Below are 55,544 nucleotides of genomic sequence, written 5' to 3'. Positions count from 1 at the left end.
ATGTAATCCGCCTGCCGGATGGTCAGCGTCTCGGCCCGGGCGATACGCGCGTAGGGTGGCCACGAGGTGATCGCGATGGCGATCACCGCGTTCTCGATTCCCGGTCCCAGCGCCGCCACGAAGGCGAGGGCCAGGATCAGCCGCGGGAACGCGAGGAAGATGTCGGTGATGCGCATGAGCGCCGCATCGACGAGTCCCCCCGCGTAGCCCGCGATCGTCCCCACCGCGAGGCCGATCGGCGCGGCCAGGACGGCGACGAGCACCACCACGAACAGCGTGATGCGGGAGCCGTAGATGATCCGGGACAGGATGTCGCGGCCCTGGTCGTCCGTGCCGAACCAGTGGGCGGCGGAAGGCGGCAGCAGGCGCGTGGTGCGCAGGTCGCCGACGGTTGGCGAATAGGGCGCGAGCTGGTCGGCGAAGAGCGCCATGAGCAGCAGGGCCAGCACGATGCCCAGTCCCGCCATGGCCAGCCGGTTACGCGCGAACGCGCGCCAGGCGCCGTAGGCGCGGCCGAGCGACGCCTGCCGGCGGGACTGCGGCCGGTCGGACATGAGCCACTCGCGCCAGGTCTCGGCGGATGCAGGAGCGACCGTCATCGCGTGGCCCTCGTGCGCGGGTCGAGAACCCGGTAGAGCAGGTCCGAGAGCAGGTTAAGGCCGATGAAGATCGAGCCGACCACGATGGTGCCGCCCAGCACGGCGTTCATGTCGGCGTTCTGCAGCGAGTTGGTGATGTAGAGGCCGAGCCCCGGCCAGGCGAACACGGTCTCCGTCAGCACCGAGCCTTCCAGCAGCCCCGCATAGGAGAGCGCGATCACGGTGACGAGCGGCACCATGGCGTTGCGCAGCGCGTGGCGCCAGATGACGCGCGCTTCCGACAGGCCCTTGGCGCGGGCGGCGGTGACGTATTCCTGGTTCAGCTCGTTGAGCATGAAGGACCGGGTCATGCGGCTGATGTAGGCGAGCGAGAAGTAGCCCAGCAACGAGGCGGGCAGGATCAGGTGCGAGAAGGCGTTGCCGAAGGCCTCCCACTCACCCGCCATGGCGGTGTCGACCAGCATGAAGCCCGTGACGGGCGTCAGCGTGTACTCGTAGGCCACGTCGATGCGGCCGGGTCCCGAGACCCAGCCCAGGCGGGCGTAGAAGACCAGCAGCCCCATGAGGCCGAGCCAAAAGATCGGCGCCGAGTAGCCGATGAGCCCCATGACGCGCACGAGCTGGTCGGCGAGGCCGCCCCGGCGCACGGCCGCCCACACGCCCAGCGGCACGCCGATGCCGGCGCCCAGGATGATGCCCAGCGTCGCGAGCTCGATCGTGGCCGGGAAGGCGCGGCGGATGTCCTGCAGGACGGGGTTGGAGGTCAGCACGGACCGGCCGAAATCGCCCTGCAGCACCTTCTGCACATAGATGAAGAACTGCTCCCAGAGGGGCTTGTTGAGGCCCATCTCCTCGCGCACGCGCGCGATCACGTGCTCGGGCGCGCGGTCGCCCACGACCGCCAGCACGGGATCGATCGGGATCACCCGGCCGATGAAGAAGGTCACCGCCAGGAGGCCGAGATAGGTGAGCAGGATGACGACCAGGAAGCGGCCGACGGAATCGGCCGCGCGCAGGAGGCGGGCGTTGCGGCGCCCGCCTCCCTGAACTCGCTCCGCGTGGGCCAAAGGCGCGCCCTTACTGCTTGGAGACTTTGAACATGTAGGTCGCGTCGGAGGTCGGGCCGATCTTCAGGCCCACCACGTTGCTTCGGTACGCGGCCACTTCGTTCATCTGGTAGATCATCACGAAGGGGCTCGTTTTCCGGAACTCGGCCTGCATGTCCAGGTACATGGCCTTGCGCTTCTCCGTGTCACGCTCCAGCGCCGCCGCGTCCGCCTTCTTGGTCAGCTCCGGGATGTCCCAGGCGTTGCGCCAGGCGAGCGGCTTGGATTTGGCGTCGTCCGAGTTGTCCGGGTTGCGCACGAAGGTGTCGGCGTTGGTGTGGGGATCCCAGTAGTCCGCCCCCCACTGGCCGATATACATGTCGTGCGAGCGGGCGCGGTACTTGGTGAGCGTCTGCTTGCCGTCGCCCGGAATGATCTCGATGTCGATGCCGGCCCGCTTGGCCGTCTGCTGCACCGCTTCGGCGATGCCCTGCACCGGCTGAACGGTGCGCACGTCCATGGTCACCTTGAAGCCGTTGGCCAGCCCCGCCTTTGCGAGCAGGGCCTTCGCCTTGTCGACGTCGAGCTTGTAGGGGTTCTCGGTCGAGGCTCCGAGCAGGCCGACCGGCAGGAAGTTCTGGTGGATGATGCCGATGTTCTTGATCAGGGTGTCGCCGATGGCGCCGTAGTCGACCAGCCACTTGAAGGCTTCGCGGACCTCAGGCTTCGCCAGGTTCGGGTTCTTCTGGTTGAGGCTGATGTAATAAACCGTGCCCTTGGGCGTGCCCGTCTCCTTGATGTCCTTGTTCGAGGCGAGAGCGTCGAGATCCTGCGGGGTCAGGTTGCGGGCCACGTCGGCGTCGCCCTTCTCGAGCAGCAGCCGCTGCGTGGCGGCCTCCTTGACGTGCCGGTAGATGACGCGGGCGAGCTTTGACTTCTCGCCGTAGTAGTTGTCGTTGCGCTCGAGCGCCAGGATCTCGTTGGCGCGCCACTCGCGGATCTTGAGCGGGCCGGAGCCGGCGTAGTTCGTCTTCAGCCAGGCGTAGCCGAGATCGCCGTTCTGTTCCTTCGAGAGGACGAGCTTCTTGTCCACGATGGCGGCGACGTTGGCGGTCATGCAGTTGAGCACGAAGCTGGGCGCGTAGGACTTGTCCGTCTCGATCGTGAGGGTGAGCGGGCCGGTCGCCTTCACCTTGTCCTTCACGTTATCCTTGGTGAGGCCGAACTGGCTCAGGATGAAAGCGGGCGTCTTGTCGAGGATGACGGCGCGCTGCAGGGAGAAGGCGGCGTCCTCGGCCGTGACCGGATTGCCTGAGGCGAACTTGGCGCCGTCCCGCAGCTCGAACGTGAAGGTCCTGCCATCCTCGGACACCGTCCAGGATTTCGCCAGGTCGGGAACGAGCTTGGAGGGGTCGTTGACGTCGTAGCGCAGCAGGCGGTCATAGGAGTTGCCCATGATCTCGCCGGTCGAGATCTCAAAAGTCTCGGCCGGATCCATGGTGATGATGTCATCGATGGCCCAGGCCACCACCAGCGTGTCCTTGGGGGTCGCTGCGGCGGCTGCGCCGGCCAGCATCGCCGCGAAGGCGCCGGCGCTGATGAGGCGGGCGGCGGCGCGGAACGTGGAGTGCTTCATGCGAGGTGGCTTCCCGTATTCGAGCGAAGTCTGCGAACTCTGCATCACTGGTTGAAAGATTCAACTGCCCAGATACGGCTTGGTGACGACTTGCGCCCGGAGAGGAGGAGGGGACCTGAAACGCGATGGGCGGGGCGCCTCTCGCTGACGCCGCCAAGCCCGCCGTTCCCGCTGCGCTCGCGTCCAGTTGATGCGCGCGCGAGGTTTTCACCCCTTGCGTCACGCCAGCGCCCGTCGGAACTTTCCTCCGCGAAGCGCGGCTCAAGCCGCCCGCTCAGGGAGGACATCGATGCTCGTCACACGCTTCTTCGCGGGAGCCGCGGCTTTCGCGCTCCTTTTTGCGGCGCCTCTCGCGATGGCGGCCAATTACCCGTCGCCGAAGGAAGGCGATTGGGTCGCGAAGGACTTCAGGTTCCACACCGGCGAGACGCTGCCGGAGATCAAGCTGCACTACACCACGATCGGGGACCCGGCGAACCCGCCCGTGCTGATCCTCCACGGCACTGCGGGGAGCGGCGCCAGCATGCTCACTCCCGCCTTCGCGGACGAGCTGTTTGGCCCGGGCCAACCGCTGGACGCCGCCAAGTTCTTCATCATCCTCCCCGACGCGCTGGGCGCGGGCAAGTCGTCCAAGCCTTCCGATGGCCTGAGGGCCAGGTTTCCGTCCTACAACTACGACGACATGGTGCTGGCCCAGCACCGGCTCGTCACAGAGGGGCTCGGCGTCAAGCACCTGCGTCTCGTGCTCGGCAATTCGATGGGCGGGATGCAGACCTGGATGTGGGGCGAGTCTTATCCGGACATGATGGACGCGCTCGTCCCGATGGCGTCCCAGCCCACCGAGATGTCGAGCCGGAACTGGATGATGCGGCGCATGATCATCGACGCCGTGCGCAACGACCCCGGTTGGAAGAATGGCGACTACACCGAGCAGCCGAAGGCGCTCCGCGTGGCGAATGCGTTTTTCGGGATCGCCACGAGCGGAGGCTCGATGGCCTACCAGGCGCTCGCGCCCACGCGCGAGAAGGCCGACAAGCTGCTGGACGAACGCCTGGCGGCGCCCTTCACGGCTGACGCCAACGACTTCATGTACCAGTGGAACTCGTCTCGGGACTACAACGCTTCGCCCAAGCTTGACCGGATCAAGGCGCCGGTGCTGGCCATCAACTCGGCGGACGACGAACGCAATCCACCCGAGACGGGGATCATGGACAGGGAATTGAAGCGGCTGCCGAACGCGAAACTCCACCTCATCCCAGCGAGCGTCGACACGCGGGGGCATGGGACGACGGGCAACGCCAAGTTCTGGAAGGAGCAGCTGCAGAGCTTCCTGGCTTCGTCGCCCCGGCGCCCTCTCAACCCTGGCCAGTAAGCCGCTGCTATGCGAGGCGTGTGGCGGTCCTTGGTCGCCGCTCCCAGCATGCTGCGGCGGACCTGCTCACAAGTGGATCGCATTGCCGCTCACTTCGGACGATGGCTGGTCCGACAACGGGAGGCTTCAATCCTTCGGGGGCGGCATCGAACAGTCGAGTGGCGGGGGACGCAAGGATTTGGCAGGTCATGAGCACGCGTCGGGGCCCGCCTGCGCGCGATAGTGTGGACCGCTCCCCTCAGCCGGTGGTCTGATTTCGGGGACGCGCAACGACGGGAACGTAGTCGTCCAGGTCTTCGTCGGAGATTGAGACCGTCCGGCCAAGCTCGGCCGACCGGTAAAGCGCCATCAGCATGCGGACCACCTCCACGCCATCGACGAATGTCTCCATGGGTTTTTCACCTTTGCGAAAGGCCTCCACGAAATGACGGTTCTCGAGCGTGTAGCCGTAGATCCCTGCCTCGTCCTCAAGCACGGGCATCAGCCCCTGTTCGGCGTTCTGCTTCTCGACGAGATCCTCGCCGGCGCGGCCCGTGACCGCGCGCGACATGAACACCTTCAGGCCGGTGTTGAGGGAGCTGAACTCCAAGGCGTATTCGGGCCCGAGAAGCTCCAGGGTGATACGAAGGCCCGGGCCCACATAGGCCCATGAGGTCGTCGCCTCGATGACCATCTGCTGGCCATGGGCGTCTTCTAGCGTCAGCAGCCCGCGCGCGAAGTCCTCGGCCGGGCGCCGCCCGTAGTCCACAGCCGCCCCCATTGAGGCCTTCAACTGCTCGGCATAGGCCGGGCGCGTCCATTTCAGGTTTGCTACCGTGGCGCTGGCCGAGACGAGCTTCAGCGCATCGCGCGGTTCCCCGGGCGCCGTGAGCAGGAACCGGGCGACCTCGACGCTGTGGCACATCATGTCTGAGAGGACGCCGCCGCCCTGCAGTTCGCCCTGCCAGAACCAGGGCTCGTGCGGCCCGCTGTGCTCCTCGGCGGCCCGCGCGATGTAAGGGCGCCCGGTAGCCGGCACAGCGCGGCGCCAAATGATGTCGCGGCCGCGTTGAACGGCCGTCGAGAACAATTGGTTCTCCAGGTAGCCATGCAGCAGGCCGGCGTCCTCGATCAGGCGCAGCATTTCCCGGGCCTCGCGCAGCGTCCGTGCGAGCGGCTTTTCGCATGCCACGGCCCGCAGTGCGGGGGTGGCGCCCTCCGTCACCAGGCGATGGATCTCCGTCATGACCTCGATGTGGGCGTGGTTCGGATTGACGATCCACACAGCGTCGACCTCGCCCGAGGTCAGCATCGCCTCCAGCGTCGGATAGGCGACGCACGGCCCCAGGTCGAGGCTGCGGACCTTTGCGGCGAACGCCTCCCGGCGCGCCGGCCGCGGGCTGTACACGCCTGCCACCAGCGCGTTACGCACGCCCGTAAGCGAGGCGAGGTGGAAATTCGCCATGAATCCCGCCCCGATGAAGCCGATGCGGAGCGTGGGAAGCTGAGTATGATCCACGTTGTCCTCCTTCGCTCAGTCGCGCGGGTTCAGGGCGTCGTTCAGCGCATCCCCGAGCATGTTGAAGCCGATCACCACGGTGACGATGGCGAGCCCGGGCCAGATCGCCATCCAGGGCGCCTCAATCAGGAACTGCCGCGCCGCGTCCAGCATGCTGCCCCATGACGGCGCCGGGGGAAGCTGGCCCAGGCCAAGGAAGGCGAGGCTCGCCTCGGCCAGCACTGCTATGGCGGTGGTCAGCGCCGCCTGCACCACGATGGGCGGCATGATGTTGGGCAGGACGTAAGCCACCAGGATCTTGGGGTGAGACAGGCCGACGGAGACGGCCGCGCTTACGTAGTCTTCGGCCCGAACCGCCAGCGTCTGCCCGCGGGCGAGCCGCGCGAACACCGGCATGGCCGAGACCCCGATGGCGATCATGGCGTTCTGCAGGCTAGGGCCCAGGAAGGCCGCCAGCGCGATAGCCAGCACGAGGAACGGACAGGCGAGCAGCGCATCCATGAGCCGGGAGATGATGATGTCCGGAATCCCGCCGAAATAGCCCGCCACCAGTCCGAGCGGCGCGCCGAAGGCCATGGCGATCGCCACGGAGAGGAACCCCGCCGCAAGCGAGGCTCGCGCGCCGAAGATGACGCGGGAGAGCACGTCCCGCCCCAAGTCGTCCGTGCCGAACCAGTGCGCCGCCGACGGCGCCTGCCGGATGGCCATCCAATCCGAAGCGTTCGGATCATAGGGGGCGACCCACGGGGCGAACAGAGCGACAAGGACGAACAGGAGCACGATGAACCCGCCCACCAGGAACGCGGGCTCGCGCGCCAGCTGGCCCGTGACGGTCCTGCGCCCGAGCCAGCCGGGCGCAGCGTGAACATCGGGCGCCTCGCGCGCACTCATGCGCGGATCCTCGGATTCAGAGCCGCATACGCCAGGTCGGCCATGAGGCTGAGCAGCAGGAAGAACACGGCCGCGCACATCACCACGGCCTGCACCACGGCGTAGTCGCGGCTGAACACGCCATCAACGATCATCTTCCCGAAGCCAGGGATGCCGAACACCTGCTCCGTGAGCACCGCGCCCGAGAGCAACTGTCCGAGTTGAAGGGTGGCCAGCGTCACCACAGGGATCAGACCGTTGCGCAGCGCGTGCCGGACCACGACGATTCCTTCCGGCAGCCCCTTGGCGCGGGCGGTGCGGACGAAATCCTGTCGCAGCACGATGAGCATGGAGCTGCGCGTATGGCGCATGATGATCGCCGCCGATGCGGAGCCGAGAACCAGGCTCGGCAGCAGCATCGTGCGCAGGTTGTCCCAGGGGCTCTCGAAGAACGGCGTGTACCCGCCGGAGGGCAGCAGCCCAAGGTTCACTGAGAACAGCAGGATCAGCATGATCCCGAGCCAAAAGCTCGGGATAGACAGTCCCGCCAATCCCATCACCCCGACGACGTAGTCGATGGGGGTCCCGCGCTTCAGGGCCGCCGCGAGGCCGGCCGGCACGCCGACCGCCAATGCGATCAGCATGGAAAGCAGCGACAGCTCCATGGTGACGGGCAGCTTTTCGGCCACCATCTGGCCGATCGGCAAGCCCGTGCGGACCGAGGTGCCGAGGTCTCCGGACGCGAAGGCTTTCAGCCAAGTCCAGTACTGGACGGGGATCGGCTGGTCGAACTGGTACTTGTGACGCAGGAAGGCGATCACCTCCGGGCTGCGGTCCTCGCCGGCGAGCGCCAGCGCCGGGTCGCCGGGGAGGAGCTTCTGCAGGCTGAAAACGAGCACCGATACCAGGAGCAGGGTCGGGATCGCCACGGCCAGTCTGCTCGTCAGGAAGCGCAACATCGCATCACTCGCACGAGCGGGATGGGGCGAGAGGAGGCCGCCCCGCTTTCGTCATCGAGCGGGCTTCACACCTTGCAGGCGCAGCAGGCCGTCGGGATAGACCTTGATCCCGTCCACGTTCGCCCGGGCCGCGAAATACCAGTTCGGATGGTAAATCGGGATCGTGGGCAGGTCCGCCAGGTAGATCCCGGTCGCCTTGTCGTAGAGCTGCTTGCGCTTGGCGACATCGCCTTCCGCTCGGGCGGCGTTCAGCACGTCCTCGAGCTGCTGGCTACAATATTTGTTCACATTCTGACCGCCGTTGCAGCCGAAGAACGCGTAAAGCGTCGGGTCGGGATCACCCCGGCCGCTCCAGTTGCCGATATACATCTCGAAGTTGCCGGCCAGATAGCGCTGGATCGCCGTGGTGGTCTCCAGCGGCAGAAGCTTTACGTCGAAGCCCGCCTCCTTGGCCATCGACTGGACGATCTGGGCGACGCGCGCGTCGGTCAGCGAGTTCTCGAAGGTGAGCTCGACCGGAACGCTGGTGGCGCCGGCCTCGGCCATCAACTTTTTGGCGGCCGCAATGTCGCGCGTCGGGATCGGATGGGTCTTGGGGTAGAACGGGTCCGATGGCGGGATCATCTGGTTGTCCGCCGTATACTCCCCGTTGAAAGCAACCTTGTTGATCACGTTGCGGTCGATCGACAGCTCGAAGGCGTGGCGCAGGCGCGCATCCTTGCCCAGCGGCGAATTCGCCTTCTCGCCCGCGCCGACATTCACCATCAGGTGGGACACGGCGAGACCAGGCGCGCCGTGCAGCTTGACGTTCTTGTCGTCCCGGATGGTCTTGAGATCAGTCGGGGCGATGCGCTCGGCCAATTCGAGGTCGCCGGCGCGCACCCGGGCCAGGCGCACGGTCGAGTCCGGGATGTAGGAGTAGACGATCTCGTCGTAGCCGAAGTCCTTGGCGTTCCAGTAACCGGGATATTTCTGAAGTCGGATCAGATCGCGGGACTTGCGCTCGACGAACTGGTACGGCCCGGCGCACACCGGGTGCGCGGCGAAGTCCTCCTTGGAGGCGGCCGCCGGGGACACCATCATGCCGGCGCGGTCGCTGAGAACCGACAGCAGCGGGGCGAAGGGCTCCTTGAGGTTGATCCGCACCTGGTCGGGGGCCAGAACCTCCACGCTCGACACGGGAGCGAGCTCGCCCTTCCGGCGGGAATCCTTCATGCTCAGCATGCGTTCGATGTTGAACTTCACCGCCGCCGCGTCGAAGGGCGCGCCGTCGTGGAACGTCACCCCCTTGCGCAGGGTGAAGACGACTGACTTCTGGTCGTCCGCGAGCGTCCACCTCTCGGCGAGCTGAGGGACGATGCTGAGGTCGGGCCCGATGTCGACCAGCTTGTCGCACAGCGCTGCGAACACGAACCGGCCCGTGTAGGTGCCGCTGGTGGCCGGGTCGAGCGCGTCGGGGTCGTCCTGGATGCCGACCCGGAGGGTCGTCGCTTGGGCGCTGCAGAAAGCGAGAAGCGGCGTAAACGCGAAGGCGAGCAGCAGCGACCGGCGCAAGCGCATGTGAAAGTCCCTCCCACCGCCGCCCCGAACAAGCGGCGCACATTCCCCTGCCTGTCATCGATGCATGTGAACATCCTTATGTAAAGAACCCTGACGAATTCGGGTACGACAATCGATTGGCAATCGCGAAGAGAGAAGCCGAAGCACCTGGGAGATTGACAGAAGGTCGTGCTAGGGCGGAGTTTGTCAGCGTCCCGGACGAACAGAGGCGCATGGCTGACCTCTCGACCCCTCCATTGGCCCGCCAGATGTCCGTTCGGGCAGTCGTGGAAGCCCTGATGCGCGCCGGCTCTCTCTCCCGCGCCGAATTGGCGCGCGTCACCGGGCTTTCCAAGCAGACGGCGTCCGAGGTCGTGCGCGAGCTGGAGGCGAACGGCTGGGTGCGGGAGCGTGGGCAAACGCAGGGCTTCGTCGGCCGCAGCGCCACGACCTACGAAATCGACGTCAGCCGGCGTTATGTCCTCGGCGTAGACCTCGGCGGCACCAAGGTGCACGTTGCGCTCGCCGACCTTGCGGGCGCGATCGTGTCGGAGGAGGTGGAAGCCACCGATCGACGAGGCGGCCGCCATGTCGTCGAGCAGATCGGAGCCCTTTCCGCCAAGGCCGCGGCATCGGCAGGCGTCGATCACGGCCGCATTCATTGCGGCGCCATGGGCAGTCCGGGCGTTTTCCAACCGGGGAGCGGGAGGATCAACATCGCTCCCAACATCCCGGGTTTGGACGAAATCGACGTTGCCGGCGAATTGCGCCGGCGCCTGGGCTTCGAAATGGTCGTCGAGAACGATGTGAACCTGGCAGCCATGGGCGAGCGGTGGCGGGGTTGTTGCCGCGAGTCCGGCACCTTCGCCTTTGTGGCGCTGGGCACCGGGATCGGCATGGGCATGATGGCCGACGGCCGGCTGGTGCGCGGGGCCCGGGGAGCCGCGGGCGAGATCGCCTACCTGCCCCTGGGCGGCGACCCCTTCGACTCGCGCGGTTACCGCCTCGGAACCCTCGAAACCGCCATTGGTGGCGTGGCCATCCTGGAACGCTACCGCGGGCTCGGCGGAGCCGACGCGCATGATGTTCGGGCGATCTTCGAGCGATGGAATGCTGGTGATCCGGCTGCCCGGACGACCGTGGAGGAGGTGGCCCGGCTCCTGGCGCAGGCCCTCATGGCGGTGCGGGCGGTGCTCGACCCTGAGCTGATCGTGCTGGGCGGCAGCATTGGGGCGCGTCCGGAGCTCGTCGACGCCGTTCGCTCCCTGCTGCCGCGCTTCATGCCCGAGCCGCTCCGGGTGGAGCCAAGTGCACTCGGCAGCCGCGCGGCTATTGTGGGCGCGGTCGGCACGGCGCTTTTGGCCCTGTATGACGCCATGTTCGGAGTGACCGACCTGCCCGCCGAACCGGACGACGCCGTGACGGCCGCGTGACGATGAATCGCTTGCTGCGCCTCCTCGTCCTGCCAGACGCCGCCGGTGCGGCGGCGCCCCCTCGCGCAGGCGCGCCATCGGGGCGGTCGGCAAGGCCGTCCAGGGCCGAAGCGATCCGCGACACGCTGGTGGGCCGGTGACGACAGCTTGCCCCGCCTCGGCCCTGTGGCTGCACGGTCATGCCGAGGTGGTGGTGTGCGACGCGAGCGCGGCATGCTGGAGCTGGCAAGCACGGGACACCACCAGCACGACGATCAGGGACGGATCAGATGCGCGATTTCATGAAGCCCGGCCGGTCGGTGGCCATCGCGGAGAACGGCATGGCCGCGACCTCCCATCCGGCCGCGACGCTTGCGGCCGTGGAGGTGCTCAGGGCCGGCGGCAACGCCATAGACGCCGCGATCGCGGCCGTCGCGCTGCAGGGCGTCATCGATCCGCACATGACCGGCATTGGAGGAGACTGCTTCGCCTTGTTCAAGCCGGCGAACGGCCAGCCGATCGCGATCAACGGCTCGGGACGGGCGCCCGCCAACGCCGATTGCGCCTGGTTCGCCGAGCATGGAATGGACCAGATCCCGGATGGCTCCGCCCACGCTGTGACGGTCCCCGGGGCGGTGGACGCCTGGTGCAGGCTCTCCGCCGACCACGGTCGCAAAGGGCTGGACGCGGCGCTCGCTCCGGCGATCCAGGCCGCCGAAGAAGGCTATGTGCTCACGCCGCGTGTGGCCCTGGACTGGGCTCGCTATGCGGAGCGCGTGGCGGCTCACGAGGACGCCGCCCGCATGTTCCTGCCCGACGGCCGCGCGCCCGCCGCAGGCGACCGGATGCGCAATCCGGCGCTGGCCCGGACCCTGCGCCGGATCGCCCGGGAGGGCCGCGCCGCCTTTTACGAGGGCGCGGTCGCGGAGGAGATCACGGCCGTGCTGGCGGGCAAGGGCGGCCTGCACACGGCCGAGGACTTCGCCGGTCAGGTCTCGGAATATTGCGAGCCGATCGGGGCGGATTATCGCGGCCATCGGCTTCTGGAGTGCCCTCCGAACGGGCAGGGCCTGGCGGCCCTGCTGATCGCGCGGATCCTGGAGGGTTTCGACCTCGGCGCCCCCAAGCTCGGCGACGCGGATCGCATCCACCTGTTGGCCGAGGCCACCAAGGCGGCCTATAGGCAGCGCGACCTGCTGGTGGCGGACCCGGCGTTCAGTCCGTTCGACGTCGAGGAGGTGCTGTCGGATCGCTTCGTGGAGCGTCTGCGCCGGCCCATCACCCTGGACAGGGCGCTGGAGTCCGACGCCTTCGACGGCCCTGCGCACCGCGACACAGTCTACGTCACCGTTGTTGACCGGGACCGGAACGCGGTTTCGTTCATCAACTCGCTGTTTTTCGCCTTCGGTAGCGGCATCTACGCGCCCCGCTGCGGGGTCCTGCTGCAGAATCGAGGCGCCGGATTCCGGCTTGACCCTCGCCATCCCAACTGCATCGGGCCCGGGAAGCGTCCGCTGCACACCATCATCCCCGGTCTCCTGATGCGAAATGGCGATGCGGTGATGCCCTACGGCGTCATGGGCGGCCAGTACCAGGCTGCTGGCCACGCGCACATCCTGTCCCGCGTGGTTGAACACGGGGATGATCCGCAAGCGGCGTCCGACCGGCCGCGCAGCTTCAGCTTCGACGGCGTGCTTCAGCTTGAGCCGACCATCTCCGAGGAGGTGCGAGCCGACCTCGCACGGCGCGGGCACAAGACCGCCTGGGCCGACGAACCGCTGGGGGGCTGCCAGGCGATCTGGATCGACCACGCCAAGGGTGTTCTTTTGGGCGGCACGGACCACCGGAAGGATGGAATCGCCCTAGGCTACTGATCCAGGGCAGGCACGCAGGAGAGCCGAGCATGTCCGACGCCCTGCTGACGGTCGACCGTCTCACGATGGCCCTGCCGCCGGAGGCCGACCGGCCGCACGCTGTCAGCGACGTCTCCTTTGTGGTGGGACGTGGCGAGATCGTGTGCCTGGTGGGCGAATCCGGTTCGGGCAAGTCGATCTGCGCGCAGGCGTTGATGGGCTTGCTGCCGCGCGTCATCCGCCCCGAGGGCGGCGCGATCGCATTCCAGGGCCGTGATCTGCTGGCCCTTGGCCCGTCAGACTGGCGCGCGATGCGGGGACGGGCGATCGCCATGGTCTTCCAGGAGCCCATGACCGCTTTGAACCCTGTCATGCGCATCGGCGATCAGATCACCGAGGTGTTCGAGGCGCACGGGCTATTGTCGCCTGCGGAACGGCGGGCCAAGGCCCTGGCCTTGGCCGGGGAGGTCGGGTTGCCTGACCCCGCCCGCATTCTTGGCGCCTTTCCCCACGAGATTTCCGGTGGGCAGCGCCAGCGCGCCATGATCGCCATGGCGCTCGCGCTCGAGCCGGCGCTGCTGGTCGCCGACGAGCCGACCACGGCGCTCGACGTCACCACCCAGGCGCAGATCCTGAAGCTTATCCGCGACTTGCAGCGCCGCCGCGGCATGGGCGTGCTGTTCATCACCCACGACTTCGGGGTGGTGCGCGCCATTGCGGACAGCGTAGTCGTGCTCCAGAAGGGTCGAGTTGTTGAGAAAGGGACGGCTGAAGCCGTCCTCACGCGCCCGCAGCACCCCTATACCCGCGCGCTGCTGGACGCGATTCCTTCGCTCAGTCCGCCCGACCACGCGGGAGGCGACGAGGACGTCGTCTGCGAGGTGAAAGGACTCACGAAGACCCACGCGAGCCGATCCGGCCTGTTCGGGGAGGCGAGGGTCGTGCAGGCCGCCAGGGACGTGAGCTTCGTGATCCGCCGCGGCGAGACCCTGGGGCTGGTGGGCGAGTCTGGCTCTGGCAAGACCACCGTGGCGCGGCTGGTGACGCGCCTCCTGGAGGCGGATGCCGGGACCATCCGGATCGGCGGCGCCGAGATGACGGCGGCCAGCGGCGCCCGGCTTCGGCAGGCGCGCCGTCATGTCCAGATGGTCTTCCAGGACCCGTTCGCGTCCCTTAACCCGCGCCGCCGCATCGGCCTGAGCATCGCCGACGGGCCTATCGCCGCCGGCGTGCCGAAGGCGAAGGCCTTGGAGCGGGCCCGCGCCTTGCTCGGCATGGTGGGCTTAGACCCGCGAAGCGCGGACCGATACCCCCACGAGTTCTCCGGCGGCCAGCGCCAGCGGGTGGCGATCGCCCGTGCGCTCGCGCTCGAGCCGCAGCTCATCGTCGCCGACGAGCCCGTGTCCGCCCTGGACGTCTCAGTCCAGAAGCAGGTGCTGGAGCTGCTCGACGGCCTCAAGGCGCGGCTGCGTCTGTCGATGCTGTTCATCACCCACGACCTGCACGTGGCCGCCCAGGTGTGCGACCGCATCGCCGTTATGCGTCGCGGCGAAATCGTCGAGATGCGCCCGGCGCGGGATCTGTTCGCGGCGCCCGAGCATCCCTACACCCGCGAGCTGCTTGCGGCCGTGCCAGGGTTGCACGCCTGATCCGAGGACGGGCGGATTAGTTGTTGATCTAGGCTCCGGCCGATGTGGCCGTGGAACGAGAACGGCAAGAGTAACAGCCAGAGCTTGGCTGATCGTCACTTATGGCCAAGGAAGCCACTTGGGATCGGCCGGCCGAATCGGCCGCCGCGTTCGGGCTCACTCGTTCGTGATCGCCAAAATGGCCCCGCTCGACGTCAGCCGCCATCCACCAGGGAATACCCGGACAGCATCCCCGGTCTGGATCGGCGTGGGAGATGCCACGCTCGATCCGGAGGCGAAAATGACACGCAAACGCGATGAGACCGGCCCAGACAAGGATGGCGTCGACCGCCGCGGCTTCCTGGAATGCATGACATGGGCAGGAAGCGGGGTGCTGTGGACGGTTGCGGGCGGGGCTCCGCTTGGGGTGGGGCTCATCCATGCCCTGGCTGAACAGCCGGCCCTGTCCCCCTTCAGCTTTCTGCAGATCAGCGACAGCCATGTGGGGTTCGACAAGCCGGCCAACCCCAACGCGCTCGCGACCCTGCGCGAGGCGGTCGAGCGCATCAAGGCGCTGCCCGTCCCGCCCTCCTTCATGATCCACACCGGCGACATCAGTCACCTCTCCAAGGACAAGGAATTCGACGATGCGGAGCAGCTCATCCGCGACGCCGGCGTTCCCGTCTTCTACGTGCCGGGTGAGCACGACCTGCTCGACGAAGGGCAGGGAAGGGCCTACCTCAACCGCTTCGGCCGCGGCTCCCGCGGGGCCGGCTGGTACAGCTTCGACAGCAACGGCGTTCACTTCGTCGGCCTGGTCAACGTCGTCAACCTGCGGGCTGGCGGCCTAGGCAACCTCGGATCCGACCAGCTCGATTGGCTGCGGAAGGACGTCGCGGGCCTCGCCTCCAGCACGCCTATCGTCGTCTTCGCCCACATCCCTTTGTGGTCGATCTACCCGGAATGGGGTTGGGGCACCGCCGATGCGGCCCAGGCGCTGGGCCATCTTGCCCGCTTCGGCTCGGTGACCGTGCTCAACGGCCACATTCACCAGGTCATGCAGAAGGTGGAGGGCCGCGTGGCCTTCCACACGGCGCGCTCGACGGCGTTTCCCCAGCCCGCTCCGGGCGCGGCCTCTTCCCCCGGGCCCCTGAAGGTGCCGGCCGGCGAGCTGCGCCGCTATCTCGGGGTCGCCTCGATCGACTTCGTCCAGGGAAGCGAGGCTCTCGCCATCATCGATCGCCCCCTGTCGGGCTGAATCTGCGCATGGCCCGTGGAAGCGTCGGTCCCTGCGTCTGCGGCTTCCGCCAACAAGGAAACCTCGTCATGGTTGGTTGTCTCGCCGTCTCGCGACGGCTGCGATTCGCGCGCCGCCTGGCCCTGCTCGGACTGGCCTTCGCCGCATTCTGGCCCGCGCTCGCCAGCGCCCAGCAGGCGCACGCCGTTCCACTGCCCCGGGAAGTGATCGTCACAATCGACAACTTCTCGTTCAACCCACCTGAACTCACCGTCCCGCCGGGCACGGTCGTGACCTGGGTGAACCGCGACGACATTCCCCACACCGTCGTCGCCGCCGGGAAGAGCTTCCGGTCCAGGGCCCTGGACACGGACGACCGGTTCTCGATCACCTTCGCGTCGGTCGGTGACTTCGTCTATTTCTGCTCGCTTCACCCGCACATGACCGGCACAGTGAAGGTCCGCGGCGCGGCGGAGGCCCCAGCGGCGGCATCCCGCGCGACGGGGCCGGCGCCATGAGCTACGACCCGACGGACTTTCAGCTGGGCTGGAATCATGTCGCGGCGGGCGGTGTCGTGTGGCTCGTCCTTCTGGCCGGGATCGCGGCGCTCGGCCCGGCTCTCGAGCCGTCGCACGCTCCGCCCGGGGGCGCCGACGCCGCCACCCAAGAGGCGGACACGGCCTGCTGGGTGAGCGAGGTCGGAAAGGCGTTGCGCCTCTCCCAGGGGAGGGCCTCATGACGATTCGAACGCCGGCGCTGGGCGTCGCTCTGGCCGTGGACTGGCCAAGGCGGGGCCTGTTCAGCCTGACCCGGGCATGGAGCTGGATCGCTCGCCAAAGCCCCCCCACCCCGCCCTTGGCCGAGATGGCCTCCTGGGAATTCGGCCGCAAGGGTCGGGCGTCCGCACCCGTACAGGCGGACGGGAAGGCCGCCCTGTCCCGTTTCGAGGACCTGGTGCTGCCACACCTCGACGCCGCCTATACCCTCGCCGTCTATCTCTGCCGCGACAGGGACGCTGCGGAAGACGTAGTCCAAGACGCCTGCCTGAGGGCCTTCCGCGGCTTCGACGGCTTCCGGGGTGACAATGCAAGGGCGTGGCTGCTGGCCATCGTGCGCAACTGTCATCTCTCCTGGCGCGAGGAGCTTCGCCGTAGATCGTCCGTCGTCGACGGGAGCGCCGCCTCCAAGTGTCGGAGCGGCGACGGCGCGAGCGCCGGAGGGACCGAGGCCCCGGCCGGCGAGGACGATCCCGAGGCGGTGCTTGTCCGCCGCGACGAGGCCGAGCGCGTGCGCGCCGTTTTGGCGGAGTTGCCCGAGCCGGCACGTGAAATTCTCGTCTTGCGGGAGATCGAGGACCTGCCTTACCGCGACATCGCGCAAGTGCTCGACCTGCCGCTCGGCACAGTCATGTCGCGCCTGGCGCGGGCGAGAAAGGCCTTCGCCTTGCGGTGGCGCGTCAGGCGTCCGGACGGAGAGCGGGCATGAGCGGCGAAGCTGGACGCGAACCCCGCTGCAGCGGTTGGGAAACCTTGCTGAACCTCTACGTGGACGGCGAACTGGACGCCGCCCACGCGCTCCAATTCGAGGCCCATCTGGCGGAATGCGCAAGCTGCGCGCGTCAGGTTGAACGGCTGCGCTCCGTGCGGCTCGCGTTGGCGGAGCCCGGGCTTCGGCTCGCGGCGCCGGACAGCCTCCGGCTGCGCGTCGGGAACGCTCTCGCAGCCGAGAGCGGCAATGCGACGGCGCCGCGGGCGCGGGCGTCGGCCCCTTCCGAGAGACTGGCGGCCCTTGGCCGGATCGGCCGCTGGAGCCTCGCCCCGTCGCTCGCTGCTGTCGCTTTGGCGGCGGCGCTGGTCGTTGTGACGCCGCCGAGAAAGGCGGAAGACCTCCAGGCGGAGCTCGTGGGCAGCCATGTGCGCTCGCTTCTCGCCAGCCATCTGACGGACGTCACCACGTCGGACCAGCATCAGGTGAAGCCTTGGTTCAACGGCAAGGTCGACTTCTCGCCCCCGGTCGCCGACATGGCCGCCCGAGGATTCCCGCTGGTCGGGGCGCGGCTCGACTACATCGACCGCAAGGTCGTGGGCGCGCTCGTCTATAAGCGCAACCAGCACGTGATCAATCTTTTCGTCTGGCCGGCGACCCAGGAGGTCGCGCGAGCCTCGGCGAGCGAAGGGTATAACATCCTGGGCTGGACCCAGGCTGGGCTGCAATTTTGGGCCGTTTCCGACCTCAATCCGGTCGAGCTGAAGCAATTCCGCGAGGACATCTCGAGACAAATTCCGCGATGATCCCAGCCCGCGGTGGTCGAGCCGCTTCCGAGCGGATGCTTGCGAACTCCGCCGGCCGGCGACCTTGATCTCGTGGGGCCCGAGTGGCCGCACCCGACCTCAGCCGGATCTTTGGAAGCGCAGACTGGCCGATGAAATCATAAGCCAGCACACCGGCGGGACACGATTTCAGGGTGAGAGCGGATTATTTCGGGGAAGCGCTCCAACCGATACAACCGATATTGGTGTTGCCTTGCGCAACGCGGATCTTGCGCAAGGCATCGGGCTCGGCGAACTCCAGGCGCGCGCGGGGGTGGCTAAATCGAGGATCTCGGCCTCACACGTACGGCCTTAGAGAAGCGAGTAGACGCTCAGCTGCATGCACGCTGCGCCTCGTCGACGCTGGAGCTCACGCTCTTGAAGGCGATTGCTTCGACCTCGATAAGCCATTCGGGCTTCACAAGGCCCGGGACGGTAACCAATGTCGACGCCGGACGCGCGCCGTCCAAGAAGGGCGCGCGGATTCGGCCGAGCTCCACTGCGTCCTCTGCGCGCGTCAAAAAAGTGGTGACCTTCACGAGGTCGTGCGAGCACATGCCCGCGGCCTTGAGTATCGCGACCAGGTTTCGCCAGCATTGTTCCGCTTGGGCTGAGAAACTCTCCAGCGATCTCCCCGACTGATCGACACCGACCTGACCTGATATGTAGAGCGTCTCGCCAGGCCCGTGCGTCACCACGCCGTGGCTATATGCTCCTGCAGGGGCATGAACCCCGTCCGGAATAATCGAAGTTCTGCTCATTCCTGCCTCCGCCTCCCTGTCACGCTCTCCAAAGGCCTCGACGTAGCTCTACGACCGCCAGGACGGCGAAGAACCGCCCAACCTCGCGATAATAGAATGCGAGATGATGCGATGTTCGGGAATTTTGTCGTTCGGTGCTTTCCTCATTGCTTGCGCATCGGGTGCTCTCGGACGGGTGCGGGAAATGCGTACGCCAGTCGGCTCTCGACGAACCCAAACTCTCAATCGTTCGGCCACCTGCCTATTGGGGCAGCTTGACCGGCATGCAGACCAGAACGGGGAACGAGCAACAAACCCACCTGGGCGCGCTTGGCGGCCTCGACACGCTGGTCAACAACGCCGGCATCGCGGACCCAACCGGCACGGTCGACGAGATCAACCCGAAGATTGGGAACGCTGCCTCGCGGTCTGCCTCACGGGCCAGTTCAACTGCGCCCGGCTCGCGGCGCCTCATCTGCGCCAGAGCCGGAATGGCTCGATCGTGAACCTGTCCTCGCTGGCCCGGCGCCTGGGCTTCGCCATGCGAGCGCCCTATGCGGCGGCGAAATGGGGCGTGATCGGCTTCACCAAGTCCCTGGCGATCGAGCTCGGCGGCGACGGGGTAAGGGTCAACGCCATTCTCCCCGGCCTCGTGGCGGGCGATCGCCAGCGCCGCGTCCTCGAAGCCAAGGCGCAGCAACGCGGCCTTGAGTTCGCCGAAATGGAGGCGATCGCGTTCTCGTANCGGCTTCACCAAGTCCCTGGCGATCGAGCTCGGCGGCGACGGGGTAAGGGTCAACGCCATTCTCCCCGGCCTCGTGGCGGGCGATCGCCAGCGCCGCGTCCTCGAAGCCAAGGCGCAGCAACGCGGCCTTGAGTTCGCCGAAATGGAGGCGATCGCGTTCTCGTACACCTCCATCAAGGAATACGTGACGCCGCCGCAGCTCGCCGACCAGATCGTGTTCCTGGCCAGCCCGCGATGCCGGACCATCTCCGGCCAGGCGATCTCCATTTGCGGGGACACGCAGATGCTCGCCTGATCGGGGGCCTGCACTGGTACCTCCTGGCTCTTCAGATACGGCTGCCCTTGGCCACAGACCGCGCACATTCTCGATATTCACCTGGGCGGCTGCCTCGGACCGAAGCGCGGCCCCGATGCAGGTGCTCCGAGGCGACAACCGCGACTGGGTCGACGTCGCGGCCGAGATCACCGTCAGCCCGGAAGCACCTTACCGGGAACTCTCCCGGCGGCGCCGGACGGGGCCGCGTTGACGGACGCAGCTCTGGATGACGACCAGCTCCCGGCCGGAACCCGCGATCGTCCGCCCCCGTTTCGAACAGGCCCCTCTTTCAAATGAGATATCGGGAGCAGCGTGAATGTCCTATGCCCGCTTCGCGGCCATGGTCGTGACCTCGACCATCGTGATGTTCGGCCTCATGTATCTGAACACGTACGCGCTGGACCACGTGTTCTTCAGCCAGACCCGCGCCTGGATGGCCCTGCTCATGGGTGCCGTCATGGCCATGATCATGCTCGGCTTTATGTGGGGCATGTACAAGAACCGCGCGGTGAACGTCGGGATTCTGGTGGCCGGGGCGGTGGTGTTCCTCGGATCGCTGTGGCTCATCAGGAGCCAGGCTACCGTCGGCGACGTCTCCTACATGAAGGCGATGATCCCGCACCACTCCATTGCCATCATGACCAGCGAGCGGGCCCACATCAAAGATCCTCGGGTCCGCAAGCTGGCCGACGGCATCATCGAGGCGCAGGTCCGCGAAATCGGCGAGATGAAGCAGCTGATCGGGGACCTGGAACGCACGCCGCCCTCTCCGGGATCCCCTGACCTCCCCGCGCGGAGCGCGGATCAGTAACCCGGGGCCACTGCCGCGGAGCGTCACTATAAAGAAAATCTCCATTGCCGCTCAAAAGCGACGTGGGCAAAGGCCGCTTGGGGTCAGGAGCTCGCCTGCAGCTTTAGAGCATACATGAAGGGACTTTGGCGCCAGGCGCGCCCGGCTACTCCGCCTTGATTCCCGTCTCCCGGATCAGCTGGCCAAACCTCACCATGTCAGATTCGATCGCCGCTCGCATCTGCTCGGGCGAGCTCGCCACGACTTCTAGGCCCGCCTTTCGGAGGCGCTCGACAGTGTCGTGGTGTGCGAGGGCGGTTCGCAGGGCCGTGGCGACGCGGGTGATGATCTCCGGCGGGGTCTTTGCGGGCGCCGCCATGGCGAAGGACGCCGCAACGAGGAGGTCAGTCGGCTGCTTCAGCTCGGCGAAGGTTGGCACGTTGGGGAGCAGATCGATCCGCCGATCGGCGCCAACAGCTAGCGCCAGGATCGTGCCGTCTGCGATGAAGCCCATGGCAGCCGGCGGGGTCGAGATCGAAAGGGCCACCTCGCCCGTCGCGACCGCCTGCACGGCGGGCGCCGAGCCGCGGTACGGCACGTGCAGCAGCTTGATGCCGAAATGGCGCGCCATCGTCTCGATGTTGAGATGCGCCATGCTGCCGTGACCGAAGCTCGAATAGGCGAGCGAGGTCTGCCTAGCCTTGTCCACGAGCTGGTCCAAAGACTTCGCTCCGACGCTCGGGTGAACGATGAGGACGTAAGGCGCGCCCGTGGCAATGCCGACAGGCGAAAAATCCTGCCGTGCGTCGTAGGGAGGCTTGGCCTGCAGGATGGGATTGACCCCGTAGACCTCGCGTGGCGCGAAGAGGAGGGTGTAGCCGTCGGGCGTCGCCTGTACTACCTGCGTCGCCCCCAGGATGCCATTGGCGCCGGCCTTGTTCTCGATGACGAGTGACTGGCCGAGCAGCTCGCGCAGCCGGGGCTCGACGATTCTCATCGAGGCGTCCACGGCGCCTCCGGCGGGGAATGGCACCACGACTTTGACGGTCTGCTGCGGGTACCCGCTGCTCTGCGCGAGTACGCGGTCTAGGGAACAGCCGAGGGCGGCGAAGCTCGATGCGGCCGCGAGGAAGGTGCGCCGGTTCATGGGGTGGCCTCCGGGTAAAAGACGTGGGCAAGCCAAACAGGGGGCAGTCGTCGCGCGCCCTCAGGCGGAGGCGCGTTGGCGCCATCGATCCCAGCTCCTGTCGACCGCGATCGGGGTGAGGTTGAAGTCGCCAGCGAGCTCCGCCTCCCTCCGCGTGAGCGGCCGAAGAGGGCCGAGCTGGCGGGCTTGCATCTGCATGGCGGCGTTGTGGGCGCCGTAGAGGGTGCGGAAGACGCATTCGCGCACGGACCGCCCGACGACTGTCGCCCCGTGGTTGCGGATGAGCAGGGTCCAGTGCGGCCCCAGCGCGCTGGCCATAGATAGGCCCTGCGCCTCCGTGCGGATGAGCAGGTCGGTGTCGCCGAATTCTTCCCGGCTATCCCAAAAGGGCACCGTGGTTCCCATTGTCGCGCCGAGATGCACGACTGGAACGAGCGGCTCGCCCGTTATGCAGAACGGCAGCACCGCCGGCGCATGGTGGTGGCACACGGCATTGACGTCTGGCCGGAGCCGGTAGACGGCCGCATGCAGTATCCGCTCCGCGAACAGCCGCCGCTGCTCTCCCGTGTGCGGAGCGCCGGCCAGGTCAAGCTCCACGATGTCCTCGCCGGACACGAGCTCCGCGGCCCGCACCGTCGTGATCAGGAAGGCGTCGGGGTTCCCGGGATGCCTGACGCTGAGGTGGCCGAACCCGTCGAGAATGTTCTCGGCGGCTAGGATGTGGTTGGCGGCGACCAGATCGTCTAGGGCTCGGGCGACGGCATCTTTCACGGTCCACTCCTCGTCTCGCGATCACACTCTGCCCAGGGTCGGGCGTTGCGGTCCAACAGGTTCGCGCGAGGGCAGCCTGCGGTTTTTCCGCTGGCGGGCCGGCGGCGGGTCAAAGCGGATGTGCGAGCTGACCCAGGACTTCGAGGAGGCCTGAGAGCGCGGCGCGCACGGAGACGGCGAGCGGTCGATGGCAGCGCGGGTTCGGGCGTTGCGCCGACCAGGCCAGGTAGAGCGTGCGCCTGACCGACGGCATGACGATGGGGCGGGCTTCGAGCATCCCGGCCGCGACTTCCTCGGAAACTGCGGCCATCGGCAGAACACAGCTGGCCGTGCCCCGGATCGCCAGCGTCTTCATGGCTGAGATCGAGCGCACCTCCTGCGACACCTTCAGCTCGGCGCCGATCTCCCTCGCCGCCGCAGCCACCGCCAGGCGGAGTGTGTCGGGCTCCTCCGGCATGGCGAGCGTGTGCCGCAGCGCGTCGTCAAGGGATATCGCGTCGCCGGTCTCGACGCCGGGCCGGGAGACGAAAACCAGGTCCTCCCGAAGAAAGGCGGTGCGCTCGATACGGGCATCGTCCGGCAGATCGTAGCAAAGCACCACGTCCAAGGCCCCCGAGAGGAGGTCGGGCAGCAGAATGTGGCTCATGGCCTCGACCAGCGCCAGCGACACCTGCGGGCATTCCCGTGCAACGCGCTCGAGCAAATCGGCGCCGATGATCAGCATCAATGCCGGCGTGATGCCGAAGCGCACGCGTTCCTCGCGGGTCGCCGCGAGCGCCACGGCGTCCCTGCGGGCTTCCTCAATCGACCTGAGGATCACGAGCCCGCGCGCGTCCAGGAGCCTGCCGGCCTCGGTTGGCTCAATGCCTCGGGAGTGACACCGCAGCAGCGCGATTCCGAGATCATCCTCCAGCTGGCGAATCTGAGCGCTGAGCGCCGTCTGCGCGACGTTCAGCGCTGCCGCGGCCCGCGTCATGTTGCCGGCGTCGATGATCCCGATGAGATATCTCAACCGCCGGAGGTTCATGTTCGTGCGACCAGGCTGATGATGCTAGCCAGTTGCGGCCCGCTTGGCCACATGTCCGGTATGCTTGAACGGAACTGAATCCTTCGCTTGCCGAAAACGGACGCCCGGCGGGCTGCTTTGAGTCGATTGCGTTGAAAAAGTCGCCATGGCTGCGGGTGTGAAGTCCTGATTCAGTTGTCCTCGGGCGGGGGGACAACGCGATGACGGGCGAACGGATGGTGGCTCAGGAAGCTCTGTTCTACGAGTTCAGCCTCGAGCGTCACGTTTCGGCCGATCACCTCGTCCGCGGGATCGACCGGTACGTGGATCTCTCCGGCGTTCGCTCCCACCTGCGGCCCGTCTACAGCGAGATGGGCCGGCCCTCGATCGACCCTGAGCTGATGATCCGGATGCTGCTGGTGGGCTATTGCTTCGGCATCCGCTCGGAGCGCCGGCTATGCGAGGAAGTCCACCTCAACCCGGCCTATCGCTGGTTCTGCGGCCTGGGGGTGGAAGGCTCTGTGCCGGACCACTCGGCCTTTTCCAAGAACCGGCATGGCCGCTTCCGCGACAGCGACCTGCTCCGCGAACTCTTCGAGGCTACCGTCCGGCGGTGCATGGACGAGCGCCTCGTCGGCGGGGAAGGCTTAGCCGTCGACGCCAGCCTGATCTAGGCGGACGCGAACAGGCAGCGCTCCGCCGAGGGACGGGGCCCTGAAGGGGCACGCCTTCGATGTGGAAGCCAGCCGCGCGATCCGGCAAGCCGAGGTCGGCGCCCCACGTACGATGATCGAGCGCACCCAGGACCGCTTCGACCTCTGGCCGGCCCGCCTTGCCGCAGACGCCTACGGGTCGGCCGATAACCTCGCCTGGCTGGTCCACGAGCGCGGGATCGAGCCCCACATCCCGGTGTTCGATAAGTCAGAGCGCCAGGACGGCACCTTCAGCCGGTCCGAGTTCGCCTACGACCACGACCAGGACGCCTATGGCTGCCCCGCCGGCAAGCTGTTGCGGCAGCGACAGAGAACCTATCGGACCCCCGGTCCGCTGGCCGACGAGGACGGCATGATGCGTTACCGCGCCAGCAAGCACGACTGCGACGCCTGCCCCATGAAGCGTCGGTGCTGCCCCAACACGCCGGCCCGCAAGATCCCACGCTCAATCCACGAAGGAGCTCGCGACATGGCGCGGGCCATCGCCGCCACCGACGAATACTCCACTTCGCGCCGGCAGCGGAAGAAAGTGGAGATGCTGTTCGCGCACCTGAAGCGCATTCTGAGGCTCGACAGATTGCGGCTCCGCGGCCCCTATGGAGTCCGAGACGAGTTGCACCGCGCAGCCGCCGCACAGAACCTAAGGAGGCTGGCCAAGCTCCTGCCCGACGGGCCGCAGGTGATGCCAGCCTGAGGAGAGAGACGCTCCTCGCCTTGCCTCGCCCGCGTCTTTGCTCCGACCACGAGGCGAGGTTTTCAACGACATCGACCCAATGCAGACGTTCAGCCCGTACCCCATAAGGGATCGCACTGGTAGGCTTTTGCCAGTGGGCGAGCATAGAGCTGATAGGCCCAAGGCATTGGATATGGGGTCGACCGCGGCTCACGCTGACATGAGCAGTTCAGGAGGCGCGCATGTCGGCTATTCAAAAGGTACTCATCCTCGGCGGAGGGTTCGCAGGTCTTGAGGTTGCCCGTGGGTTGGCGGGAGCTCCAGTCGAGATCACGGTGATCGACCGTCAGAACTATCACCTGTTCCAGCCGCTCCTGTACCAGGTCGCGACCGCTGGCCTGTCGCCGGCGGACATCGCTTCGCCGATCAGGAGCGTCTTGTCAGGGCAGCAGAATGTCTCGGTGCTCCTGGCGCGCGTGGCGAACGTGGACCTGGCCCGAAAGTTGGTCACAACGGACCAGGGCGAGGCGCCATTCGATACGCTCGTCGTCGCAACGGGCGCGCGACATGCATATTTCGGCCATGACGAATGGGAGCCCTTCGCGCCAGGGCTGAAGAAGATCGACGACGCCACTGACATCCGCCGGCGAATTCTGCTGGCATTCGAGCGAGCGGAAAGCGAACCGGACCTTGTCGTTCAGACCGAGCTTCTGACCTTTGTAGTCGTGGGAGCGGGGCCAACCGGGGTCGAGATGGCCGGAGCCATCGCCGAGTTGTCCCGCCGTTCCCTGTCGCGCGATTTCAAGCGGATCGATCCCCGGATGGCTCGGATCGTGCTCGTCGAGGCCGGCCCCCGAGTGCTGCCGAGCTTCGACCCTGCGCTCTCCGCCAAGGCGGAGCGAGCCCTCACGGACATCGGCGTGGAAGTCCGCACGGGGACAGCCGTTACGGCGTGCGATCGGCGCGGCGTGGCGTTCGGGGCCGAGCGGCTGCCCAGCAGGACGGTCGTCTGGGCGGCGGGCGTGCGCGCCTCGCCGGCAGCGAAGTGGCTGGACGCGGAGGCCGACCCGTCCGGACGCGTCATCGTCGGCCCGGATCTTCGACTGCCCGGCCGCGACGATGTCTTCGTCATCGGCGACACGGCCCATGTCGCGGGACCAGACGGTCGTCCGTACCCTGGCGTCGCGCCCGTGGCCAAGCAGCAAGGCCGACAAGTGGCCCACCAGATCCGGTACGGCCTGTCGCGTCCCTTCCGCTATCGGGACTTCGGCTCCATGGCGACCATCGGGCGCAAGCGAGCGGTGGCCCAACTCGGGCCGCTGCGGCTGTCCGGCTTTCCGGCGTGGCTGCTCTGGTCGGTTGCGCACGTGTACTTCCTGATTGGTTTCCGAAACCGGCTCGTCGTGGCGCTGACCTGGGCATGGGCCTACATCACGTGGCAGCGCGGAACGCGGCTGATCACGGGAGGCTCCCGACCGGCGTCGGAGCGCGACCTATCGACTGCCCAAGGCGTCCGTCGCGGCAGGGCGGCTTGACTGGTCAGGCCGCGTCCGGCTCCAAACCCGGCTCGGACCGTCGGGCCTGCCCCGGCCACCGCGCCCGCATTGCCTCGCGGACGAAGGCTCCCACAGCCGGCGAGTGGGGCCGGCCCCGCACCGTGACGAGGTTCACCTCCCGCCAGAACTCAGGGTCGATCAGCGGGCGGGCCACGACCCCCGGATGCGTGACGCAGGATTCGGGCATGAAGCCAAAGCCCAGGCCGGCGGCCACCATCGCGAGGACCCAGTCATCGCGCTCGCTGCGGTAGACCAGGCTGCAGGTCGCGCCGTGATCTTTCCAGATCGGCCCGGCGATGCCCGTGAACTCGCAGTTGGCGCGGTTCACGTAGCGCTCGCCATCCAGATCCTGCGCCCGCACCACGTTGTGGCCGGCGAACCGATGGGTCGGAGCCACGACGATCATCATCTGCTCGCGGAAAAGCGCCATCCGGTGCAGCCTGTCGTCGTCGCCGACCTGGGGCCGGCAATAAATCGCCACCTCCAGGTCGCCCTGCACCAGGCGCTCCTCGAGCTGAGGCGCGGCGGCGTCGACGATATGTAACTCCACGCCCGGATGGCGAACCTGCACCGCCGTCAGCAGGTCGACCAGCTGGTAGGGGGCGATCGTGCACATGATGCCGATGCGCAGCGTCGTCCGCTTCAGCTTGCTGAAATCGAGGGCCTCGCGCTTGGCCTGCTGGGCGCGCTCATACACCTCCTCCAGGTGGGGCCGCACCATGCGGCCGAGTTCGGACAGGTGCGTGTTGGCCCGTTCGCGATGGAACAGCGGCCCCCCGAGCTCGTCTTCCAGCAGCTTTACCGCCCGGGTCAGGGAGGGCTGGGCCACATGGCAGCGCTCCGCGGCGCGTGTGAAGTTCAGGTCCTCGCAAAGGGCGAGGAAGTAGCGGATCTGATGCATCTCCATAGCGGGCCCCTATAGAAACGGCAGGCAGACGGCATTTCAGATCATCACTCCCGCGGCGCACCGTCGTCGACTGGAAAGCCCCCTCTGGCGGGGGCTTGGCGGTCACAAGGGAGCGATCCATGACATTTCAAGTATCACCTGACCAAGTCCGGACCGAGAAGCCCCTGGCAGGGCGCGTCGCGCTGGTGACGGGCTCGACCAGCGGCATTGGCCTCGCTGTCGCGCGCGCCCTCGCGGGCGCGGGCTCCGCCCTCGTTCTCAACGGACTGGGCCGGCCAGAGGAGGGCAGCTCGCTCGCCCTCTCGTTCGATGACCAGTTTGGCATCGAAGCCGTCTACTCGCCAGCCGACATGGCGGACCCGACCGCGATCGCCGCGATGATGCAGCTAGCTTCAGCCCGTTTCGGCCGCCTGGACATCCTGGTCAATAACGCCGGGATCCAGCATGTCAGCCCGCTTGAAAGCTTCCCGCCAGCTCAGTGGGACGCGATCCTGGCGGTTGACCTGACTTCCGCCTTCCACACGACTCGTTTGGCGCTTCCCGGCATGCGCGAACGGGGGTGGGGCCGCATCATCAATGTCGCATCGGCCCATGCGCTCGTGGCCTCTCCGTTCAAGGCCGCCTATGTGGCCGCCAAGCACGGCCTCCTCGGCCTCACAAAGGTGACGGCGCTCGAGGCGGCGGAGACCGGGATCACCTGCAACGCGATCTGCCCCGGCTATGTCTGGACTCCCCTTGTGGAGGCTCAGATCGCGGACCAGGCCAGGGCGCATTCCATACCGCGCGAGGCGGTGATCCGGGACGTGCTTCTCGCCAATCAGCCCAACAAACGGTTCGCTCAGGTGGATGAGATCGGCGCTTTGGCCGCCTTCTTGGCGGGCGACGCAGGCGCCTCCATCACCGGCGCGGCATTGCCGGTGGACGGAGGCTGGACAGCTCACTGACGGGGTAGCCGGGCGCCTCCGGCCTCGCCGCAGCGCCCGAACACACAGGAGAGGGACATGGACGCCTTGCTTACGCGAGCGGCTGCGAACCACGGCGCCGCTCCGATACGCAATTCAGGGAACGATCGCTCTGAGCCGCCGCCACCAGGCGACGGATCGCGCCGACGCCATCCCTGCGGGCAGATCGTGCTCGTCTTCCAGGGAGGCGGCGCCCTCGGAGCCTACCAGGTCGGCGTCTACGAGGCGCTGCACGAGTCTGGCCTGGAGCCGGACTGGGTGATCGGCACCTCGATCGGCGCCATCAACGCAAGCATCGTGGCCGGAAACGCCCCCGAGAACCGAATGGAGAAGCTGCGGGAGTTCTGGGCCCGGGTGGAGCATGGCCCACTTGCGCGCGCCTTCGCCAGCCTTCCCCTGGTCGGGCCGATCACGGCCTCCCTGGCCACCATGCTGCAGGGCATTCCGGCCTTCTTCGCGCCGAACCTTGCGGCTTTCGGGAGCGCGCATGTGCGGCTCGGGGCCGAGCGCGCGGGCTACTACAGCACCGCTCCGCTCGCAGCGACCCTGAAGGACCTTGTCGACTTCCGGCGCATCAACGGCGACGGACCCCGGCTCACCGTCGGCGCGGCGAGCGTGCGCACCAGCGAGATGCGCTATTTCGACAGCCGCGACATGGCGCTCGACCTCCGCCACGTGCTCGCGTCAGGGGCCCTGCCACCAGCCTTCCCCGCCGTCCGCATTGACGGCGAGCTCTATTGGGACGGCGGCATTCTTTCCAATACGCCGGTGGAGGCTGTGTTCGACGACATTCCTCGCCGCAACTCCCTGGTGTTCGCCGTCCATATCTGGAACCCGAGCGGGCCGGAGCCGGAGACGATCTGGGAGGTGATGAACCGGCAGAAGGACATCCAGTATTCCAGCCGGGCCGCAACCCACATCCAGCGCCAGAAGCAGATGCACCGCCTCCGGCACATTATCGCGGAACTCGCGCGGCGGCTGCCGACGCGCGAGCGGGCGGACCCTGAAGTCGAGGAGCTGGCGGCCTATGGATGCCTCACGCGCATGCATGTGGTCCGCCTGCTGGCCCCGTCCCTCGAAGGGGAGGACCACACCAAGGACATCGATTTCAGCCCGGCCGGGATCCAGGCCCGTTGGCGGGCCGGCTACGAGGATACGATCCGTGTGCTGGAGCAGGCGCCCTGGGACGGCGCCTTTGATCCCATCGAGGGCTTCATCCTACATGAGGCTCGGCCTGGCGTGGTGATGACGGCCGGATGATGCGATCCGGATCGTCAAGGATAGGCCGCCGACATCGGGTCGGCGGCCTTTTGCAATTCGGCTTCAGGGATGCGCGCGAAGGCCGGCCCGTGAGGACCGGCCGCAGGCTTTCCGGCGAGCCATTATGGCGCCGTCTTGTCGGGCGTCGTGAAGAGCGCCGCGATGCGCCAACCCTCCGGGCGGTGAACGCAAAGCACGTTCACCAGGAACCGGAGCGCATCCGGTCCAGGCGCGCTGCTCCCAATGCGCAGAACGAGCGGCAGCGCCAGAAAGGCCGACCCCGGCCCGATCTCAACGACCCTGGCGCGCTCCAGCGCGGGCTCGACCCGCCAGATCTCCGATTGCTGGAACAGCGCCATGCGCGCCAAAGTGGCGTCGGGGCCCCAGACCGGAATGCCATCCGAGACCCAGAGGAAGTCTGGCGAGTCCAGCAGCAGTTCGCGGACTCGCGCAAGGTCGCGGGCGTTCTGGGCGGCCGCGAAAGCCTCGTAGGTGGCCAGGACCTCCCCGGGGACGCCAGCCGACGCGGACGTCGCGATCAGGCTCGTGGACAGGAGAGCGGCGACGATCATGCTTCTCATGGCGAGGTCCTCCTAGGCGCGGAGCTGTTCGGAAACGAGGCGGCGGCCCAGCAGGGCGGCCGCGGCAAGAGCGCCGCCGATGCCGACCACGCAGGCGGGCCACCCATAGGCGTCGAACACGCGCCCCAGGATCGCCGCGCCGGCAAGGCCGCCCGCAAAATACGAGGCGAGGTAGAACCCGCTCGCGACGGCGCGGTCGCTTCCGGCCGAGCGCCCGACAAAGCCCGTCGCGGCCGCCTGGGCGAAAAAGGTCCCAACTCCCACCAGGGCAAGGCCGGCGAGCACGATGGCCACCGATGATGCGAGCAGCAGCGGGAGCCCGAGAGCCGCAACCGCAAGCGAGCTCATGATGACCGGCCGAGAGCCGAACCGGCTCACGGCGGCGCCGGCGACTGGGGTCGTAGCGATGGACGGCGCGAACACGAGGTATGCGAAGCCGAGCGCCACCGGGCTGAGGCCCAGTGGCGGCGCGACCAGCACGAAGTTGGCGTAGGTGAAGGTCGCAATGAAGGCGAACAGGATGCAGAAGCCGACCCCGAAGGCCGCCCTCAACTCTGCGCGGCGCCACGGGTCAGTCCAACGCGGCCTGGCGGGCGCCGTGGAACGGGACGGTGGGTACATCGAGAGCGTGGCGGCGGCGAGGGCTGCGCCCGCCAGGTTGAGCCCGGCGAAGACCAGGAAGTTCGGGGCCAGGCCATACTGGTCCGCCACCGTGGCCGACAGGAGGCGGCCGAACAGGTTGCTGGCCACGTTGCCGGTGATATAGGCCGCGAAGGCCCCGGCAGCGGCGCCCGTGCGGCAACGCTCGCCCAAATAGGCGAGGGTGAGCGTGAAGGCGGTCGCCATACAGAGGCCCTGCGCCACGCGCAGGCCCGTGAACACGGCCAGGCTCGGCGCGAACGCGAGCAGCGCGGTGGGACAGGCGAGCAGCGCGAGGCTGCCGACGATCCCCGTTCGTCGGTCCACCCCTGACCCGAACAAGGCTACGGCCAGCGCGGCGACCGCCATTCCAAGTGTGCTGGCGTTCACGGCGACGCCCATGGCGGCCGGCGTCGCCCCATAGGCGCGCGTCAGCGCGGGCAGGATGGCTTGTGCGGCGAACAGGTCGACGAGCGTCAGAAACGCCATGACGGCGACGACGGCCGTCGTCGCCGCCCCGGACAGCTGGGCGAGGGTGACGCGTGATAGCGAGGACGCAACGGTGTGCGACATCGGTTCCTCCTCCGTAAGCAAGACGGCGGCTCACATGTTGTGGTCCTGCGGATCGTGCAGGATGTCGGCGGAGAGCAGGGTGACGGTTTTCGAACCCGTGTTTTTCCACCAGTGGGCGGTTGTGTGGGTTTCCCGCGCGACGTCGCCGGCCTTGTGCAGGATCGGAACCGCGCAGGTGCTGGCGTATTCGGTGATCTCGCCTTCGACGATGTAGATGATCGCGGGGCGGTCGCCGTGGCTGTGCCAGGGCACCACGCCGCCTGGCTTAATGACGAGCTTCCGGAGCCGGAACTGGTGGTCCTTTGCGCCGATCATCTCGTCCGCCAGGTTCGTCGACGCGATGACGGTGTCAGTAACGTCCTTGGCGGCCGTGGTGACAAGCTTGGCGAGGTTCTCTCCGCGTTTGTCGGCCGGGCACTCGCCGGCTTGGGCGACGCTCGAAAAGCCCAGCGCGAAGACGATGGAGCCGACGGTGGCGATCATGCGCGTCATGGTCATGGCTTTCTCCCGTGGGTGGCGCCCTCCGATGGCGGCGCTCTCGACGGGAGAAAGGATCGACGCCGGCCGGCGCCTCCGGAAATGCCGATTGGCTGAGATGACGATAGCGAGTGGCTATCCGGGGCCCATAGCCGCAGGCTCTGGAGTCCATGGCGGCTCGGCATTGGGCGCCGCCCTCGCGGGGTGGTCTCCTTGAGAAGGCCGGCGGATCGCTCGCCGGGCTGGCTCACGGGAGACAGACCATGACCTTGGACACCACGATGCGGCCGGGCGCCCTCTCGGTCATCCCCAACCGTCGCACGCTCTTCTGGCTCTTCGTCGGAGGGTTTCTCGGCCTGATGGCCTGGGAAATCTGGGCGAGGCTGATCACCTCCTGGATCCTCGGGGGACCGCTCGAGCCGGCGGAACTGGTCATTTCCCTTGTCCGGACCTGGACGGGCTACGAACTCGCTCGCCTCCCGGCGGAGGCGGCCCACTACGCCATCGGGATCTTCGGCTACCCGATCCTCTATTTCATCGTCTCGCGCTCGCTGAGGAACTGGGCCCTGGCGCTCGACATCGGCGTCTGGTCCATCTTCACCGTTTTCCTGGCGGCGCTGTCCTTGGCAGGCCAGCTCACGGGTGGCATCGCGCTGTTCTGGGCAATCGTCACCGGCGTCACGGCCACGCGCTTCCTTAACCCAAACAGCCTGGTTGCGGATTGCCTGAGCTGGGGCTCCTTCACCTGGTTCAACGCGCTCGGGATCATGGCGCCGCTGGCGGGCCTGCCTTTCCTGCTGGTCGCCTGGGGCGGCGGGCTCTCCTTCATGAGCTACGTGGGGCACGTCATCTTCGGGTTCATCGCCGCGCTCGTCTTCGAGCTGAAGGCTGGCCAACAGCGCTGATCCGGTCCGGGTCGGCCGCGGCCGGCCAATCCGGCTTTTCTCCTCAGTGCGCTTCGGCGCCCTTGCCCCGGGCCGGGAGGCCCTCCATCCAATGAAATGCGTCTACGATCCAGTCCGCCTCGATCTCGTGCTCGCCGGAGTGCAGGCACAACGTCAACTCACGCCCGCTGGCGCAGTGGTTCGAGGACCACGTCCGGCAAGCGAGGCGTCCTTGCGTCGTCTCTTGATCCGGCTCCGTCCGGCAGCCGTCGATGCGGCGCCATGTGGCGAGTCCGTGCAGGACGTCGCCCTGCCGCAGGGCGCCCCGGCGCAACGCGCGCCCTGCCATGGGCACCGTTCTGTCCGCCGTTCCGTGGACGTGCCGCAGCGACACCGGCCCCCCCGGGCATGTCTCGGGTTCAGGCGCCCAGAAGGCCCCGGCGACGGGGGCAAACGCGGCGAAGCGCTGCGGCGCGAGGCAGGCAAGGTACCAGGCCATCGAGCCGCCGACGGAGAAGCCGCTCGCCAGGATTCGGCTCCTGTCCACCGGCCAGCGACGCTCCACGTCGTCCAGCACGTGGCCTATGAAGACGATGTCGTCTCGCCCGGCGAAGGCCTTGGACGGAAACGACCAGGAGCGCGCGGCGCCGGTTTCGGCCCGCCCCTCGGGGGCGACAAGCAGCGCACCGACATCGCTCGCAGCTCGGCTCATCGCGTCGTCCGCCATGACGTCCTCGGCCGAACCCGAATAGCCGTGGAAGAACAGGATCACCGGCAGGGGCGTGCGGCCGTCCCACCCCGGCGGCGGCCGGGCGAAGTATTCGCCGTCCGCCACGGCGCAGGAGCTCTTTGCTCCGCACGCTCGGGCGGAGCTGGGCGCGGCGGCGAGGCAGGCCAGAAGCAGCACGCAAGCCGCCATGCGCATGGCCGTGTCTCCTCAATGTTGACGCAGCCTAGCATCGTCGGGGGATCCGGGCGGGGCCGCAGCCCATGCTCACGCGATCGTGTGACGCCCTCGCGGGATTATCGCTGGCGCGGCCGAACAGGCGCGCGTCCCATCAGCGCCCGGAGCGGGCGCGGCGTCGCCGGGAGGGCCTGCGCATGATGATCGATCATTATGGCGGCCGGCACACGACCGAGTCCCAGCCGGCTGTCGCCGCCTTCGAGGAGGCGGTCGGCTGCCTCGCCCTCCATCGGCCCGGAGTACCGGAAGCGATCGCGAAGGCGCTCGCCGCCGATCCGGGACTGGTCGCCGGCCACGCTCTTCGGGGGCTCGCCTCCGTGATCCTGGCGCGCGCCGAGTGCGTCGACGCGGCGCGCCAAGACCATGCGCGGGCGGTGACCTTACTGGGCATAGGTAAACAGGCGAGCGACGACGAGCGGGCGCTCGTGTCCGCGCTGGGCAAGGCCCTGCAGGGGTGCCTGCTCGCCGCCGCGGACGCCCTGGACTCGGTGGTGGCGGAGCGCCCCACGGCCTTTCTCCTCCTGAAGCTCTCGCACGCGCTGCGCTTCATGGCGGGCGACCTCGGGGGCATGCTGGCGACCACGCGACGCTCGCTGCCCGCCTGGGTGGACGGGCGGCCCGGCGCCGGCTTCGTGTACGGCTGTCACGCCTTCGGGCTGGAAGAAGCGGGCGCGCTCGACGAAGCCGAGCGCTTTGGGGTGCGCGCCGCCGCGCTGGAGCCCGGTGACGCCTGGGCCCTGCACGCCGTGGCCCACGTGCACGAGACCCGCATGCGCATCGACGAGGGCGCAGCCTGGCTCGAACGGTCTCGCCCGCACTGGGCCGACTGCAACAATTTCCGGTTTCACCTCTCGTGGCACCTGGCGCTTTTCGAACTCGAACGGGGGCGCGCTGAGCGCGTGCTCGCGCTGTATGACGCAGACGTGAGGCCGACGCCCACGGACGATTTCCGCGACGTGGCCAACGCGGCCTCGCTGCTGTGGCGCTTGGCTCAGGAAGGTGTTCCCGTCGGCGACCGCTGGAGCGAGCTGGCGTCGATCGCGCGCCGCCGAACGCAGGACGTCACGCTCGTGTTCGCGTCCCTGCATCACCTGCTGTCTCTGGTGGGGGCGGGAGCCCGCACGGAGGCGCTGGCGTTGGCCGAGTCCCTGCGCGCAGCCCAAGGAGACCAGGCCGACGTCGTCCGACAGGTGGGCGCCGATGTGGCCCGCGTCATCCTGGACCTGGGCGGGGACGGCGTCATCGCGCGCGCGGCGCAGCGTCTGCCTCTGCTGGGGGGCAGCCATGCCCAGCGGGACGTCTTCCTGCGCACGCTGGCCCTCGCCGCCGCGGACCGCGGCGATCGCGCGGGCTACGAAGCCGTGCTGGCCTGCAGGTCCGGACTGCGCCGGGAGGACCGCTTCGCCAGCCTCGCGGCGGAACGTCTGGCGCGCGCCGAGGCCGCGCTGCAACGGCGGGTGGCGTGATGGCGGCCGCATCCTTCCCCGACCGGGTCGCGGACCGCCTGGCGTCAGGGCTGCGCGCCGCGGGCGTCCGCCACGCCTTCGGCATGCCGGGAGGCGAGGTCGTGACCTTCGTCGACGCCCTGCAGCGGGCTGATGTGCGCTTCGTGCTGGCGCGCAACGAGACGGCGGCGGCCATGATGGCGGCCGGCGCGAGCGCAGTCGGCGGGGCCCCCGGACTGCTCGTCACCACGCTCGGCCCTGGCTTGGCCAACGCGGTGAACGGGGTGGCGGACGCCTGGCAGGAACGGACGCCCCTGATCGTGGTCTCGGGCGTCATCGAGCGCGCCCTCCGGGCCCGCTACACCCATCAGGTCGTCGATCATCCGGCGCTGCTCAGCCCGCTCGTGAAGGCCTCCTTCGAAGTCGAGCCCGAAAGCGCCGAGGCATGCCTCGCGCGGGCGCTGCGGCTGGCGCTGACGCCGCCCTTCGGCCCGGTTCATCTCGATCTATCGCCCGCCATTGCGGCCGCCGCCGCCGGAGCGGCGTCGCCGTGGACAAATCCCCGGGCCGTCCGGCCCCGCGCCGATCTGGCTGACCCACGCCTTCAGGACCTGCGAGCCCGCCTCCAGGCCTCCCGGCGGCCCTTGGTCCTCGCCGGCTTCGACGCCGCCCGGAGCGGGGCCGCCGACGCCCTTGCGGCCATGATCGAGCGGCGTCCTGTCCCGGTGATCACGACGTACAAGGCCAAGGGGCTGCTGGACGAAAGGCACGCCTGCAGCCTGGGGGCCGCGGGATTGTCTCCGCTCGCCGACCGCATCCTCCTGGATGTCGTCCGGCGCGCGGACCTGGTTCTGCTTCTGGGCTACGACCCGATCGAAATGCGCCCGGGCTGGCTGGACGCCCTCCCCGATCCGCAATGCGTCGTGGCGCTCGGGTCCTCCGCCGATCACGCGATGCACGACGCGGCGGCGCGGCTGGAGGGAGATCCCGCGGACCTCCTCGCCGCGCTGGCGCAGGGCGCCGCCCCGGGGGAAGGCTGGCCTGGGCGCGATCTCGAGGCTGCGCGGCAAGCTCTCGCCCATGCCTTCGCACCCCCGGCGGCCTGGGGGGCGCACGCCGCGATCGATGAAATCATGCATGCGGCCCAGGCGGACGGGGCCACGGTGAGCGTGGACAGCGGCGCGCATCGCATCCTGCTGAGCCAGATGTGGAAAGCGACGCGCCCGCTTGAGCTCCTGCAGTCGGCCGGGTGGTGCACCATGGGCGCGGCCTTGCCACTCGCCCTCGGCGCAGCCTTGGAGCAGCCCCGGCTGCGGGCGATCGCCGTCCTTGGCGATGGCGGGCTGGAGATGAGCCTCGGCGAACTCGGGACCCTGCACGACGCCGGTGTTTCGATGACGGTGGTGGTGCTCCAGGATCGCAGCCTCGGCCTCATCGCATTGAAGCAAGCCGCGGCTGGCCTGTCGCCCGGCGGCGTCGCGCTGGGCGGCGCAGACTACGTCGCCATCGCCCGCGCATTCGGGGGGCAGGGCAGGCTGTGCGCCGACCGTATCACGCTTCGGGAGGAACTCGTCGCCGCCGGCCGGCGCAGCGGCTGCACCCTCCTCGCATGCCCGATCGAGGCCCAGGACTATGTCGACCGGATCTGATGCGGCCCGGCGGGCCCGCGACCCCCGCCTCGATTTCTTCCGCGGGCTCGGCATGGGGATCATCCTGGTCGCGCACATCCCATGGAACCCGTGGACGAACTGGATCCCCGCACGATTTGGCTTCAGCGACGCCGCGGACATGTTCGTGTTCTGCTCGGGCATGGCGTCGGCCATCGCGTTCGGGCGCGTGTTCGACGAGCATGGCTGGTGGGTTGGCGCGCTACGCATTCTGCACCGCCTATGGCAGGTCTACTGGGCTCATGTCTGCGTCGTGCTCGTCGTTCTGGCGGTGGCGATCGGCCTCGACCAGGTTCTCGGCGTCGATCACTACGTCCAGGAAGAGTTGAAGTTGGGCCCGATGCTGGACGAGCCCGGTCCTCATCTGGTGGGCCTGCTGACGCTGCGCTTCGTGCCGAACTATTTCGATATCCTGCCGATGTACCTGATCGTGCTGGGCATGACGCCGGCCGTCATGGCGCTGGCGACGAGAAGTCGGGCGCTGGTGGCCGCCGCCTCGATCGCGCTCTGGGCCGGCGCCCAGGCCGGCATCCTGGGGCTCACCGCCGATGCTGCGACGGGGCGCCCCTGGTTCTTCAATCCGTTCGCGTGGCAGCTGCTGTTCTTCACGGGCTTCGCGTTCGCCCGGGGCTGGATTCCCGCCCCGAAGCCAAACTGGGCGCTGCTGGCGGCGGCGCTGGCCACGGTCATCCTGAGCGCTCCGCTGGCCTGCCAGAGCGAGTTCTCATGCTATGCGGGTTTCGGCGCCATCCCGGCGCTTGGGGCGGCGCACGACGCGCTTGGCCCCTGGATCTCCAAAACCCAGCTGGGCCCCTTACGCTACGGGCATTTCCTCGCGACTGCCTATCTCGCCTATGTGGCCGTGGGCGAGGGAGGCCGCAGGCTGACCGGAGCCATACCCGCCGCCCTGCGTATCATCGGTCGTCAGACCTTGGCGGTGTTCCTGACGGGCCTCGTCGCTGCGCAACTCCTGGGCGCCATGCTCGACGTCTCGAACCGCTCCCCGTTCGCAGTCCTGGTGGTCAACATTCTCGGACAGGTTGTGTTGTTCGGCGCTGCGTCGGTCGTCAGCGCCTTCAAGAAACCTCCCTGGATCCGCCCGAATGATCCTGGCCGGGCGGTGTCCCTGGCCCGATCTCCTGCAGCCTGGGCCGCGGGGCTGCCCCGTCCGTAAATGGCGTCATCGCGTTGTTCTCGTCGAGATGCAGAGCCTGCATGACGAAGTGATGCAGGCCGCAGCTCAGGGCGGCGAAGCCGGAGAACTGCTCGAACACCTCGCGGGCCAGGCCGATCCAGCCTGAATGAATCACGTCTCGGACCCGCTCGCGAGCGACTTCTTCAACACCCTGCTAGGAGGTACGCAAGAACCTGCAGCACAGTGGGCTGATTGGTGTAGCCAACGAGCGTGTGTAAGACCCGACCGGACCGTGCCGGCCGGAAGACACCGAGCCTACCGGGCCAGGCGGAGCGGACGCCCGGCGTGCAAGGCGCTCCAGGCGGGGTGTTCACATTCCTCGGAAACTAGCTGCCCGCGCCGGCGGTAGGCTTTCGAGAACGCCGAACTGTCAAACCAATGTTGCAGTGTGGGCCAGCTTCAGGTCAGCCCAAGGCGGCGCCGGGCAGGGCAGGCCGCTTGCTACTATTCTGGCACGAGCCGACCCCAACTGGGCGAAGTTCGGCTTTCGAGCCAGTGCGGGCTTTTGGACTGATCAGCTTGCACGCTCGCGACCAATGTGGACGATCGCCTTCCAATCGATAGATGCCGCCAACCGTCCACTGATCAAGCGCTCTGAGCAGTTCCGATCTCGACCACTGCGGGCGGGCAATCGCCTGCCTCGCGTCCCTTTAAGCCGCGGCCTTTCGGCTCCCCAAGTCACATAGAAGCCCCCGACCTGTGACATTTAGGCCCCGTCAGAATGGACGACCAGAAGAGTCTGCAGGGAAATGTTCAGGAGCTTTTGACGGAAGTCCGCCCCCTGGAGGGCGGACTTCCGAAGCAGACGGACCAAATCTCGGCCGCACGTATGCGGAGCGCGTCAACGCACCGCGGCCGCGACCTGGCCTCTCATCCGCTTGGCTTTAGCTGCCGCCGCCTCGCCGTACTTCTTGGTGTAGTAGGCGCCGACCGCGCCCGTCCCGGCCGAAGTGCCTATGTGCGAGAGCGCGGCGGCGCCTCCGCCGACCAGGGTGGCGCCTGCGGCGACGCCGAAGCCAATCTGTCCGACCTTGGACCGGGCTATCTTGGCGGCCTCTCTGGCCAACGGCTCCGCGGGTTTCAGGATTGAGATGTGCTTGGAGACTTCCGCAGCCTTGTCATAGGCGTTCCCGACCGCCCTGCCGACGGGCCGCGCCACCGACATATAGGCCTTGCCGAAATCCTTGGCCGAGCGCTCGGGATGGGACACGACCTTTGACACGGTCTTGGCGGCGTCTTTGACTGTGCGCGCGGGATGGGTGACGACGTTGCCGACAGACTTGATGGCCTTGCCGAGGTTGATCTTGGGGAGGCCAAAGGCCATGGAAGGGGCCGAGCTGGCGGCCATGGAGGTCGCGGCGATTCCGAGGACAGCGAAGATCTTGGCGTACTTCATTTTGCTCTCCTGAGCGCGTGATTGATGATGCGCAAAGGATAGCTGCGGTGTTCTTTTCCGCTGTGGCGCCGCTCACAACTGTTTATTTTCTGGAACGAGCACCCGAACTAGACGTGAGGATCTAACCCTTCTAATGTTGAGCTTTCGTGCAAAGTGTTTATGCCTGCTTGTGCTTCAGAACGTCCCAGGAACCTTCAAATCCGCTGCGAAACCGTGAAGTTCGGGATGGGGGCGCTTCTGGCATAGGCTTGAGCCGCTCGGGGCCTCGTGGAGAGGCTGACGTTCGTTTGCGCTCGAAAGCCTCGAAGCGCGTGAACTTGTTTTGACGGCTAAGCCGCGGCGGAATTTGTCTATAGGAACGGCTTGTGACGACAGCACCGAGGCGCTGAAGTGGATGGCGTGAGTCTTTGCGGGCTTCCATCCCAGTTCGGGACGCTACCTTGGGAGCCAGAACTTCACAGCTTCGAATCCCATGCCGTCCCTCGCACTTTGACCGACACTCGCGGGCCGGGTGCAAGAAAAAGAGAATGGATGACGGCTGCAATCTATGGTTTGATCTGAGGTCGGCAGACCTCGCCCCGTACGCGCATTTGCTGGGGAGCGAACATCTGGCCTGCGAAAGTGCCGAGATTACATCCGCTTCAATTCGTAGAGGTCTGGCGTCAGGCTTCCGGTAGCACCGTAGCAAACGACGCGAAGACAGATTCGGCGCGCCGATGCTTCTGGATCTCGAAGCACATCGGCGCACCGGACATGATGCTGCTGCAACCTTGATCCCGACCTCATAAAAAGGGGGATGGATGTCATGGTGAGCTTACGTTTTCCGTCAGCAATGTCCTGCTTCTTGGCTTGCGCGACCGCCACGGCCGCTGACATCGAGGCTGCAAGGGACAGCCCGCTGGTCGCCCGGTATGCTGGATCGAGTATCGCTTATTACAATGTACACGACTTCGACGAAGTCGCGCTGCTCAGGGAGCCGCACAACTATGGCGTCTTGCTTGATCGCAACGCAACGAATGATCGCTCGGGGCCTGAATGGCTCACCCTGCAAGGGCGGTTGACCGAGATCCGCTACGAAATACCTCTTGGCCGATCTTCGTTCGAGGTGATCGCGAACTACGAAAAGGCGCTCGGCGCCAGCGGGTTCCAGATTTTGTTCCGGTGCTCGGACAACGCCTGCCTCGCCGGCAATGTGACAGACAACTACGTTCTCGGCTTGCAGCTCGATCCATCCAATGGCATTTCGACCGCCTATTCGGATCACGCCCGCTACTTGCTAGCCAAGGTCGAAACTGCCCAAGCGAATGCCCACGTGGCGATCCTGGTCGGAGAGGACAAAGCGAACACGGTCGCATTCGTGCGAGTGCTTGAGGCGAAGCCAATCCAAAACGACAAGGTTGCGACGATGAACCCGGACCAGATGGCTTCGGCTATCCAGTCCAGCGGCAAGGTCGATGTCTATGGCATCCTCTTCGACGTCGACCAGGCAACGATGAAGCCGGAATCGCAACCGACCCTCGACAGCATCGCCAAGCTCATGGCGGATAGGCCAAACCTCAAGCTCGAGGTTGTCGGGCATACGGACGGCCGGGGCACAGAAACCCACAATCTAGAGCTCTCGACACGGCGGGCCGCCAGCGTGGTTGCGGCCTTGACCGGGCAGTACGGCATTGACGCTCGGCGGCTGAGTAGCCGTGGGGCCGGCATGTCCCAGCCGGTTGGGTCCAACGACACTGACGAGGGCCGAGCGCAGAACCGGCGCGTTGAGTTGAAGTCGAATTGAACGGAGGCGGCGTTCCGAGAGGCGACGAACAGCAACGCCGCTTTCGCTACGGCCGCACAAGGGTTCAAGCGCGGCCAGGTTCGGGGTGCTGAACTGCAGGAAGCCCTTCGGATAAGCCGTGGATCACAAGCAAGCACCGTCAGATCCCGTTGTCCCTCAAAATCTCACCGGAGCTGCCCGATGCGCTACTTCTCTCTCTTGCTAGCGACAAGTCTGTTTTCCATTCCGGCCTGGAATGCGTGGGCGGAACAGTTCACATTCAGCTGCCAGGATGACCCGTATTGGGTCATGCCCGATCCGGCTAGGAAGCCGGACCGGATTACAATCACCTATGTGGGTGACGCCACGGGCACGCTCACCGTGAAAGCGCCATATGGCGAGCTAGCGCTCCCCGCAACTATGGGGCGATCGAAACAGACAGCGCCACGCCTCAACAATGGAAGACCCTACACGCTGGTGAGCTTCATCGCTGGAGGATCGGCAAGAGTGGTGATGCCGGACAAGGCGGCGGTCGAGACTTGCACCCGAACCAAGCTCAAGCCCGAGGAACTCGCCGACAAGGACCTCGCCTCGATGACGATCGTAGGCTGCATGGCACAAGCCAAATGGAGTTCCGGCCCTGTGCCAATCGAGGCGACGATCAGGGTCGCCGTGATGGAGACGGCGCCTGGGCAGCACGAGGTGTCAGGCGTCACTTACATCCGCACGCTGACAGAGCCGACGAGCCTGCCCGCGGGCAAAATCAAGATAGAGTCGCTGCCGGACTGCGAAGTTATGGCTAGCGGAGGGTGAGCCGAGTAATTCGGTGAAAGCGCCTAATGATTCCCCTTGGCTACATGCTCGATTTTTCCGGGCACGCATCCGGGCGTGGCTGATACCCAAGCGCGGCTGGATCTGCTGCAACTGGAAAGCAGGCAAAGCGGACATGCAGGCTTCCCCGAAGTCTTCCCAATCAGCTGGATGTCACCCCGAACGACAATTCCTCGCTCGGGGTCTCGCCTCGCTGCTGCCGGATCTGGTCGAGGCGGGGGAGCGCACCGTTGGACAAGGCGCTCTGGCCTGAGAGTTCGGCGCATCGTGCATCAAAGCGGCCCGGCTTTCTGCTCCGACCGATGCGCTCACTAGAGGGACGAGTGGATGGACGCCAGGACACGCTCGCCGCGACGCGGCCATTTCGCACTCGGGAGACAACGGGCCCGTGCAGGCTGGCGGACTTAGGTGACCCGCATCACAGACCTGGGGCGGGCCGAGACGCATCCTCGCGTGGGCTGGCTTCACAGAGGAGCGAATTCAATGATCACTCAGACCAAGTCACGCATCGTCGCCGTGCTGTTCGGTACGGCTGTTCTCGGAGTCGTCGTCCCGGCGCAAGCGGAATGGGGCGGCGGATACGGAGGAACGCCGATGCCAAGTGGCGGCTCATCGAGCTGCGTCCCGGGCGCAACCAACTGCAAGTCCGGCGGAAGCGCCGCTCCGGGCGGCGTAAAGCCTGGGGGCTGGGGCCAGGGCGGCGGCATGGGCGGGCGTCCTTCCGGAGGCTGGAGCCAGGGCGGTGGCTACGGCGGCGGCATGGGCGGGCGTCCTTCCGGAGGCTGGAGCCAGGGCGGTGGCTACGGTGGCGGCATGGGCGGCCGTCCTACTGGTGGCTGGGGCCAGGGCGGTGGCTACGGCGGCGGCATGGGCGGGCGTCCTTCCGGAGGCTGGAGCCAGGGCGGTGGCTACGGTGGCGGCATGGGCGGCCGTCCTACTGGTGGCTGGGGCCAGGGCGGTGGCTACGGCGGCGGCATGGGCGGGCGTCCTTCCGGAGGCTGGAGCCAGGGCGGTGGCTACGGTGGCGGCATGGGCGGCCGTCCTACTGGTGGCTGGGGCCAGGGCGGTGGCTACGGCGGCGGCATGGGCGGGCGTCCTTCCGGAGGCTGGAGCCAGGGCGGTGGCTACGGTGGCGGCATGGGCGGCCGTCCTACTGGTGGCTGGGGCCAGGGCGGTGGCTACGGCGGCGGCATGGGCGGGCGTCCTTCCGGAGGCTGGAGCCAGGGCGGTGGCTACGGTGGCGGCATGGGCGGCCGTCCTACTGGTGGCTGGGGCCAGGGCGGTGGCTACGGCGGCGGCATGGGCGGGCGTCCTTCCGGAGGCTGGAGCCAGGGCGGTGGCTACGGTGGCGGCATGGGCGGCCGTCCTACTGGTGGCTGGGGCCAGGGCGGCGGCTACGGCAGCGGGATGCGGCACTGCCCCATGGGTGACTGCGGCTTTCGTCCGGTGGGCTACGGTGGGTATGGGGCCGGGTCGTACGGCCAAGCGCCGATGGGCAAAGTCTGCTACAACTTCGCCGGAAGGCCGTACATTCACAACGGCCCGGGACGCTGCCCTATCAGCTAGCGCGTCGTGCGGAAAAGAGCATCGGACCCAATATGGGTCCGATGCTCAATCGGCGGCGGTCACAGGCACTATGGTGAGCGCCGGTCTGGAAGGAACGAGGCGGGTCCAGAGCATTGGCAGGCTGGCCCAGTTACTGAAGAGCTGGCATTGCGCTGTACTGCGTACTGCCAGCAATGTGCTGGGACTAAGCACACGTGAGATCCCGGCATCTGCCTTGCCGTAGGAGACCACTGGGCGCGCCTGGATCGGCTCAGTGAGTTGCCTCCTTCTGTCCAAGTTCGAGTTCGTCCTTCAAGCTGTTCAGAGCCGCCCTCCGGGGCGGTCCTCGGTATTCCCTAGCCGGGCTTTCTGCCAGGATCAGTATGCAGCCCGCTCCCGACCCTAGCCGGGCCTTCGGCCGAATCGGCTTGCAGTCCGCTGCCCACCCACTGCGGTCCTTGCGCTTGAACCACTTCGAAGCCCGGTTCCGACCGTAAGCGACGTTCCGACCTCACCTTCTTCGGTGAGGGGTGAGCGGGCATTGTGACGATCCGACGTGGAGGATCGTTTTGTGTCTACGCTTGACCATAGACTTGAGCCGCAGAGCGAGGTCCGGCGCTTCGAGGTGATCAACGGGGCGAAGGGCCGACGGCGCTGGTCGGCCGACGATCGGGCGCGGATACTGGAGGAGACGCTCATTCCCGGGGCGGTGGTGTCGGCGGTGGCGCGTCGGCATGGCTTGACGCCGCAGCAGGTAGCCGGACGAGAATGGCCGTCTGAGCGAGGGGTTTTTGTGGACAGAGAGGGGAGCGATGGAGGGAGCGGGGGTTCTGAAGCGAGAGCGCGACGTTGCACTCGTTATCAGCAACCCGGACCCGCAACTCATAAGTGGCAAGCCGCTGCATGGATGGCCTCGTTCTTCGATCCTGAATAGCTGCCTACTCTCATCTCGGCGAGCGCGCTGGCCAACAACATCCGGCAATTCGCGGCGTCGGAGACTGGCGTGGGAGAAGGGCGGCGTAGTTCTTCTACGCTGATTATCACCGCAGGCGGCGCACCCCAGCGACTTTCAATCTCCCTGACAAACGACTGCGCCTTTCCGTCTTGATCAATGACGACCATGAGGCCGAAGTCATGCCAAACGAACATGGAATGGGCGCTGCACCAATCTGCCGCTTCCTCTCTCCGTTTGCGGTTTTGCACGCGCCATTTTTCGCAAGCGGATTGCCGAAACAATGTAGTACGAGCCCTCCGGCCGGAGGGACTCGTCTGCGTCATAACGGCGCCCCTGTAACCCTGGACGTCTGACGTTCGTTTCGATGAAAACGCACGGTGTGGTGGCTGGCGCGCCATGGGCCGGCCTTTGGATCTGTGGCCCGAGACGGCAACAGCGGACGCGCCTCGGCCAGCCAGCATCCGCGCCCTCTCGGTCGATCGGTACACGATTCTGCCAAGAACCGGACTGAAACGGCCGATCATGATCACGCGGGGGCCCTCTCGGGGCGGGCTGGGTGCCGCTGTTCTTCTTCAAATGCAACGACGGGCGCGACAGCGCCCACGAGATGATCGCGGATGGCGCCAAGCTGGGCGAGAACTTGGCTCAGGCGGCGCTTCGAGATCGCCAACGAGAAGGGCGAGAGGTAGTCGCGGTCCTGCCGCTCTCTGCAGCCCTGCAGCGGCGAGGCCCGCGGCCGCGAGGGGGACGAAAGGGGAGTTTCCAAAGGCGAAGACGGGCGATCAGAACCGGACCGGTCTTCGGCCGCGCTTTGCACGCCACGCCGGCCAGACAAGCTTCGATGGCGAACCGAACAGGGATTGGTCGTTGCATCGGAACCAAGAAGACCTGTAAGCGTTCGCTGCTACTGCAGCGGTGTGGATGTCTGTTTTGAACAATAACAATCAATCCAAAACCGAATTACAGCAGCATGATTACGAGCAGCTTGTCCATTCCGTCGTAGATTATGCCTTGTTCATGCTTGATGTTTCTGGGAAGATAATCAGCTGGAACCCTGGAGCCGAACGGATCAAAGGCTACAAGGCCTCTGAAATCATCGGCGAACACTTCTCCCGCTTTTATACCCCTGAAGATCGGGACGCAGGTCTCCCGGAATCGGTTCTGCGGCAAGCCGCGGAGAATGGGCGGTTCACCGCTGAAGGCTGGCGCGTGCGCAAAGACGGCAGCCGCTTCTGGGCCATGATCGCCGTCGACCCGATCTGGCGCGCTGGACGCTTGGCCGGCTTCGTCAAGATCACCCGCGACATGACCGAGCAGCACCAGGCGGCGCTGGCGGCGATCGAGAGCGAGCGGCGGTTTCGCCTGCTTGTCCAGGGTGTCACGGACTACGCGATCTACATGCTCGATCCGAAGGGCTACGTCACCAACTGGAATACAGGTGCGCAGCACATCAAGGGTTACTCCGCTGAGGAGATCATCGGCGAGCACTTCTCCCGGTTCTACACGGCCGAAGATCGCGAGCAGCGTGTGCCCTGGAAGGCTCTCGAAACGGCAGAACGCGAAGGCCGTTTCCTCGCCGAAGGCTGGCGCGTTCGCAAGGACGGCAGCCGCTTCTGGGCCAGCGTCGTGCTTGATCCCATTCGCGACGACGACGGGACCCTGATTGGCTTCGCCAAGGTGACCCGGGACCTGACGGAGCGCCGTGAGGCGCAACTCGAACTGGAACGCTCCCAACAGGCGTTGTTCCAAGCCCAGAAGATGGAAGCCGTCGGCCAGCTCACGGGCGGTCTGGCGCATGACTTCAACAACCTCCTGACAGGCATCACGGGCAGCCTGGACCTGATGAAGGCGAGGCTGGCGCAAGGCCGTATCGGCGAGCTGGAGCGCTACATCATCGCGGCCCAAGGAGCCGCGTCGCGTGCGGCCACACTCACGCATAGGCTCCTGGCCTTCTCGCGACAGCAGACGCTGGAGCCGAAGGCCATCGACGCCAATCGGCTCGTGTCGGGTATGGAGGAGCTGATCCGACGCACTGTGGGGCCGTCGATTGCGATCGAGACGGTCCTGGCCGCCGGGCTTTGGACCAGCTACTGCGACCCGAACCAGCTCGAAAACGCCATTCTCAACCTTTGCATCAACGCTCGCGACGCGATGCCCAGCGGCGGTCGCATCACCATCGAGACGGCCAACACATGGGTCGATGATGCTGGGGCTGCCCAGCGCGACATGCCGAGGGGGCAGTACATCGCGATTTGCGTGACAGACACCGGAACCGGCATGCCAGCGGACGTGCTGGCCCGGGCTTTCGATCCGTTCTTCACGACGAAGCCGACCGGCAAGGGCACTGGGCTGGGTCTCTCAATGATCTACGGCTTCGCGAAGCAATCGGGCGGTCAGACGCGCATCTATTCCGAGGTTGGGCAAGGAACAACCGTCAGGATTTACCTGCCGAGGCATCAGGGCGAGGCAACAGACGAGGTGGTCGAAGACGATCGCCGGGAGTTGCCCCGGGCCGAAGCGGGAGAGACGGTGCTGGTGGTGGATGATGAACCGACTGTGCGCATGCTCATCGCAGACACGCTGGCCGACCTCGGCTACCGCGCCATCGAAGCCGCGGACGCCGCATCCGGACTGAGGGTGCTTGAGTCCGACGCCACAATCGATTTGCTGATTACTGATGTTGGCCTGCCCGGGGGCATGAGCGGCAAACAGATGGCCGACGTAGCGCGGGTGAGGCGCCCCACTCTAAAGGTGCTCTTCATCACGGGCTACGCCGAGAACGCCGCCATTTGCACGTACTCAGCAAGCCATTCCCGATGGACCAGCTCGCCGCTCGCATCCGCACGATAATCGAGGGGCCTCGTGCGAGCCGTTCCGCGCATGGCAGTTGATCCGACCTGTGCTTCCGCCAGGCAGTCTTCCTCGAGAGCTGCTGACCTCGAGGTCTACATCGGGTCTGGAGTTGCGTTCGGCTCCCCCATAGCAACGAGGTCTCGCGAACGGGCCGCCCACGCGCCTACCTGGGTCGCTGGGCGGCAAAGCAGCCGTTTCAGGCTGGTTCCGCTGCGCCAAGGCGCGAGCGGGCGGCGCGAGATCTATAGGCCGACGATAGAGCTTTGCTCAGCGGCAGCTCCTTCCTGATCGCGTCATTGCGGTCCTTCGCTCCGGGGCCATTAAGCGACCGCTTCCTACCCGAACCGAACTTGTGTGTCGAAGACCCTCATTGGCTGGCGCCCGCCTCGACTAACATAGCTGCGCGCCTGGCGAGGCTCTCGGGGCGCCAAAGCCTCTCCACGTCGTAGTACACGTCGAAGACGGGAACGCCATTCGGCAACGCCACCCAGGGTACCTTTGAGCGAGTGAAGATGTGGACATCTGGCACAATGGAATGAGCATCGTCGAGCGTGGAGACCCGCAGGAAGCGAAGGAATGGCCGTCGCCCATAGTCGCTCCAGACGGCCGTGAGGCATGATGCACAGCGATGAATCTCGTGCCCGCGGCCACTCGGGCTAGGCATCGAAGTAACCTCGATGTCCCCACTTTCGCATCGAATATATTCTGTCTCGACCAAGGCGTTTATAGCGAAAGCTCCGCCCGTCTGAATCTGGCAATCGCGGCAATGGCAACAATGGACCACCATAGGTTCCCGCATGAGCTCGAAGCGCACGGCCCCGCAACTACATCCGCCCGGCATTGGTTCAAACATGGGCTCCCCCTTGTCCCGCTCCCCCAGGACTCGATTAGAGTTCCGCTTTGAGCTAGCGGCTGAAACTGTGAATCCCGAGCGCTTCTCCGTCCACCTAGTTGTAAGAGACATCTGTCGTCGGCTGCTGCATGGACGCTCGGCCCCGCATTGCTCCTGCTCGTCGGTTCCGAACTTCTGCGGCTGGCTCGCAGCACGCTGCGGTGTTGCGAGCCATACGTTCCTGTTCTTCGAAGTGCGCCTGCCCGGTCGTCCGCCCGTGCGATTGGCCTGACATTGCCACCGTCGGCGAAACGGGCTCGTTAACGCGTGCGCGGCGCTGAGTTGGCTGGGTGGGACGTGCTGATCGATGCGGTGCAGCAAAGCTGCGGCGAGATCTCACGTCAAATTTCAAAGAACATCAAGATGTTAGGTCTGCGCGCGGCCTGCAATTCCCCATGCTTCGCTGCAGCGAGAAAGTCATGAATGCTGTCGTATATTACGGAAAATCCTGACTCGCGTTGTATTTGGCATGCCTCATGCTGGATGCAAGAGAAGGCGAACCAACGCCTCGACCCGCCGGTGCAACGAACCATCCAAGAGCGGGGCTCGGGAGGAGACAATCATGAGAAAATCGAAGCAATCGCCACTGACGTCTACTGTATTGGCCGCAAGCATCCTCGCGGTGGCGGGCTGGTCAACCAGCGCCAGGGCGGAATGGAAGCCTACCAAGACCGTCGAGTTCATTGTGCCTGCCGGGACCGGCGGCGGGGCCGACCAGATGGCCCGAATGATCCAGGGCATCATCCAGAAACATAACCTCATGGCGGAGCCGCTTGTCGTCATCAACAAGGGCGGCGGCGCCGGGGCGGAGGGCTTCCTGGACGTGAAGGGGTCCAAGGGAGACCCGAACAAGCTGATCATCACCCTGTCGAACCTGTTCACCACCCCGCTCGCCACAGGAGTGCCGTTCAAGTGGACCGACATGACCCCGGTCGCGATGCTCGCGCTGGATGAGTTCGTTTTCTGGGTGAACGCGAAGTCGCCCTACCAGTCGGCGAGCGACTACATCTCCGCTATCAAGGCGGGCGGCCCCAACAAGATGAAGATGGGGGGCACGGGCTCCAAGCAGGAAGACCAGATCATCACGGCGGCGATCGAGCAGACGACCGGCGTGAAAATGACCTACGTGCCCTACAAGGGCGGCGGCGACGTGGCCGCACAGTTGGTTGGGCAGCACATCACCTCCAGCGTGAACAACCCCATCGAGGCGGTCGCCCAATGGCGGGCCGGGGAGCTGCGGCCCCTGTGCGTGTTCGACACGCAGCGCCTGCCGTACAAGGAGCCGATCGCCAATGGCAAGGCCTGGAGCGACATCCCGACCTGCAAAGAGGCGGGCCTCGACATCGGCTACCTGATGCTGCGCGGCGTCTTCATGCCTCCGGGCGCCACCCAGGAGCAGGTCGACTACTACGTCGGCGTCCTGCAGAAGGTGCGCGAGACGCCCGAGTGGAAGGACTTCATGAAGACGGGCGCGTTCAATACAAGCTTCATGACCGGCAAGCAGTTCGAGGACTGGCTCAAGAAGGCAGAGGAGACGCACCGCTCGCTGATGGAGAAGGCCGGCTTCGTGGCCAAATCCTGAGCCGCCGCGCATCGCGCCCCGGCCACGGCGCCGGGGCCGCTTCGCGACCTTCATCCTTGGCTGAGGACTTGCTATGTCCAACCCGATCGAACCGCGCGAGCGCACAGTGTCCGTGCGTCTGATGGAACTCGTCGTCGCCGGGATGTTCATGGCGGCCGCGCTCCTGGTAATGACAGACAACTGGCGCATTGGGGCGCGCTGGGCCGATGACGGGCCACAGGCCGGGTACTTCCCGTTCTATGTCGGCCTGATCATGCTGATCGCCAGTTCCGTGACCTTCGTGGCCAACCTCATGGTCAAGGAGGGTCGCCCCTCCAACTTCGTGGCGCGCTCCGAGCTGACCCGAGTGTTACAGGTGCTCGTTCCGGCGGCCGTGTTCGTGATCGCCATCGGCTATCTCGGCATCTACGTCTCCGCGGCGCTGTTCATCGCGGCGTTCATGGCATGGCTGGGGAGATACCCGGCGCACCGCATCGCCCCGGTCGCCATCCTGGTCCCGCTGGCGCTGTTCTTCATGTTCGAGGTCTGGTTCCTCGTGCCGCTCCCCAAGGGGCCGCTCGAATCCTGGCTCGGCTACTGACCCATCCGTCGCCGGGCGGCCCCGCCGCCTGACCGGCCATCGAACGCCCGGCGATCCTCCTGCTGAACCGCTGGCCGCGCCGCGAGGCGGCGACCACGCCGAACCTGTTCGGAGGTGCTCGTGGAAGCGCTCTCGTCCCTGATTCACGGTTTCGCCGTCCTCAGCGATCCCATGAACATCCTCTACATGTTCATCGGCATCTTCCTTGGCGTGCTCATCGGCGTGCTGCCCGGGCTCGGGGGCGCCAACGGCGTCGCGATCCTGCTGCCGCTGACGTTCAGCATGTCGCCGACCTCGGCGATCATCATGCTGTCCTCAATTTATTGGGGCGCCTTGTTCGGCGGAGCGATCACGTCCGTCCTCTTCAACATCCCCGGTGAGCCCTGGTCAGTCGCCACAACGTTCGACGGTTATCCGCTCGCACAGAAGGGGCGGGCGGGGGCGGCCCTGACCACGGCCTTCACGGGCTCCTTCTTGGGCGCGTTCGTGGCCACGCTGCTGCTCACCTTCCTGGCGCCCCTGATCGCCAAGTTCGCCCTGCAGTTCGGCCCGGCGGAATTCTTCGCCGTGTATCTGCTGACCTTCTGCAGCTTCGTCGGAATGGGGAAGGAATCGCCGTTCAAGGTCATCTCCTCGATGATGCTCGGCTTCGCCCTCGCGGCTGTTGGCCTCGACACCGTCACGGGGCAGCTGCGGATGACGTTCGGCACCGTCGAGCTGCTGCGCGGCTTCGACTTCCTGGTCGCCGTCATCGGACTGTTCGGGGTTGGCGAGATCCTGCTGACCATGGAGGAGGGCCTGGCGTTCAAGGGCAAGACCGCCAAGATCAATCCCAAGGTGGTTCTGGAAACCTGGGCGGAGCTGCCCCGCTATTGGGTCACGGCGGTGCGCGGGGCCATGGTCGGGTGCTGGATGGGCATCACCCCCGGCGGGGCCACCCCGGCTTCCTTCATGAGCTACGGTCTGGCCAAGCGCTTCTCCCGCAATGGCGCCCGCTTCGGAACCGGCGAGGTGGAGGGCGTCCTCGCGCCGGAGACGGCCGCTCACGCGGCCGGCACCAGCGCGCTGCTGCCGATGCTCACGCTCGGGATCCCGGGCTCGCCGACCGCGGCGGTGCTGCTGGGCGGCCTCCTGATCTGGGGTCTGCAGCCCGGACCTCTGCTGTTTGTTGAGCAGCGGGACTTCGTCTGGGGCCTGATCGCCAGCATATACATGGGCAACATCGCCGGACTGATCGTGGTGCTGACTACCGTCCCGCTGTTCGCCGCGATCCTGCGCATCCCATTCAGCATCATCGCGCCCGTGATCATCGTGATCTGCGCGGTGGGAGCCTACACGGTGCACAACGCCCTGCTGGACATCTCGATCATGCTGATCTTCGGCGTGCTGGGCTACGTCTTCAAGAAGCTGCACTACCCCTTGGCGCCGCTCGTGCTGGCCCTCGTCCTCGGCGACATGGCGGAGAGCTCATTCCGGCAGGCCATGCTCGTGTCGCAGGGGAGCCTGACCATCTTCTGGTCGAATCCGCTCGTCGGCTCGATCGTGACGCTGGCGCTCGTGATGCTGTCCTGGCCGGTGATCTCGCTCTTCCTCCAGAAGCTGCGGTCCCCGCGCAAGCCGGACGCTCCGGTGGTGGCCGGCTGAGGAGGCGATGAGCATGATCATCATCGCCCCGGAAGCGGCGCAGGAGCGACTGCATCTCGGACCGCTGGACACCTCGGTCAGCCTGCGAACACGCGCCTACGCCGCCATCAAGACGGCCATCGCCAGCATGGATATCTACGGGCATGCGCGGGAGATTCGCGTCGATGAACGCCGCCTTTCGGAAGACCTCGGCATCAGCCGGACCCCGATCAGGGAAGCGCTGGCCCACCTGGAAAACGAGGGGCTGGTCCGCTCCGTCCCGCGCAAGGGAGTCTTCATCGTCCGCAAGTCCAGGGACGAGATCATCGAGATGATCACGGTCTGGGCCGCCTTGGAGAGCATGGCGGCCAGGCTCGCCGCGCTTCACGCCCATGATGACGACCTGGAGTCGCTCGCCACACGGTTCGGCGGCCTCGTAGCGGAACCTGACGACGCCGTGGGCGAGTATTCGGACGCCAACATCGCCTTCCATCAGAGCATCATCCGCCTGAGCGGGAGCCGGTTGCTGGAAGAGATGACCCGAAACCTGTTCCTGCACGTGCGCGCGATCCGCGTCGCCGCCTTGCGGCAGAACCGGCGGATTTTCACGTCGATCTCCGAGCATGAGGCGATCATCGCCGCGCTGCTGGCGCGGGACGCGGACCGCGCGGAGACACTGGTGCGCGAACATACGCTCGGCCTCGCCGCGCATGTCCAGTTCCACTGGGGAGAGCCCGGCGGCGGTGACGTTCACCAACAGGCGGCGCCGGTCTAAGGCGGCGCGGGAACGCCGCTGGGCGCGCCGACGTGCTCGCGCGGCGAATGAATTCGAAAATGGTGAGTCATGGAAAGCATCGGACCTGACCTGATCAAGGTCGTCCAGATCATCTGGATCAACATCATCCTGTCAGGCGACAACGCGGTGGTGATCGCGCTCGCCTGCAGGGGGTTGCCGCCACATCGGGTCCGCGCCGGCATGGCGCTGGGCGCGGGCGTCGCCGTGCTTCTGCGCATCGTGTTCACCGTGCTTGTCGCCAGCCTGCTCACGACGCCCTTCCTCAAGATCCTGGGCAGCCTCCTCCTGTTCTGGATCGCGGTGAAACTGCTGGTCGAAGAGGAGGAGGACACGGACAGTCGCATCGGCGACTCCGACAGGCTGCTCCGGGTCATCCGGACGATCGCCATCGCTGACATGGTCATGAGCCTGGACAATGTGCTCGCCATCGCCGCGGTGGCGCAGGATTCCTGGGCCATGTTGGTCCTCGGGCTACTCATCTCAATCCCGCTCATTGTTGCGGGTGCGACGGCCATCCTGGCGCTAATCGAGCGATTTCCTGTATTCGTCTGGCTTGGCGCGGCGCTCCTGGGCTGGGTAGCCGGCGCGATGCTCGTCTCTGATCCGATTATGGTCGACGAGTTTGGAAGCGCCGCCCTGCACGAGGTCGACTGGATCGTGGAGGTCGGCGGCGCCTTCGCAGTGATCGCGGCCGGATTTTTCCTGCGCCGCCGCGCGCACGGAGCGCAGGCCGTGCACTGACGGTCTGCCGGAATCCAACATGCGCTGACGCAGGGTGTCAGGCAGCGTTCCGGTCGGAGGCTGGCGCCTGCATCGCACGTACCTGCCCTGGGGGGCTGCATGACCCAGCCAGTTCCCTCGCGAAGGCCACAAACCGTGCAAGGGCCGTCTCTCGGATCTGCTGTATCGACTGTTCCCCGGACCAATCGATCACGACCTGACATTGGAGCCAGTCTTGGTCGAGTGCAGCGCCGTCTTCCGAGCGCAGCAGCACGATGGCCTTGTGATCCTTCTGACTAATCGCGATCGCCCTAATCTCCATGCGTTCAACTCCTTCCATGCTTCTTGTTCGTCTTGGCGCCTTCTGATGATCGTGACCATCGAGCGCCCGACAAGGGAAATGGGAGGGGGCGCAGCGGCGCCTCCCTCCCTGATGCGGAGCCTCTGCTCCCCTCAGCGAGGCTGCCGCGAACCTAGACGCCCTGGGTCAATCCCTTGGTCAGCCTGAAATCGACCCCGATGCGCGACAGGCGTAGGTCGAGGAAAGCCTTAGGGCTGCCGGTAGCCATGTCAGAGACCGTAGCGATGATGTGATCGTTGGATCGGTACACCACTGCCGCCAGTTCACCGGCTTGGCAGGTGACCGTGTCCCCCGTGGTCGGACTCGGCACCGTCATTCTCTTGAGCAGTTCGACCGTGGCATTGAGATCGGGCAGGCACTTCATGCCCTGAGCTTGGCGCTTCGCCATTGAATCGCCAGTCACTTCGACACCGCCCGGGACAGGAACACCGTCATCCTCCGTACCGAGCGTCCCATCGAAATAGCCCTGGCGTTCTGCCGGGGAGCGTGGCCTCGGGAGCCCTGGCCGGCGACGGGAAGAAGCGCCCGCATTGCGGAACGACAGCATGATATTTCCTCTCAGACGGACGGAGTCACGAAGCGCAAAAACCAAAGCACGACACCGCACAGCGCGATCAAGCCGAGCAGGAGCGCCATGGCTTCGGACTGGTCTCGCCAGCGAGGGCGAAGCGCCGCCTCGGCCTTGAGGCCCGCCGCGAGCCCGGCCAGCAGAACGATTTCGATGCCCATCTTCCAACTCCCTAGCTGCACAGAAGTGGGCTGAAGCGCCGGCCCGCATCGGGCTCAGGCTCCTCGGTTCTGCGCAACATCCTGAGGCAGGAGCAGGCTTCGCGCTCAATCTGTTCTGTGTGCACGACAATCGCGCCACGGCGCCGCTGCAGCAGGCCCTGCGCTTCGAAATGGCCGAGCGCCTCACTGATGGTGGCGCGCCGAACGCCGAGATTGCGGGCGAGCTGGTCGTGGGTAAGGCGGATCTCCTGCGCCTGCTCCTCACGCCCCGCGACCCAAGCCAGCCAACGTGCGACCCGTTGGGCGACTGAGTGATGGGCGTTGCAAAGGGCGATCTGTGCGTTTCGAGCGTAGACCGTGTGCACATAGATCAGCAGCTTGCGCCGAATGTCGGGGATGGCGTCCAATATTCTCGTGAAGGAGTCAGCGCCAACCCTGAGCGCCTCGCCGGATTCCTGCACGACCACGCGGAGCGAGGATCGCGTTGCCCCGAGCACCAGCGACAGCCCGACGACGTCGCGGTGGTCCACAACGCCGATTTCACTTGTTCTTCCCGGCCCGGAGCGGGCCATCAGCGCAACTCGGCCCGTCTCGATGAAGTAGACGTATCTGCACTCCATGCCCACGTCTTCCAGCATCTGCCTCGATCGGAGCCGCACAGGTTCCGCTGCATCGCACAGCACGCTCTGGAGCTCAGGCGCCATCTGCCTGATGATCACGTTCTTGGGGGACCACCGGCGCCCTCGGGCCTGGGCGGGTCGTCCGGGATCCGCAAACTGGTAAGGGGTCGAGTCGCCGAACATGAGAAGCCTGTGGTGAGCAGCCGAGGCGAGGCACCCAACCTTGCTGGAGCGCCGTCCGCGCTTCGAGTCAGGGACTTCGGACGGGGGTCAGGAAATTCCCGACACCGATACGGGGCCTGGGGGCGTTAACTGGAGCGACGCGGTCCG

49 protein-coding genes and 2 pseudogenes (1 of these 51 running past the window's edge) are annotated in these 55,544 nt (G+C 66.6%); 30 read left to right on the top strand and 21 right to left on the bottom strand.

What is annotated here, in order from left to right; all coding sequences use genetic code 11:
* The 3 genes from nikC to SLNSH_RS04565 all read right to left on the bottom strand — a co-directional run.
* A protein-coding gene (gene nikC / locus SLNSH_RS04575; protein ID WP_106335495.1) for a nickel transporter permease crosses the window boundary here: on the bottom strand, positions 1-599 show its 5' portion. Its footprint begins 325 nt before the window's first position; the window shows 599 of its 924 coding nt (coding positions 1-599); its start codon is at positions 597-599; its stop codon lies beyond the left edge, outside the window.
* Complete coding sequence (locus tag SLNSH_RS04570; RefSeq protein ID WP_425352977.1) at positions 596-1,615, bottom strand: ABC transporter permease; 1,020 nt, start codon at positions 1,613-1,615, stop codon at positions 596-598. Before SLNSH_RS04570 ends, nikC begins: the two co-directional genes overlap by 4 nt.
* 61 nt (positions 1,616-1,676) lie before the next feature.
* Positions 1,677-3,281: an ABC transporter substrate-binding protein gene (locus tag SLNSH_RS04565; protein WP_106335493.1), complete on the bottom strand. Its 1,605-nt coding sequence runs from the start codon at positions 3,279-3,281 to the stop codon at positions 1,677-1,679.
* Positions 3,282-3,570: 289 nt separating this feature from the next.
* Here SLNSH_RS04565 and SLNSH_RS04560 point away from each other — a divergent pair, with 289 nt between their 5' ends.
* The gene (locus SLNSH_RS04560; protein ID WP_106335492.1) at positions 3,571-4,653 is read left to right on the top strand and encodes an alpha/beta fold hydrolase; all 1,083 of its coding nucleotides are present in this window, start codon (positions 3,571-3,573) and stop codon (positions 4,651-4,653) included.
* A 238-nt stretch (positions 4,654-4,891) separates the two neighbouring features.
* On the opposite strand, the gene SLNSH_RS04555 is transcribed toward SLNSH_RS04560, so the two are convergent.
* From SLNSH_RS04555 to SLNSH_RS04540, 4 genes are read right to left on the bottom strand one after another with little or no spacing between them, the layout of a single operon-like run.
* The gene (locus SLNSH_RS04555) at positions 4,892-6,151 is read right to left on the bottom strand and encodes a Gfo/Idh/MocA family protein (protein WP_280954452.1); all 1,260 of its coding nucleotides are present in this window, start codon (positions 6,149-6,151) and stop codon (positions 4,892-4,894) included.
* A gap of 15 nt (positions 6,152-6,166) precedes the next feature.
* Positions 6,167-7,042, bottom strand: a complete 876-nt coding sequence (locus tag SLNSH_RS04550; RefSeq protein ID WP_106335491.1) for an ABC transporter permease — start codon at positions 7,040-7,042, stop codon at positions 6,167-6,169.
* Positions 7,039-7,980 carry an ABC transporter permease gene (locus SLNSH_RS04545; protein WP_106335490.1) on the bottom strand — a complete coding sequence of 314 codons (942 nt, stop codon included), beginning with the start codon at positions 7,978-7,980 and terminating at the stop codon, positions 7,039-7,041. The genes SLNSH_RS04550 and SLNSH_RS04545 overlap by 4 nt, the downstream gene beginning before the upstream one ends.
* A gap of 51 nt (positions 7,981-8,031) precedes the next feature.
* Positions 8,032-9,540, bottom strand: a complete 1,509-nt coding sequence (locus tag SLNSH_RS04540; RefSeq protein ID WP_106335489.1) for an ABC transporter substrate-binding protein — start codon at positions 9,538-9,540, stop codon at positions 8,032-8,034.
* A 212-nt stretch (positions 9,541-9,752) separates the two neighbouring features.
* Here SLNSH_RS04540 and SLNSH_RS04535 point away from each other — a divergent pair, with 212 nt between their 5' ends.
* The 8 genes from SLNSH_RS04535 to SLNSH_RS04500 all read left to right on the top strand — a co-directional run bounded on the left by SLNSH_RS04535 (position 9,753) and on the right by SLNSH_RS04500 (position 17,940).
* Positions 9,753-10,952, top strand: a complete 1,200-nt coding sequence (locus tag SLNSH_RS04535) for an ROK family transcriptional regulator (RefSeq protein WP_106335488.1) — start codon at positions 9,753-9,755, stop codon at positions 10,950-10,952.
* A 269-nt stretch (positions 10,953-11,221) separates the two neighbouring features.
* The gene (locus SLNSH_RS04530; protein WP_106335487.1) at positions 11,222-12,805 is read left to right on the top strand and encodes a gamma-glutamyltransferase family protein; all 1,584 of its coding nucleotides are present in this window, start codon (positions 11,222-11,224) and stop codon (positions 12,803-12,805) included.
* Positions 12,806-12,834: 29 nt separating this feature from the next.
* Positions 12,835-14,433 (top strand): ABC transporter ATP-binding protein, encoded by a 1,599-nt coding sequence (locus SLNSH_RS04525; protein WP_106335486.1) that lies wholly within the window; start codon positions 12,835-12,837, stop codon positions 14,431-14,433.
* Between the two features lie 280 nt (positions 14,434-14,713).
* Positions 14,714-15,670, top strand: coding sequence for a metallophosphoesterase family protein (locus tag SLNSH_RS04520; RefSeq protein ID WP_106335485.1), 957 nt, complete (start codon positions 14,714-14,716; stop codon positions 15,668-15,670).
* A gap of 68 nt (positions 15,671-15,738) precedes the next feature.
* Entirely contained in the window at positions 15,739-16,167 is a 429-nt protein-coding gene (locus SLNSH_RS04515; protein ID WP_106335484.1) for a cupredoxin domain-containing protein, read from the top strand.
* Positions 16,164-16,388: a hypothetical protein gene (locus tag SLNSH_RS04510; RefSeq protein WP_106335483.1), complete on the top strand. Its 225-nt coding sequence runs from the start codon at positions 16,164-16,166 to the stop codon at positions 16,386-16,388. Before SLNSH_RS04515 ends, SLNSH_RS04510 begins: the two co-directional genes overlap by 4 nt.
* Positions 16,385-17,134: a sigma-70 family RNA polymerase sigma factor gene (locus tag SLNSH_RS04505; protein WP_245422045.1), complete on the top strand. Its 750-nt coding sequence runs from the start codon at positions 16,385-16,387 to the stop codon at positions 17,132-17,134. Before SLNSH_RS04510 ends, SLNSH_RS04505 begins: the two co-directional genes overlap by 4 nt.
* The gene (locus SLNSH_RS04500) at positions 17,131-17,940 is read left to right on the top strand and encodes an anti-sigma factor family protein (protein ID WP_106335482.1); all 810 of its coding nucleotides are present in this window, start codon (positions 17,131-17,133) and stop codon (positions 17,938-17,940) included. The genes SLNSH_RS04505 and SLNSH_RS04500 overlap by 4 nt, the downstream gene beginning before the upstream one ends.
* A 350-nt stretch (positions 17,941-18,290) precedes the next feature.
* Here the strand turns inward: SLNSH_RS04500 and SLNSH_RS04495 are convergent, their stop codons facing one another.
* The gene (locus SLNSH_RS04495) at positions 18,291-18,719 is read right to left on the bottom strand and encodes a RidA family protein (RefSeq protein WP_106335481.1); all 429 of its coding nucleotides are present in this window, start codon (positions 18,717-18,719) and stop codon (positions 18,291-18,293) included.
* 308 nt (positions 18,720-19,027) lie between these two features.
* On the opposite strand from SLNSH_RS04495, the pseudogene SLNSH_RS04490 reads away from it, so the two are divergent.
* From SLNSH_RS04490 to SLNSH_RS04480, 3 genes and pseudogenes are all read left to right on the top strand, one after another.
* Positions 19,028-19,440, top strand: a pseudogene (locus SLNSH_RS04490) (SDR family NAD(P)-dependent oxidoreductase); the annotation flags it as partial.
* 76 nt (positions 19,441-19,516) lie between these two features.
* Positions 19,517-19,738 carry a hypothetical protein gene (locus tag SLNSH_RS04485; protein ID WP_158266678.1) on the top strand — a complete coding sequence of 74 codons (222 nt, stop codon included), beginning with the start codon at positions 19,517-19,519 and terminating at the stop codon, positions 19,736-19,738.
* A 337-nt stretch (positions 19,739-20,075) separates the two neighbouring features.
* Positions 20,076-20,570 carry a DUF305 domain-containing protein gene (locus SLNSH_RS04480; protein WP_106335479.1) on the top strand — a complete coding sequence of 165 codons (495 nt, stop codon included), beginning with the start codon at positions 20,076-20,078 and terminating at the stop codon, positions 20,568-20,570.
* Positions 20,571-20,715: 145 nt separating this feature from the next.
* Here the strand turns inward: SLNSH_RS04480 and SLNSH_RS04475 are convergent, their stop codons facing one another.
* The 3 genes from SLNSH_RS04475 to SLNSH_RS04465 form a co-directional block, all read right to left on the bottom strand.
* A complete protein-coding gene (locus SLNSH_RS04475; protein ID WP_106335478.1) occupies positions 20,716-21,696 on the bottom strand; it encodes a Bug family tripartite tricarboxylate transporter substrate binding protein in 981 nt (326 codons plus the stop codon).
* Positions 21,697-21,756: 60 nt separating this feature from the next.
* Positions 21,757-22,467, bottom strand: a complete 711-nt coding sequence (locus SLNSH_RS04470; protein ID WP_106335477.1) for a class II aldolase/adducin family protein — start codon at positions 22,465-22,467, stop codon at positions 21,757-21,759.
* A 109-nt stretch (positions 22,468-22,576) separates the two neighbouring features.
* Entirely contained in the window at positions 22,577-23,494 is a 918-nt protein-coding gene (locus SLNSH_RS04465) for a LysR family transcriptional regulator (RefSeq protein ID WP_106335476.1), read from the bottom strand.
* Between the two features lie 200 nt (positions 23,495-23,694).
* Between SLNSH_RS04465 and SLNSH_RS04460 the strand changes: the two are divergent.
* A pseudogene (locus SLNSH_RS04460) lies at positions 23,695-24,880 on the top strand (transposase).
* Positions 24,881-25,101: 221 nt separating this feature from the next.
* Positions 25,102-26,394, top strand: coding sequence for an NAD(P)/FAD-dependent oxidoreductase (locus SLNSH_RS04455; protein WP_106335475.1), 1,293 nt, complete (start codon positions 25,102-25,104; stop codon positions 26,392-26,394).
* A 4-nt stretch (positions 26,395-26,398) separates the two neighbouring features.
* On the opposite strand, the gene SLNSH_RS04450 is transcribed toward SLNSH_RS04455, so the two are convergent.
* Complete coding sequence (locus SLNSH_RS04450) at positions 26,399-27,322, bottom strand: LysR family transcriptional regulator (RefSeq protein ID WP_106335474.1); 924 nt, start codon at positions 27,320-27,322, stop codon at positions 26,399-26,401.
* A 119-nt stretch (positions 27,323-27,441) separates the two neighbouring features.
* On the opposite strand from SLNSH_RS04450, the gene SLNSH_RS04445 reads away from it, so the two are divergent.
* Together SLNSH_RS04445 and SLNSH_RS04440 are read left to right on the top strand one after the other, a co-directional pair.
* The gene (locus SLNSH_RS04445) at positions 27,442-28,266 is read left to right on the top strand and encodes a 3-hydroxybutyrate dehydrogenase (RefSeq protein ID WP_106335473.1); all 825 of its coding nucleotides are present in this window, start codon (positions 27,442-27,444) and stop codon (positions 28,264-28,266) included.
* A gap of 57 nt (positions 28,267-28,323) precedes the next feature.
* Entirely contained in the window at positions 28,324-29,544 is a 1,221-nt protein-coding gene (locus SLNSH_RS04440) for a patatin-like phospholipase family protein (RefSeq protein WP_106335472.1), read from the top strand.
* 122 nt (positions 29,545-29,666) lie between these two features.
* On the opposite strand, the gene SLNSH_RS04435 is transcribed toward SLNSH_RS04440, so the two are convergent.
* From SLNSH_RS04435 to SLNSH_RS04425, 3 genes are read right to left on the bottom strand one after another with little or no spacing between them, the layout of a single operon-like run.
* The gene (locus SLNSH_RS04435) at positions 29,667-30,125 is read right to left on the bottom strand and encodes a nuclear transport factor 2 family protein (protein WP_106335471.1); all 459 of its coding nucleotides are present in this window, start codon (positions 30,123-30,125) and stop codon (positions 29,667-29,669) included.
* A 12-nt stretch (positions 30,126-30,137) separates the two neighbouring features.
* A complete protein-coding gene (locus tag SLNSH_RS04430; protein WP_106335470.1) occupies positions 30,138-31,337 on the bottom strand; it encodes an MFS transporter in 1,200 nt (399 codons plus the stop codon).
* A gap of 30 nt (positions 31,338-31,367) precedes the next feature.
* Positions 31,368-31,835, bottom strand: a complete 468-nt coding sequence (locus tag SLNSH_RS04425) for a cupin domain-containing protein (RefSeq protein ID WP_106335469.1) — start codon at positions 31,833-31,835, stop codon at positions 31,368-31,370.
* A 242-nt stretch (positions 31,836-32,077) separates the two neighbouring features.
* Here SLNSH_RS04425 and SLNSH_RS04420 point away from each other — a divergent pair, with 242 nt between their 5' ends.
* Positions 32,078-32,719 (top strand): hypothetical protein, encoded by a 642-nt coding sequence (locus SLNSH_RS04420; protein WP_106335468.1) that lies wholly within the window; start codon positions 32,078-32,080, stop codon positions 32,717-32,719.
* Positions 32,720-32,762: 43 nt separating this feature from the next.
* Here the strand turns inward: SLNSH_RS04420 and SLNSH_RS04415 are convergent, their stop codons facing one another.
* Positions 32,763-33,623 carry a CE1 family esterase gene (locus SLNSH_RS04415; RefSeq protein WP_106335467.1) on the bottom strand — a complete coding sequence of 287 codons (861 nt, stop codon included), beginning with the start codon at positions 33,621-33,623 and terminating at the stop codon, positions 32,763-32,765.
* Positions 33,624-33,799: 176 nt separating this feature from the next.
* On the opposite strand from SLNSH_RS04415, the gene SLNSH_RS04410 reads away from it, so the two are divergent.
* The 3 genes from SLNSH_RS04410 to SLNSH_RS04400 are packed head-to-tail and all read left to right on the top strand — an operon-like array spanning position 33,800 to position 37,948.
* The gene (locus SLNSH_RS04410) at positions 33,800-35,128 is read left to right on the top strand and encodes a tetratricopeptide repeat protein (RefSeq protein WP_106335466.1); all 1,329 of its coding nucleotides are present in this window, start codon (positions 33,800-33,802) and stop codon (positions 35,126-35,128) included.
* Positions 35,128-36,756: a thiamine pyrophosphate-binding protein gene (locus SLNSH_RS04405; protein ID WP_106335465.1), complete on the top strand. Its 1,629-nt coding sequence runs from the start codon at positions 35,128-35,130 to the stop codon at positions 36,754-36,756. Before SLNSH_RS04410 ends, SLNSH_RS04405 begins: the two co-directional genes overlap by 1 nt.
* Entirely contained in the window at positions 36,740-37,948 is a 1,209-nt protein-coding gene (locus SLNSH_RS04400) for an OpgC family protein (protein ID WP_106335464.1), read from the top strand. The genes SLNSH_RS04405 and SLNSH_RS04400 overlap by 17 nt, the downstream gene beginning before the upstream one ends.
* An 862-nt stretch (positions 37,949-38,810) precedes the next feature.
* Here SLNSH_RS04400 and SLNSH_RS04395 read toward each other — a convergent pair.
* Positions 38,811-39,365 (bottom strand): hypothetical protein, encoded by a 555-nt coding sequence (locus tag SLNSH_RS04395; protein WP_106335463.1) that lies wholly within the window; start codon positions 39,363-39,365, stop codon positions 38,811-38,813.
* Positions 39,366-40,161: 796 nt separating this feature from the next.
* On the opposite strand from SLNSH_RS04395, the gene SLNSH_RS04390 reads away from it, so the two are divergent.
* From SLNSH_RS04390 to SLNSH_RS04375, 5 genes are all read left to right on the top strand, one after another.
* A complete protein-coding gene (locus SLNSH_RS04390) occupies positions 40,162-41,148 on the top strand; it encodes an OmpA family protein (RefSeq protein ID WP_245422043.1) in 987 nt (328 codons plus the stop codon).
* Positions 41,149-41,328: 180 nt separating this feature from the next.
* Positions 41,329-41,940, top strand: a complete 612-nt coding sequence (locus SLNSH_RS24505; protein WP_146140191.1) for a hypothetical protein — start codon at positions 41,329-41,331, stop codon at positions 41,938-41,940.
* Positions 41,941-42,441: 501 nt separating this feature from the next.
* Entirely contained in the window at positions 42,442-43,524 is a 1,083-nt protein-coding gene (locus tag SLNSH_RS24500) for a hypothetical protein (protein ID WP_146140190.1), read from the top strand.
* Positions 43,525-44,059: 535 nt separating this feature from the next.
* Positions 44,060-44,437 carry a transposase gene (locus SLNSH_RS25690; RefSeq protein ID WP_106335460.1) on the top strand — a complete coding sequence of 126 codons (378 nt, stop codon included), beginning with the start codon at positions 44,060-44,062 and terminating at the stop codon, positions 44,435-44,437.
* Between the two features lie 942 nt (positions 44,438-45,379).
* Entirely contained in the window at positions 45,380-47,308 is a 1,929-nt protein-coding gene (locus SLNSH_RS04375; protein ID WP_245422041.1) for a hybrid sensor histidine kinase/response regulator, read from the top strand.
* A 370-nt stretch (positions 47,309-47,678) separates the two neighbouring features.
* Here the strand turns inward: SLNSH_RS04375 and SLNSH_RS04370 are convergent, their stop codons facing one another.
* On the bottom strand, positions 47,679-48,152 hold the full coding sequence (locus SLNSH_RS04370; RefSeq protein WP_483416134.1) for a GFA family protein: 474 nt from the start codon (positions 48,150-48,152) through the stop codon (positions 47,679-47,681).
* Between the two features lie 613 nt (positions 48,153-48,765).
* Here SLNSH_RS04370 and SLNSH_RS04365 point away from each other — a divergent pair.
* From SLNSH_RS04365 to SLNSH_RS04345, 5 genes are all read left to right on the top strand, one after another.
* The gene (locus tag SLNSH_RS04365) at positions 48,766-49,785 is read left to right on the top strand and encodes a Bug family tripartite tricarboxylate transporter substrate binding protein (protein ID WP_106335458.1); all 1,020 of its coding nucleotides are present in this window, start codon (positions 48,766-48,768) and stop codon (positions 49,783-49,785) included.
* Between the two features lie 73 nt (positions 49,786-49,858).
* Complete coding sequence (locus tag SLNSH_RS04360) at positions 49,859-50,365, top strand: tripartite tricarboxylate transporter TctB family protein (RefSeq protein ID WP_106335457.1); 507 nt, start codon at positions 49,859-49,861, stop codon at positions 50,363-50,365.
* A 171-nt stretch (positions 50,366-50,536) separates the two neighbouring features.
* Positions 50,537-52,009 (top strand): tripartite tricarboxylate transporter permease, encoded by a 1,473-nt coding sequence (locus SLNSH_RS04355; RefSeq protein WP_425352976.1) that lies wholly within the window; start codon positions 50,537-50,539, stop codon positions 52,007-52,009.
* Positions 52,010-52,022: 13 nt separating this feature from the next.
* Positions 52,023-52,763, top strand: a complete 741-nt coding sequence (locus SLNSH_RS04350; RefSeq protein ID WP_210202480.1) for a GntR family transcriptional regulator — start codon at positions 52,023-52,025, stop codon at positions 52,761-52,763.
* A gap of 69 nt (positions 52,764-52,832) precedes the next feature.
* Positions 52,833-53,525: a TerC family protein gene (locus SLNSH_RS04345; protein ID WP_106335454.1), complete on the top strand. Its 693-nt coding sequence runs from the start codon at positions 52,833-52,835 to the stop codon at positions 53,523-53,525.
* Between the two features lie 452 nt (positions 53,526-53,977).
* On the opposite strand, the gene SLNSH_RS24495 is transcribed toward SLNSH_RS04345, so the two are convergent.
* Genes SLNSH_RS24495 through SLNSH_RS04330 form a run of 3 tightly spaced genes read right to left on the bottom strand, consistent with a single transcriptional unit; the run spans position 53,978 to position 55,298 of the window.
* Positions 53,978-54,412: a hypothetical protein gene (locus SLNSH_RS24495; protein ID WP_146140189.1), complete on the bottom strand. Its 435-nt coding sequence runs from the start codon at positions 54,410-54,412 to the stop codon at positions 53,978-53,980.
* Positions 54,413-54,423: 11 nt separating this feature from the next.
* Entirely contained in the window at positions 54,424-54,594 is a 171-nt protein-coding gene (locus tag SLNSH_RS24830) for a hypothetical protein (protein ID WP_158266677.1), read from the bottom strand.
* An 11-nt stretch (positions 54,595-54,605) separates the two neighbouring features.
* Positions 54,606-55,298: a Crp/Fnr family transcriptional regulator gene (locus SLNSH_RS04330; RefSeq protein WP_280954454.1), complete on the bottom strand. Its 693-nt coding sequence runs from the start codon at positions 55,296-55,298 to the stop codon at positions 54,606-54,608.
* Positions 55,299-55,544: the final 246 nt, after the last annotated feature.

The organism is Alsobacter soli, assembly GCF_003004785.1.
Taxonomy (GTDB): domain Bacteria; phylum Pseudomonadota; class Alphaproteobacteria; order Rhizobiales; family Beijerinckiaceae; genus Alsobacter; species Alsobacter soli.
This window is presented reverse-complemented; position numbering and strand designations above follow the sequence as displayed.

What these genes read in the sequence shown, in the direction of transcription:
- SLNSH_RS04565 (WP_106335493.1), bottom strand. Translation starts at nt 3,281, where the DNA reads ATGAAGCACTCCACGTTCCGCGCCGCCGCCCGCCTCATCAGCGCCGGC.
- SLNSH_RS04560 (WP_106335492.1), top strand. Translation starts at nt 3,571, where the DNA reads ATGCTCGTCACACGCTTCTTCGCGGGAGCCGCGGCTTTCGCGCTCCTT.
- SLNSH_RS04550 (WP_106335491.1), bottom strand. Translation starts at nt 7,042, where the DNA reads ATGAGTGCGCGCGAGGCGCCCGATGTTCACGCTGCGCCCGGCTGGCTC.
- SLNSH_RS04545 (WP_106335490.1), bottom strand. Translation starts at nt 7,980, where the DNA reads ATGTTGCGCTTCCTGACGAGCAGACTGGCCGTGGCGATCCCGACCCTG.
- SLNSH_RS04540 (WP_106335489.1), bottom strand. Translation starts at nt 9,540, where the DNA reads ATGCGCTTGCGCCGGTCGCTGCTGCTCGCCTTCGCGTTTACGCCGCTT.
- SLNSH_RS04535 (WP_106335488.1), top strand. Translation starts at nt 9,753, where the DNA reads ATGGCTGACCTCTCGACCCCTCCATTGGCCCGCCAGATGTCCGTTCGG.
- SLNSH_RS04530 (WP_106335487.1), top strand. Translation starts at nt 11,222, where the DNA reads ATGCGCGATTTCATGAAGCCCGGCCGGTCGGTGGCCATCGCGGAGAAC.
- SLNSH_RS04525 (WP_106335486.1), top strand. Translation starts at nt 12,835, where the DNA reads ATGTCCGACGCCCTGCTGACGGTCGACCGTCTCACGATGGCCCTGCCG.
- SLNSH_RS04520 (WP_106335485.1), top strand. Translation starts at nt 14,714, where the DNA reads ATGACACGCAAACGCGATGAGACCGGCCCAGACAAGGATGGCGTCGAC.
- SLNSH_RS04515 (WP_106335484.1), top strand. Translation starts at nt 15,739, where the DNA reads ATGGTTGGTTGTCTCGCCGTCTCGCGACGGCTGCGATTCGCGCGCCGC.
- SLNSH_RS04510 (WP_106335483.1), top strand. Translation starts at nt 16,164, where the DNA reads ATGAGCTACGACCCGACGGACTTTCAGCTGGGCTGGAATCATGTCGCG.
- SLNSH_RS04505 (WP_245422045.1), top strand. Translation starts at nt 16,385, where the DNA reads ATGACGATTCGAACGCCGGCGCTGGGCGTCGCTCTGGCCGTGGACTGG.
- SLNSH_RS04500 (WP_106335482.1), top strand. Translation starts at nt 17,131, where the DNA reads ATGAGCGGCGAAGCTGGACGCGAACCCCGCTGCAGCGGTTGGGAAACC.
- SLNSH_RS04495 (WP_106335481.1), bottom strand. Translation starts at nt 18,719, where the DNA reads ATGAGCAGAACTTCGATTATTCCGGACGGGGTTCATGCCCCTGCAGGA.
- SLNSH_RS04480 (WP_106335479.1), top strand. Translation starts at nt 20,076, where the DNA reads ATGTCCTATGCCCGCTTCGCGGCCATGGTCGTGACCTCGACCATCGTG.
- SLNSH_RS04475 (WP_106335478.1), bottom strand. Translation starts at nt 21,696, where the DNA reads ATGAACCGGCGCACCTTCCTCGCGGCCGCATCGAGCTTCGCCGCCCTC.
- SLNSH_RS04465 (WP_106335476.1), bottom strand. Translation starts at nt 23,494, where the DNA reads ATGAACCTCCGGCGGTTGAGATATCTCATCGGGATCATCGACGCCGGC.
- SLNSH_RS04455 (WP_106335475.1), top strand. Translation starts at nt 25,102, where the DNA reads ATGTCGGCTATTCAAAAGGTACTCATCCTCGGCGGAGGGTTCGCAGGT.
- SLNSH_RS04450 (WP_106335474.1), bottom strand. Translation starts at nt 27,322, where the DNA reads ATGGAGATGCATCAGATCCGCTACTTCCTCGCCCTTTGCGAGGACCTG.
- SLNSH_RS04445 (WP_106335473.1), top strand. Translation starts at nt 27,442, where the DNA reads ATGACATTTCAAGTATCACCTGACCAAGTCCGGACCGAGAAGCCCCTG.
- SLNSH_RS04440 (WP_106335472.1), top strand. Translation starts at nt 28,324, where the DNA reads ATGGACGCCTTGCTTACGCGAGCGGCTGCGAACCACGGCGCCGCTCCG.
- SLNSH_RS04435 (WP_106335471.1), bottom strand. Translation starts at nt 30,125, where the DNA reads ATGAGAAGCATGATCGTCGCCGCTCTCCTGTCCACGAGCCTGATCGCG.
- SLNSH_RS04430 (WP_106335470.1), bottom strand. Translation starts at nt 31,337, where the DNA reads ATGTCGCACACCGTTGCGTCCTCGCTATCACGCGTCACCCTCGCCCAG.
- SLNSH_RS04425 (WP_106335469.1), bottom strand. Translation starts at nt 31,835, where the DNA reads ATGACCATGACGCGCATGATCGCCACCGTCGGCTCCATCGTCTTCGCG.
- SLNSH_RS04420 (WP_106335468.1), top strand. Translation starts at nt 32,078, where the DNA reads ATGACCTTGGACACCACGATGCGGCCGGGCGCCCTCTCGGTCATCCCC.
- SLNSH_RS04415 (WP_106335467.1), bottom strand. Translation starts at nt 33,623, where the DNA reads ATGCGCATGGCGGCTTGCGTGCTGCTTCTGGCCTGCCTCGCCGCCGCG.
- SLNSH_RS04410 (WP_106335466.1), top strand. Translation starts at nt 33,800, where the DNA reads ATGATGATCGATCATTATGGCGGCCGGCACACGACCGAGTCCCAGCCG.
- SLNSH_RS04405 (WP_106335465.1), top strand. Translation starts at nt 35,128, where the DNA reads ATGGCGGCCGCATCCTTCCCCGACCGGGTCGCGGACCGCCTGGCGTCA.
- SLNSH_RS04400 (WP_106335464.1), top strand. Translation starts at nt 36,740, where the DNA reads ATGTCGACCGGATCTGATGCGGCCCGGCGGGCCCGCGACCCCCGCCTC.
- SLNSH_RS04395 (WP_106335463.1), bottom strand. Translation starts at nt 39,365, where the DNA reads ATGAAGTACGCCAAGATCTTCGCTGTCCTCGGAATCGCCGCGACCTCC.
- SLNSH_RS04390 (WP_245422043.1), top strand. Translation starts at nt 40,162, where the DNA reads ATGGATGTCATGGTGAGCTTACGTTTTCCGTCAGCAATGTCCTGCTTC.
- SLNSH_RS24505 (WP_146140191.1), top strand. Translation starts at nt 41,329, where the DNA reads ATGCGCTACTTCTCTCTCTTGCTAGCGACAAGTCTGTTTTCCATTCCG.
- SLNSH_RS24500 (WP_146140190.1), top strand. Translation starts at nt 42,442, where the DNA reads ATGATCACTCAGACCAAGTCACGCATCGTCGCCGTGCTGTTCGGTACG.
- SLNSH_RS04375 (WP_245422041.1), top strand. Translation starts at nt 45,380, where the DNA reads ATGTCTGTTTTGAACAATAACAATCAATCCAAAACCGAATTACAGCAG.
- SLNSH_RS04370 (WP_483416134.1), bottom strand. Translation starts at nt 48,152, where the DNA reads ATGCCGGGCGGATGTAGTTGCGGGGCCGTGCGCTTCGAGCTCATGCGG.
- SLNSH_RS04365 (WP_106335458.1), top strand. Translation starts at nt 48,766, where the DNA reads ATGAGAAAATCGAAGCAATCGCCACTGACGTCTACTGTATTGGCCGCA.
- SLNSH_RS04360 (WP_106335457.1), top strand. Translation starts at nt 49,859, where the DNA reads ATGTCCAACCCGATCGAACCGCGCGAGCGCACAGTGTCCGTGCGTCTG.
- SLNSH_RS04355 (WP_425352976.1), top strand. Translation starts at nt 50,537, where the DNA reads ATGAACATCCTCTACATGTTCATCGGCATCTTCCTTGGCGTGCTCATC.
- SLNSH_RS04350 (WP_210202480.1), top strand. Translation starts at nt 52,023, where the DNA reads ATGATCATCATCGCCCCGGAAGCGGCGCAGGAGCGACTGCATCTCGGA.
- SLNSH_RS04345 (WP_106335454.1), top strand. Translation starts at nt 52,833, where the DNA reads ATGGAAAGCATCGGACCTGACCTGATCAAGGTCGTCCAGATCATCTGG.
- SLNSH_RS24495 (WP_146140189.1), bottom strand. Translation starts at nt 54,412, where the DNA reads ATGCTGTCGTTCCGCAATGCGGGCGCTTCTTCCCGTCGCCGGCCAGGG.
- SLNSH_RS24830 (WP_158266677.1), bottom strand. Translation starts at nt 54,594, where the DNA reads ATGGGCATCGAAATCGTTCTGCTGGCCGGGCTCGCGGCGGGCCTCAAG.
- SLNSH_RS04330 (WP_280954454.1), bottom strand. Translation starts at nt 55,298, where the DNA reads ATGGCGCCTGAGCTCCAGAGCGTGCTGTGCGATGCAGCGGAACCTGTG.